Source organism: Skermanella stibiiresistens SB22 (assembly GCF_000576635.1).
GTDB classification, from domain to species: Bacteria; Pseudomonadota; Alphaproteobacteria; order Azospirillales; family Azospirillaceae; genus Skermanella; species Skermanella stibiiresistens.
Genome location: NZ_AVFL01000045.1, coordinates 1 through 40761 on the forward strand (window position 1 = coordinate 1; position 40761 = coordinate 40761).

At 65.3% G+C, this 40761-nt stretch carries 35 protein-coding genes and 1 tRNA gene; 18 read left to right on the forward strand and 18 right to left on the reverse strand.

Features of this window, described 5'->3' with window-relative positions; translation table 11 throughout:
• The first annotated feature begins 200 nt into the window (after positions 1-200).
• Both tkt and gap read left to right on the forward strand, forming a co-directional pair.
• A complete protein-coding gene (gene tkt, locus N825_RS32185) occupies positions 201-2216 on the forward strand; it encodes a transketolase (protein WP_051513819.1) in 2016 nt (671 codons plus the stop codon).
• Between the two features lie 46 nt (positions 2217-2262).
• Entirely contained in the window at positions 2263-3270 is a 1008-nt protein-coding gene (gene gap / locus N825_RS32190; RefSeq protein WP_037460821.1) for a type I glyceraldehyde-3-phosphate dehydrogenase, read from the forward strand.
• Between the two features lie 77 nt (positions 3271-3347).
• Here gap and N825_RS32195 read toward each other — a convergent pair whose 3' ends face one another.
• Positions 3348-3656, reverse strand: a complete 309-nt coding sequence (locus tag N825_RS32195) for an ElaB/YgaM/YqjD family protein (RefSeq protein WP_037460823.1) — start codon at positions 3654-3656, stop codon at positions 3348-3350.
• Positions 3657-3830: 174 nt separating this feature from the next.
• Between N825_RS32195 and N825_RS32200 the strand changes: the two genes are divergently transcribed.
• The 3 genes from N825_RS32200 to N825_RS32210 all read left to right on the forward strand — a co-directional run bounded on the left by N825_RS32200 (position 3831) and on the right by N825_RS32210 (position 6931).
• On the forward strand, positions 3831-4787 hold the full coding sequence (locus N825_RS32200; protein WP_037460826.1) for a LysR family transcriptional regulator: 957 nt from the start codon (positions 3831-3833) through the stop codon (positions 4785-4787).
• Positions 4788-4848: 61 nt separating this feature from the next.
• A complete protein-coding gene (locus N825_RS32205) occupies positions 4849-6009 on the forward strand; it encodes a hypothetical protein (RefSeq protein WP_037460827.1) in 1161 nt (386 codons plus the stop codon).
• A 250-nt stretch (positions 6010-6259) separates the two neighbouring features.
• Complete coding sequence (locus tag N825_RS32210) at positions 6260-6931, forward strand: type IIL restriction-modification enzyme MmeI (protein ID WP_037460828.1); 672 nt, start codon at positions 6260-6262, stop codon at positions 6929-6931.
• A 15-nt stretch (positions 6932-6946) separates the two neighbouring features.
• Here N825_RS32210 and N825_RS32215 read toward each other — a convergent pair whose 3' ends face one another.
• The 6 genes from N825_RS32215 to pedF all read right to left on the reverse strand — a co-directional run bounded on the left by N825_RS32215 (position 6947) and on the right by pedF (position 12945).
• A complete protein-coding gene (locus N825_RS32215) occupies positions 6947-7612 on the reverse strand; it encodes a response regulator (RefSeq protein ID WP_037460866.1) in 666 nt (221 codons plus the stop codon).
• Positions 7613-7807: 195 nt separating this feature from the next.
• Complete coding sequence (locus N825_RS32220; RefSeq protein ID WP_157619687.1) at positions 7808-9580, reverse strand: PQQ-dependent methanol/ethanol family dehydrogenase; 1773 nt, start codon at positions 9578-9580, stop codon at positions 7808-7810.
• 225 nt (positions 9581-9805) lie between these two features.
• Positions 9806-10759 (reverse strand): quinoprotein relay system zinc metallohydrolase 1, encoded by a 954-nt coding sequence (locus N825_RS32225; protein ID WP_037460830.1) that lies wholly within the window; start codon positions 10757-10759, stop codon positions 9806-9808.
• Positions 10756-11556 (reverse strand): quinoprotein dehydrogenase-associated SoxYZ-like carrier, encoded by an 801-nt coding sequence (locus N825_RS32230; protein WP_037460831.1) that lies wholly within the window; start codon positions 11554-11556, stop codon positions 10756-10758. Before N825_RS32230 ends, N825_RS32225 begins: the two co-directional genes overlap by 4 nt.
• Before the next feature lie 85 nt (positions 11557-11641).
• Positions 11642-12493 carry a substrate-binding periplasmic protein gene (locus N825_RS32235; protein ID WP_037460834.1) on the reverse strand — a complete coding sequence of 284 codons (852 nt, stop codon included), beginning with the start codon at positions 12491-12493 and terminating at the stop codon, positions 11642-11644.
• Between the two features lie 8 nt (positions 12494-12501).
• Complete coding sequence (pedF, locus tag N825_RS32240; protein WP_084165262.1) at positions 12502-12945, reverse strand: cytochrome c-550 PedF; 444 nt, start codon at positions 12943-12945, stop codon at positions 12502-12504.
• Positions 12946-13195: 250 nt separating this feature from the next.
• Here pedF and N825_RS32245 point away from each other — a divergent pair, with 250 nt between their 5' ends.
• The 4 genes from N825_RS32245 (at position 13196) to N825_RS32260 (ending at position 17024) form a co-directional block, all read left to right on the forward strand.
• The gene (locus tag N825_RS32245; protein WP_157619688.1) at positions 13196-14161 is read left to right on the forward strand and encodes a YVTN family beta-propeller repeat protein; all 966 of its coding nucleotides are present in this window, start codon (positions 13196-13198) and stop codon (positions 14159-14161) included.
• A gap of 59 nt (positions 14162-14220) precedes the next feature.
• A complete protein-coding gene (locus tag N825_RS32250) occupies positions 14221-14958 on the forward strand; it encodes an ABC transporter ATP-binding protein (protein WP_037460838.1) in 738 nt (245 codons plus the stop codon).
• The gene (locus tag N825_RS32255) at positions 14955-15758 is read left to right on the forward strand and encodes an ABC transporter permease (protein WP_037460840.1); all 804 of its coding nucleotides are present in this window, start codon (positions 14955-14957) and stop codon (positions 15756-15758) included. Before N825_RS32250 ends, N825_RS32255 begins: the two co-directional genes overlap by 4 nt.
• A 135-nt stretch (positions 15759-15893) precedes the next feature.
• A complete protein-coding gene (locus N825_RS32260) occupies positions 15894-17024 on the forward strand; it encodes a ParA family protein (RefSeq protein WP_037460841.1) in 1131 nt (376 codons plus the stop codon).
• Here the strand turns inward: N825_RS32260 and N825_RS32265 are convergent, their stop codons facing one another.
• Positions 17025-17219 carry a hypothetical protein gene (locus tag N825_RS32265; RefSeq protein ID WP_037460842.1) on the reverse strand — a complete coding sequence of 65 codons (195 nt, stop codon included), beginning with the start codon at positions 17217-17219 and terminating at the stop codon, positions 17025-17027. It lies immediately after the preceding gene.
• A 317-nt stretch (positions 17220-17536) separates the two neighbouring features.
• Here N825_RS32265 and egtB point away from each other — a divergent pair, with 317 nt between their 5' ends.
• Both egtB and N825_RS32275 read left to right on the forward strand, forming a co-directional pair.
• Positions 17537-18853 (forward strand): ergothioneine biosynthesis protein EgtB, encoded by a 1317-nt coding sequence (gene egtB, locus N825_RS32270; protein WP_037460845.1) that lies wholly within the window; start codon positions 17537-17539, stop codon positions 18851-18853.
• 62 nt (positions 18854-18915) lie between these two features.
• Positions 18916-19329, forward strand: coding sequence for a nuclear transport factor 2 family protein (locus N825_RS32275; RefSeq protein WP_037460847.1), 414 nt, complete (start codon positions 18916-18918; stop codon positions 19327-19329).
• A gap of 69 nt (positions 19330-19398) precedes the next feature.
• Here the strand turns inward: N825_RS32275 and N825_RS32280 are convergent, their stop codons facing one another.
• Entirely contained in the window at positions 19399-20223 is an 825-nt protein-coding gene (locus N825_RS32280; RefSeq protein ID WP_051513838.1) for an aldo/keto reductase, read from the reverse strand.
• A gap of 298 nt (positions 20224-20521) precedes the next feature.
• Between N825_RS32280 and N825_RS32285 the strand changes: the two genes are divergently transcribed.
• Both N825_RS32285 and N825_RS32290 read left to right on the forward strand, forming a co-directional pair.
• Entirely contained in the window at positions 20522-20827 is a 306-nt protein-coding gene (locus N825_RS32285) for a hypothetical protein (protein ID WP_157619689.1), read from the forward strand.
• A gap of 41 nt (positions 20828-20868) precedes the next feature.
• The gene (locus N825_RS32290; RefSeq protein WP_157619690.1) at positions 20869-21426 is read left to right on the forward strand and encodes a hypothetical protein; all 558 of its coding nucleotides are present in this window, start codon (positions 20869-20871) and stop codon (positions 21424-21426) included.
• Between the two features lie 10 nt (positions 21427-21436).
• On the opposite strand, the gene N825_RS32295 is transcribed toward N825_RS32290, so the two are convergent.
• A complete protein-coding gene (locus tag N825_RS32295) occupies positions 21437-22435 on the reverse strand; it encodes a S1C family serine protease (RefSeq protein ID WP_051513822.1) in 999 nt (332 codons plus the stop codon).
• Positions 22436-22578: 143 nt separating this feature from the next.
• Between N825_RS32295 and N825_RS32300 the strand changes: the two genes are divergently transcribed.
• On the forward strand, positions 22579-23448 hold the full coding sequence (locus N825_RS32300) for an SH3 domain-containing protein (protein WP_157619691.1): 870 nt from the start codon (positions 22579-22581) through the stop codon (positions 23446-23448).
• Between the two features lie 6 nt (positions 23449-23454).
• Here the strand turns inward: N825_RS32300 and N825_RS32305 are convergent, their stop codons facing one another.
• Together N825_RS32305 and N825_RS32310 are read right to left on the reverse strand one after the other, a co-directional pair.
• On the reverse strand, positions 23455-23880 hold the full coding sequence (locus N825_RS32305; protein ID WP_157619692.1) for a VanZ family protein: 426 nt from the start codon (positions 23878-23880) through the stop codon (positions 23455-23457).
• Positions 23877-24716 (reverse strand): SGNH/GDSL hydrolase family protein, encoded by an 840-nt coding sequence (locus N825_RS32310; protein WP_198039004.1) that lies wholly within the window; start codon positions 24714-24716, stop codon positions 23877-23879. Before N825_RS32310 ends, N825_RS32305 begins: the two co-directional genes overlap by 4 nt.
• 233 nt (positions 24717-24949) lie before the next feature.
• Between N825_RS32310 and N825_RS37305 the strand changes: the two genes are divergently transcribed.
• Entirely contained in the window at positions 24950-29713 is a 4764-nt protein-coding gene (locus tag N825_RS37305) for a translocation/assembly module TamB domain-containing protein (RefSeq protein WP_157619693.1), read from the forward strand.
• Positions 29714-29736: 23 nt separating this feature from the next.
• Here N825_RS37305 and N825_RS32320 read toward each other — a convergent pair whose 3' ends face one another.
• The 4 genes from N825_RS32320 to N825_RS32335 form a co-directional block, all read right to left on the reverse strand.
• Positions 29737-30492, reverse strand: a complete 756-nt coding sequence (locus tag N825_RS32320) for an SDR family oxidoreductase (protein ID WP_037460855.1) — start codon at positions 30490-30492, stop codon at positions 29737-29739.
• Positions 30489-31829, reverse strand: coding sequence for an FAD-binding oxidoreductase (locus N825_RS32325; protein ID WP_037460856.1), 1341 nt, complete (start codon positions 31827-31829; stop codon positions 30489-30491). The genes N825_RS32320 and N825_RS32325 overlap by 4 nt, the downstream gene beginning before the upstream one ends.
• Positions 31830-31889: 60 nt before the next feature.
• Positions 31890-32930 carry a lysylphosphatidylglycerol synthase transmembrane domain-containing protein gene (locus N825_RS32330; protein ID WP_198039005.1) on the reverse strand — a complete coding sequence of 347 codons (1041 nt, stop codon included), beginning with the start codon at positions 32928-32930 and terminating at the stop codon, positions 31890-31892.
• A 79-nt stretch (positions 32931-33009) separates the two neighbouring features.
• Entirely contained in the window at positions 33010-34527 is a 1518-nt protein-coding gene (locus tag N825_RS32335) for a UbiA family prenyltransferase (RefSeq protein ID WP_051513834.1), read from the reverse strand.
• 357 nt (positions 34528-34884) lie between these two features.
• Between N825_RS32335 and mnmA the strand changes: the two genes are divergently transcribed.
• On the forward strand, positions 34885-36066 hold the full coding sequence (gene mnmA / locus N825_RS32340; RefSeq protein WP_037460885.1) for a tRNA 2-thiouridine(34) synthase MnmA: 1182 nt from the start codon (positions 34885-34887) through the stop codon (positions 36064-36066).
• A 288-nt stretch (positions 36067-36354) separates the two neighbouring features.
• Positions 36355-36431: transfer RNA gene (locus N825_RS32345), tRNA-Met, on the forward strand.
• Between the two features lie 523 nt (positions 36432-36954).
• Here N825_RS32345 and N825_RS38300 read toward each other — a convergent pair.
• Together N825_RS38300 and N825_RS39385 are read right to left on the reverse strand one after the other, a co-directional pair.
• Positions 36955-37488, reverse strand: coding sequence for a TIGR02391 family protein (locus N825_RS38300; RefSeq protein WP_198039006.1), 534 nt, complete (start codon positions 37486-37488; stop codon positions 36955-36957).
• A 367-nt stretch (positions 37489-37855) separates the two neighbouring features.
• On the reverse strand, positions 37856-38554 hold the full coding sequence (locus tag N825_RS39385; protein ID WP_157619694.1) for a hypothetical protein: 699 nt from the start codon (positions 38552-38554) through the stop codon (positions 37856-37858).
• A gap of 647 nt (positions 38555-39201) precedes the next feature.
• Between N825_RS39385 and N825_RS32360 the strand changes: the two genes are divergently transcribed.
• Positions 39202-40761: curlin repeat-containing protein (locus N825_RS32360; RefSeq protein WP_037460863.1), on the forward strand; the 1560-nt coding region annotated here is incomplete at its 3' end.

The window sequence follows — 40761 nt, forward strand, 5'->3', positions numbered from 1 at the left end:
CAGGGCGACACATAGTGGCACTCGCGTGTTGACGTGGGGAAGCGGCGGCGGCATGGTGCCCGCGTTTCAGTAATTTGACGCGCCGTCGCGTCACGATCGCGCGGCACCTTTTCGCAGCCCGTCCAGAATCCGGTCTCCGCCGCCGAACCGCGGCGCCGATTCGGGATGGCAACCAACTTTAGAGCCAGGAACCCGTCACCATGCCGACGCCGTCCACCTCCACGACCCCCGCAAGCCCTGCCGGCGTCCCGCACGAGCAGTTGGCCAACGCGATTCGTGTACTCGCCATGGACGCGGTCGAGGCCGCCAAGTCCGGGCATCCGGGCATGCCGATGGGCATGGCCGACGTGGCGACGGTTCTGTTCGGCAAGTTCCTCAAGTTCGACCCCAAGGCGCCGCAGTGGCCCGACCGCGACCGTTTCGTGCTGTCGGCGGGCCATGGCTCGATGCTGCTCTACAGCCTGCTCCATCTCACCGGCTACGAGGAGATGACGATCGACGAGCTGAAGCGGTTCCGCCAGCTTCACAGCAAGACCCCCGGCCATCCGGAGGTCCTGCAGTCCGGCGGCATCGAGACGACGACCGGTCCGCTGGGTCAGGGCCTTTCCACCGCCGTCGGAATGGCCTTGGCAGAACGCATCCTGAACGCGCGCTTCGGCGACGATCTGGTCGACCACTACACCTATGTGATCGCCAGCGATGGCGACCTGATGGAGGGCATCAGCCACGAGGCGTCGTCCTTCGCCGGCCATCTTGGGCTGTCCAAGCTGATCGTGCTGTGGGACGACAACCAGATCTCGATCGACGGGCCGACCAGCCTCAGCTTCACCGACGACACGCTCAACCGCTTCCGCGCCTATGGCTGGGACGTGCGCGAGATCGACGGCCACAATCCGCAGCAGATCACCACGGCGATCGAATACGCCCGCACCACCGACGCGCCGTCGCTGATCGCCTGCAAGACCATCATCGGCTATGGCGCCCCGACCAAGGGCGGCACGCACCACTCCCACGGCTCGCCGCTGGGCGCCGACGAGATCAAGGCGGCGCGCGAGAAGCTGGCCTGGACCCACGAGCACTTCATCATCCCGGAGGACATCACCAGCGTGTGGCGCGGCTTCGGCCAGCGCGGCGTGGCGGAGCGGGAGAACTGGGAACAGCGGCTGGACGGCGCCGACGACAGCCTGCGCAAGAGCTTCCAGCACGCCGTCTCGGGCGAGTTGCCTGCCGATTTCGATAGCGTCATCAACGATTTCAAGGCCAAGGTCTCGGCGGAGAAGCCGAAGCTGGCGACCCGCGTCGCGTCCGGCAACGTGCTCGACGTGCTGGTGCCGGCGGTGCCCGAACTGATCGGCGGCTCGGCCGACTTGACGCCCAGCAACAACACGCGGGTCAAGAACACCGGGGCCGTCCAGCGCGGCGACTTCCATGGCCGCTACGTCCACTTCGGCGTGCGCGAGCATGGCATGGCCGCCGCCATGAACGGCATGGCGCTGCATGGCGGCATCATCCCCTACGGCGGCACGTTCCTGACCTTCAGCGACTACTGCCGCCCGTCGATCCGTCTGGCGGCCCTGATGAAGGCGCGCGTCGTCTTCATCATGACCCATGACAGCATCGGCCTCGGCGAGGACGGCCCGACCCACCAGCCGGTCGAGCATGTCCCAGCGCTGCGCACGATCCCCAACCTGCTGGTCTTCCGGCCGGCCGACGCGGTCGAGACGGCGGAGTGCTGGGCCATCGCGCTGAAGAGCGTCCACCGCCCATCGCTGATGGCACTGACCCGCCAGAACCTCGCGACACTGCGGACCGAGCACACCACCGAGAACCTGTCGGCCAAGGGTGGCTACATCCTGGCCCAGGCCGACGGCGAGCGGAAGGTCACCATCTTCGCCACCGGCTCCGAGGTCGAGATCGCCATGCAGGCGCGCGGGACCCTGCAAGCGGACGGTATCGGCACCGCCGTGGTCTCCATGCCGAGCATGGAGCTGTTCGAGGAGCAGGACGAGGCGTACCAGGACGAGGTGATCGGCGAGCACACCGTGCGGATCGCCGTCGAGGCTCAGATCCGCCAGGGCTGGGACCGCTACATCGGCCGCAAGGGCACCTTCGTCGGAATGAAAAGCTTTGGCGAATCAGCGCCATACCAGGATCTCTACAAGCATTTCGGCATTACCGCCGATGCCGTGGTGACGGCCGCCAAGGCCAGGTTGTAAACGGGCGCGATCAAGCCCGCGAACGTTTTGGGATTAGGAGGAATCGATGGCTGTTAAGGTTGCGATCAACGGGTTCGGGCGTATCGGCAGGCTGGTGCTTCGCGCGATTTACGAATCCGGCCGCACCGACGTGGAAGTCGTCGCGATCAACGACCTCGCGGACGTTCACACCAACGCGCACATGTTGAAATACGACAGCGTCCATGGCCGCTTCCCCGGCACCGTGGAAGCCCGTGACGGAGTCCTGGTGGTCAACGGCCACGAGATCAAGGTCGTGCAGGTCCGCGACCCGGCGCAGCTGCCCTGGGCCGACCTGGGTGTCGAGATCGCCCTGGAATGCTCGGGCATCTTCACCAAGCGCGACGACGCCGCCAAGCACCTGACGGCGGGTGCCAAGAAGGTCCTGATCTCCGCCCCGGCGACGGACGAGGACCTGACGGTCGTCTATGGCGTCAACCACGACAAGCTGACGGCCGAGCACAAGATCGTCTCGAACGCCTCGTGCACGACCAACTGCCTGGCTCCGGTCGCCTTCGTGCTGAACAACCTGGTCGGCATCGAAAAAGGCTTCATGACGACCATCCACAGCTACACCGGCGACCAGCGGATCGTCGACACGATGCACAAGGACCTGCATCGCGCCCGCGCCGCCGCGTTGAACATGATCCCGACCTCGACCGGCGCCGCCAAGGCCGTCGGCAAGGTTCTGCCGGAACTGAAGGGTAAGCTGGACGGTACCGCCATCCGCGTGCCGACCCCCAACGTCTCGGTCGTCGACTTCAAGTTCATCGCCAACCGGGCGACCAGCGTGGAGGAGATCAAGAAGGCGATCTCCGACGCCGCCAATGGTCCGTTGAAGGGCATCCTGGCCGCCTATGACGAGCCGCTGGTGTCGACCGACTTCAACCATGACCCGCACTCGTCCATCTTCGCGCTGGAGGAGGCCAAGGTCATCGACGGCAACTTCGTCCGCATCCTGACCTGGTACGACAACGAGTGGGGCTTCTCCAACCGGATGGCCGACACGGCGGTCGCCATGTCCAAGGCCGGCTGATAGGCCGACATACGGAAAGGGCGGGAGGGGCATCGGCCGATGCCCCTCCCGCCCCTTTTTTAACGCGCGCCGCGGTGTTAAAGCAGCTTGCCGATCAGGATGCCCGCCGCGAAGGCGACGACCACGCTGGACAGCGGGTTCTTCTCGATCTGGCCGCTGACATTCTCGACACCGCGCTGGGTCTGCCGGCGAACGTCGCGGTAGCCCCGCTCGGCGGCGTCCTCGACCTGCTGGCGGCCGGAATCGAAGCGTTCCGAAACCGCCTTGCCCGTCGTCTGCGCCGTGTCGCCGAACTGTTCCACGAACTGATCGAACCGTTCGGTAAGGGCCGAGATGGCGTCCTCGGCGGATTCCTGTGTGCGCGACCGGGTTTGCGAATAAGCCATGATGGCAACTCCCTCGTTTTTGTACGCGATTACCCCTACTCAACCCCAGGGGAGAGGGTGGGTTGCCTGATTAACTTTATTTAAGCCGATAAACCCGCCAGGGTGAATCGGGAAAGACCGACCCTCATACCACCTTGTATAAGAGAGTTTCCGCACACCGCCGAAGGCTCTCCCATGGACCGGATCACCACCATCGCCGCCTTCGTCCGCACGGTGGAACTGGGCAGCCAAGCGGCGGCGTCGGAGGATCTGGGGCTGTCCAGGGCGATGATCGGCCGCCATATCCAGCAGCTCGAGGACCGCCTGGGGGTCCGCCTGCTCAACCGCACGACCCGCAAGCAGAGCCTGACCGAGGCCGGGCTATCGTTCTTCGAGAAATGCGCCAGCATCCTGGAGCAGTTGAGCGAGGCGGAAAGGGTAGCCTCCGAGCTCCAGGCCGAGCCTCGCGGCACGCTCCGCGTCAACGGCCCCATGAGCTTCGGCAACACCCAGCTGGCGTCGGCGCTGGCCGCCTATTGCGAGAAGCACCCGCGCGTCCGGATCGAACTGGTGCTGAACGACCGCCAAGTCGATCTGGTGGAGGAAGGCTACGATGTCGCCGTCAGGATCGCGCGCCTGACCGACAGCAGCCTGATCGCCCGCCGCATCGCGCCAGTCCGCTTGGCGCTATGCGCCGCTCCCGCGTATCTCCGCCGTCACGGGATACCCAAGGTTCCCGCCGATCTGGCGAGGCACAACTGCCTGCTCTACAGCTACGCGGCACCGCCACTCGATTGGACGCTGATCGACCGCGCCGGCGTGGAGACGACGGTTCGGGTGGGCGGGACCCTGTCGGCGAACAATGGCGACGCCCTGGTCGCCGCGGCGGTGGGCGGCCTGGGGATCGTACGGCAGCCGACCTTCATCATCGGTGACGCGCTGCGGGACGGCAGGCTGGTGGAGATCCTGACGGAATACAGCCTCGCGCCGACCAGCGCCTACGCGGTCTATCCACACGCCCGCAACCTGTCGCCCAAGGTCCGCAGCTTCGTGGATTTCCTGGTCGAGCATTTCCGGGGCACGCCGCCGTGGGACATCGGGCTCGACTCGGTGGTGGAGCGGCAGCCCGATACCGGGTCAGCATCCCGTTAACCCTTCGCCTTTAAAATCTCCGGTTCGAGGGTTGAGGATATACGGCAACCGGAGATTAGACATGTCGAAGCGGACCATGGCGCTCATCCTCGCGGTGACGCTGGTTTCAGGGCTTGCGGGCCAAGCCGGCGCCCAGGACCTGTCGCTCACCATCCCACCGGGAGCGGAACCGGAGATCGTCTTCGACCATGACCGCGACGCCTGCGAGAAATTCGATGTGCCCGACGTGCCGACCCGCGCCTTCCGGATGGCGGACGAGACGATCCGCTTGATCGCCAGCCATTGGACCAACCGCGCCTTCTCGGGGCCCGACCTGGACCATCTCAGCCACCCCTGCGACATCGTGTACGAGGGCGGCAACAACGACGATCCCGCCGCCTTCGATGACCGAGGCTGGCTGGTCAGCACCTACACGCTGGACGGCGTGACGGTTCACGGCCTGGTCCACAACGAGTTCCAGGGCCATCGGCGCCCCGCCCTCTGCCCGACCGGCCGCTACATGGACTGCTGGTACAACACGGTGACCTACGTCGTCTCCAAGGACGGCGGCCGCAGCTTCAAGCCCCCCGCCACGGGAAGCCGGCTGGTCGCCGCCCTGCCCTATCGCTACGACCCGACCCGCGGCAAGCGGAGCGGGCTGTTCAACCCATCCAACATCATCCGGCGCGGCGACCACTTTTACACCATGATGACGGCGGCCCCGCAGGAGGCCCAAGCCGGTGGCGTCTGCCTGATGCGGACCGACCGGCTGGACGAACCGACATCGTGGCGGGCTTGGGATGGCCATGACTTCACCGTCCGCTTCGCCGACCCCTACCGCGATGGCGGTGGGGGCACCTGCGTCCCGCTGCCTGGACTGACCCGGCTGATGGCGAGCCTAAGCCTGCATCGCCCCTCCGGGCTGTATATCGGCCTGTTCACCCACCAGCAGCGCCCACCCGGCGGCTCGACGGTGGTCGATGGCGTCTTCTACGCGACCAGCCCCGATCTGGTGACCTGGTCGAAGCCGAGGCTGTTGTTCCCGACGCCGACGACGCTCGACAAGGGCTGTGACACGATGCCGGTGGTCTACCCCGCGCTGATCGATCCCGACTCGCCATCGCGGAACTTCGAGGACACCGACGACGATGCCCACATCTACATGACCCGCATCTCCATGGATGGCTGCAAGACCGGTTGGACCCGAAATCTCGTGCGACTCCGAGTCCACATTGAACGATGATCCGTCTGGGAAAAGACGACGGAGGACGATGTCGCCGTTAAGACAGTGTGAAGCTAGCCAATACTCCAGTAATTTATTCAATCTACATTCACGTTGACTCATTCTTTATGTAACCTAGTGTTTCAAATACACGGTATCATATTAATTTAATCGCAAACTAATTAAACAATACTGTCGCACCAGCATTCATAAAATTGCCTTCGTGTGAGTACGAATATAATTTGGAGGAACCTCCACCTAGGGTTCTTTCATGAAGTTCGCACCCGCGACGATCGTCGATCCGGCCCAAGCGTTCATCATCCGCTGGAAGTCCTCCGGCGCGGGAGAGCGCGCCAACTGCCAACTCTTCCTGTCCGAGTTGTGCGACCTGATCCAGGTTCCCCGGCCCAACCCTACCCGGGACGACGACCGGCACAATCTCTATGTCTTCGAGCGGACGGTGGCCTATCCCCGCGCCCACGGCGCCGTCAGTACCGGCAGGATCGATCTGTACAAGCGCGGCTGTTTCGTCCTGGAAGCCAAGCAGGGCAGCGACCAGAAGGCCCAGTGCCTCAAGAGCCGGCGCGGCATGGCGGTCCGGGGCAGCAACTACTGGGAGCGCAGCATGAGCGACGCCCGCCGCCAAGCCGTGACCTATGCCCGGGCGTTGCCCGATTGGGAAGGCTGGCCTCCCTTCGTGATCGTGGTCGATGTCGGGCACTCGATCGAGCTGTTCGCCGACTTCAGCCGCACCGGCGCAGGCCACGAGCACTTCCCCGACCCCGCCAGCTACCGCATCCTACTGGGCGATCTGGCCAACTCCGCGATCCGCCAGCGCCTCGCCAAGGTCTGGACGGCACCGTTCGACCTCGATCCGGCGCGCGCCCCGCCCGTGCCGCGCCTGGCGCGGGGCCGGGCTGGCAAGGTGGCGGCGCTGGCCTGAGTACGAGTACGGTGCTTACCGGGCGCTTTGAAACGTGTCGAAATGCAGCTTCGAGGCGAACACCACCGCCTGCGTCCGGCTGTACACCTTGAGCTTCTGGAGGATCGCGGAAACATGGGCCTTGACGGTCGTTTCCGCGATGTTCAGCTCGAACGCGATCTCCTTGTTCAGCTTGCCGGTCCCCAGCATCTCCAGCACGCGGAGTTGCTGGGCCGTCAACGTCGTGATCCGTCGCGCGATCTCGGCATCGTCGTCACGGCCGTTGCAGGCGGTCGTCTTCTCGTCCCGCGATATGTTGGGCGGGATGTAGACGTCACCCTTGATCACGGCGCGCAGCGCCTCCGCGATCTGGTCGCGCGGTGTCGATTTGGGGATGAAGCCAACGGCACCGTAGTCGATCGCCTGATGGACCAGCTTGGAATCCTCGTGCGCCGACACGATCACGACGGGGAGCGATGGAAACTGCGCCCGCAGCGTCAGCAACCCGCTGAAGCCATTGACCCCCGGCATCGACAGGTCGAGCAGCGCCAGATCGAAGTCGCCCTGGGAGCGGATCGCGTCGATCGCCTCCTCGAGATTCGACGCTTCGACGGGAAGACTGCCCTCCACCGAGAGGGAGAGCGCGGTTTTCAGGGCGTCTCGAAACAGCGGATGATCATCCGCGATCAGAACCTTGCACATGGCTGCTTTTTCGCGCTCGTTGTGGCGGCGTTTCCCGGTTGCCAAGTGTGCGTCGGGTTACGGCGCGATGCAAGATGGAACTCGTCTCAAAAGCAGCCATCCCAAACGAAACGGGGCCAGCGCGAGCCAGCCCCGTCCACTGTCACGGGAAAACCGATAACCATGGGATCCCCGAACCCGAGCACCGTGAGCCGGTCAGGCCTTCGGCAGCTTGAACACCCAGAGCATGCCGCCCTGGTTGATGTCCTTGACCTTCTTGGCGACCTCGCCACCCCACAGCGGGACCGCACCACCCCAGCCGGACACGATCGAGACGTACTGTTCGCCATCCATCTCCCAGGTGATCGGGCTGCCGACGATGCCGGACCCGGTGTTGAACTTCCACACCTCGGCGCCCGTCTTGGCGTCGAACGCCTTCAGGTAGCCTTCCGGGGTGCCGGTGAACACCAGGTTGCCGGCGGTGGTCAGCACGCCACCCCACAGTGGGGCCGGGTTCTTGTATTCCCACACGATCTTGCCGGTCTTCGGGTCGATCGCGCGCAGCGCTCCGATGTAGTCGTCGAACAGCGGCTTGATGGTGAAGCCAGCACCCAGATAGGCGGCACCCTTCTTGTAGGTGATCGCCTCGTTCCAGATGTCCATGCCCCACTCGTTGGCCGGGACGTAGAACAGGTCGGTGTCGGGGCTGTAGGCCATCGGCATCCAGTTCTTGCCGCCGAGGAAGCTGGGGGCGGCGAAGATCGGCTTGCCCTGGCCCGCCGCGGCACCGCCACCGTCCATCGGGTTCGGCGGGCGGTTGGCGTCGTTGTAGATCGGCCGGCCGGTCTTCAGGTCGAAGCCGGTGGCCCAGCTGGTCTGCGTCACGAACGGCGTGGCGCTCTGCAGCTTGCCATTGGTGCGGTCGATGACGAAGAAGTAGCCGTTGCGGTCAGCCTTGGCGCCGGCCTTGATGACCTTGCCGTCCTTCTTGAGGTCGAACGAGATGAACTCGTTGACGCCGTCGAAGTCCCAGCCGTCATGCGGCGTGGTCTGGAAGTGCCACTTGATCTCGCCGTTGTCCGGATTGATCGCCAGGGTCGACGACGTGTACAGGTTATCGCCGGGCCGCAGGTGCGAGTTCCAGGGCGCCGGGTTGCCGGTACCGAAGAAGATCGAGTTGGTCTCGGCGTCATAGGTGCCGCCCAGCCAGGTGGCCCCGCCGCCGGTCTGCCAGAGATCGCCCGTCCACGAGGCGTTCTTGGTCCCGGTCATGGTGCTTTCCTTGCCGTTGAGGGTACCCATGTTCCCCTCGACGGTCGGACGCGTCCAGACCAGCTCGCCCGTCTCGGCGTCGCGCGCCTCGACCGCGCCGACGACACCGAACTCGCCGCCGGAATTGCCGGTGATGATCTTGCCGTTGACGATGATCGGCGCCGCCGTCATCGAGTAGCCGGCTTGGTAATCGGCCACCTTCTTGTTCCAAACGACCTTGCCGGTGTCCTTGTTCAGGGCGACCAGGCGGGCGTCGAGCGTGCCGAAATAGACCTTGTCACCCAGGATGGCGGCGCCACGGTTGACCACGTCGCAGCACGGCATGATGCCTTCCGGCAGGCGGGCGTCGTATTGCCACTTCTTCTCGCCGGTCCGGGCGTCCAGCGCGAACAGGCGGGAATAGGAGCCGGTCACGTAGATCACGCCGTCATGGACCAGCGGCTGCGACTCCTGGCCGCGCTGCTTCTCGCCACCGAACGAGAAGGCCCAGACGGGAACCATCTTCTTGATCGTCTCGGTGTTGATCGTCTTGAGCGTGCTGTGGCGCTGGCCCTGGAGGCCCATGCCATAGGTCAGCACGTCGCCGGGCGTCTCGGCATCCTTTTGGATGTCCTGGTCGGTCGGGCCTGCCGCCCGCGCGGCGTCAGCCGAGAAGCTGACCGCCAAACCACCGGCGACGGCGCCGGCGACGGCGATGGACGTGAACATTCGCTTCATTAAGTCAGCCTCCCTTGAGAACACAGCCCTTGGCGCCGCAATCCGGTGTGGTTCTTCCAAATCTTCCCGGATGTGGCTGCCTATTTGTCCTTGTCTGGGAGATTACCCGCACGGCACAATCGAGCAATTGCCAAAAAGTACAATGAGCCAGGGCAGTATTATTTCAGACCAACGGAAATAATCCCGCGCTCCAGGGGAGGCGGGATCCGATGATTAAGCGGGTATTCAGTTCACACGTGGCAAGACAGACTGTTCTATCTTTGGATAGAGATGGGCAACCGACCGCGTGAACTCCTCCCGCAGGACACTGAGAACGGAAAAACGCTCCGGGATCTCGATGGCCATGACCTCGTTCATGTCGAGGCCAGCTTCCGCCGAGGCGCGGAGCGTGGCGTCGAGCCAGGTCAGGTAATCGCGGGTCTGGCCGATGGCGGCCTCGTCGGTCCGGATGGTGCCGTGGTTGGGCACCAGCACGGCGATGTCGAGGGCTTCCAATTCGTCCAGGGAGAGCAGCCAGCGGGCGATGTCGGCGTGCGGCGTCGTCGGTGCCCGATCCGAGAACACCAGACCACCCGCGAACAGCACCCCGGTGGTCTCGTCGAAAATCGCCAGATCGGCGGCGGTGTGCCCCGCCAGCGGCATCAGCCGCAACCGGTGCCCGCCCTGGACGACGGTGGCGCCCAGCACCGGCTCGGTCGGAGGTCCAGCGTCGGTGCCGCGCATCCAATCGCCCAACAGGCGGTACATGTTCTCGGTGACGGCGCGGCCGTCGCTCCTGATGCCGTCGATGGTGCCGGGCAGCGCCGCGATCGGCGCGTCGGCGAAGGCTTGCGAGCCCAGGAAGTAGTCGGGGTGCAGGTTGCTGACGAAGACCCTGGCGATCGGCCGCCTTGTGACCTTGCCGATCGCCGCCCGCATCTCCTCGCCATAGCGGCGGCTCGGTCCGCTCTGGACGACGATCACCCCGTCCCCGGTCGCGATGAAGCCGGAATTGAGGATGTTGCCACCGTTGGCACTGGTGAAGTGTTCGCGGGCCCCCTCGAACACATAGGTGTCGGCGGCGATCCGGCGCGGTTCCAACCCGTAGGACTTGTCACGCGCGCCAGCGGCGATCGGCCAGCCGATCGTCGGCAAGATCAGGCAGAGCAGCCCCAAAGCCTTGAAGCGCTTGACCGTCATCGTGTCGAGGTCTCCAGGGAGCTTTGGCGCCACGCCAGCGGCACCGAGGCCCGGATCTCCGTTCCGTTGTTGTCGCGCCCGGTGACCAGCAGCGCGCGCCCATCGGCTGGCGGGGTGACCTCGACGGTGAAGACGGGGTTTTCCGAAACCGGCTCGTGGCTGTCGATCCTCGCCAGCTCGCGCCCGTCGCCATCACGGACGACCAGCGTCTCGATGAAGAAGGCGGGAATGCCGGGAGCCAAGCCGGTATCCATCGGGTGGCGGACGCGCAACCGCAACCTCGTCGACTTGGATTGACCTTCCGCGCTGGCTTGGACGGCGGGCCAGGCGCGTGCCTGGACCTCGCCCAGGTGGCGTTCCCAGGTGGGGTCGCCATGGGCCAGGGCCGGCGAGGTGCAGCCACCGCCGGCGGCGTCGACGAAGACGCCACCGACATGCCAGACTCCATCCGGCGTCAGCGCCGCGGCGCGGATCGCCGTCGCCTGCTGGAGCTTGAGGCGCAGCGCGATGGTCGGACGGGCGGCGATCGGGCGATAATCCAAGATGCGCGGAATAGGATTCATGTCGGCGAACACCGCGATCCGCTCCACCGCGCCGAGCGCCGTCGCGTCGACGGCGACAGGAACGTTGAGCGCGTCCTCGGCGCTGGCCGGTGCCGTGACCTTGACGCGATCGTCGAACCGAAACGGCGCGTCACCGAGCACCAGGGCCCGCATGTCGTCCCACATCACCGAGCGGAACGGATCGGTCTCCGTCGCCCCCGCAGGATCGGCGGCGCCGATCATCACGGCCAGCATAGCCCCACAAAACCTCCGAACGCCAAACCTCGGCACGTCCAACCTCCCCATGATGGCGCCGCCTCGATACAGGGCGGCGCCCTTTTCATTCCACGGGCCGATTGTGGGTCAGGCCGTGGCGCGCGTAGATTTCCTTGACGGTACCACTTTCCAGCAATTCGGTCATGACATCCCCAACGCGATACGCGAGGTCGTGACCATCCTGTTTGACCGCCATCCCGATCGACCATTCCGACGGGTTGAGGTTCGGCGCCGGCATCGGTTTGATGGGAAACTTGTCGCCACCCGCCGAGCGGAGCGCTCCCTCCAACTCGCTGAGCGGCGCGAAGACCGCCGCCACCGCTCCGGCCCGCAGGCCGGCGACCGCCTGCCCGACCGTGGGATAGTGGACGACATTGGCCGCCAGCCGGCCGCCGAAGGCGCCGGACAGGTAGAAGTCGGGAACGGTATCCAGCTCGACGCCGACCTTCTCGGTCTGGAACACGGGAAAGCCCGCTGTGTCGGAGACGCGCGCGGGATCGCGGGCGATGGCATAGGTCTCCCTCTGGTACGCCCCGAAGATCACGACCAGATCGTTCCGCTGCGCGAAGGCTCGGTTGACCGGCACATGCATCATGACATCGGCAACGCCGCCGCCCAAGACCGAGCCTTTCCAGACCGCGTTCCGCAGGTCGTCGTCCATGTTCTCGTCGGCCGTCAGCTCCATGAACTCGACCCGCAACCCCATCTTGTCGGCGACCGCGGCGGCCAAGTCGACGTCCGTGCCCTTCAGGGTGCCGCCATCGCGGTGGGAATAGGGCGCGAAGTCACGGTACACGGCGACCCGAAGGACGCCTCGGGACATGACGGTGTCGAGCGACGCCGCGGCGGCCGGTGCCAGGACCGGCATCAGCAGGGCGGCCGCCACGAACAGGCGGCCGAGGACGGTGCCGATCATCCGCGAACTCACTGCTCGGCGACCGTTTCGAGCCAGGCGCGGATCGTCCACAAGGCTTCCTGTCCGAGGGCGTCGTCGAACTTCGGCATATAGGTGATGCCGTTGCGGATGGCGCCGTTGCGGACGCGCTCCTTGAACCATTCGTCGCCGGCGTCGCCCGGCTCCAGGAAGCGAAGGTCCGGCGCGATGCCGCCGGAGACGGCCCCCAGACCATGGCAGCGGGCGCAATTCTGATTGAACGCCGATTTGCCGATCTCGATCGCCCGCTCGTTGCCGCGGTAGGGGTTGCTCTCCCGCCATTCCACGCCCAGCGGATCCAGTCCCGTCGTGTCGACCGCCTGCGGGGTGACGTCGCCATGGGCGAAAGCGCCGGTCGGGATGGCGCCGGTCGAGATGGCGACGATCCCACCGAGCAGGAGGGCGGCGGCCAGCCGGACAAACCGAGCGTTCATTATAAGGTCCTTTCGCAAACAGCGGTGATCGCTTCGTTGCGGTGGATCATATCCACGAGCCGGCGCGAACCTAATTGGACTATGGTAGCAGCCGCACCGCTTCAAAATTACGCAAGTATTGATGCCATAAGGTTTTTCCGCCGAAGTACTGGCGCCGGGCGGCATGGTTCCAAAGTCTAATGCGCCGCGGCGGAGGGATGCCGATACCTTGGCCGCGACCTTGAGGTCTGGGGAGATGGGGAAAATGGAAATGTCGAAGGCCACATTACCGGCACTACTTCTAATGGTGACGCTCGCCGCGCCGGCGTTTGGGCAGACCGTCTTCGTCTCGAACGAAAAGGACAACACGCTGAGCGTGATCGACGCCCAGTCCTTGAAGGTGACCAAGACCATCAAGGTCGGCAAACGGCCCCGCGGCATCACGCTCAACGCCGACGCCACCCTGCTTTATGTTTGCGCCAGCGACGACGACACGGTCCAGGTGCTGGACGTCGCCTCCGGCAAGATCCTGTACAACCTGCCTTCGGGCGAGGATCCCGAGCAGTTCGCCCTCCATCCCGACGGCGCCCACCTGTTCGTCTCCAACGAGGACGACAATGTCGTCACCGTCGTCGATATTCCCAAGCGGAAGGTCGCCTATCAGATCGATGTCGGCGTGGAGCCGGAAGGCATGGCGGTCAGCCCCGACGGGGCTTGGGCGGTCAACACGTCCGAGACGACCAACATGGTCCACTGGATCGACACCGCCAAACGCACCCTGGTCGACAACACGCTGGTGGACTCGCGCCCGCGCCACGCCGAGTTCAGCAAGGACGGCAAGCGGCTCTGGGTGTCGGCGGAGATTGGCGGCACCGTCACGGTGATCGACGCCACGACCCACAAGGTCGAACACGTCATCCAGTTCGCGATCAAGGGCGTCGCCAAGGACAAGATCCAGCCGGTCGGCGTCAAGCTGAGCGCCGATGGCCGGTACGCATTCGTGGCGCTCGGTCCCGCCAACCACGTGGCGGTGGTCGACGCCAAGACTTTCGAGGTGGAGAAATACCTGCTGGTCGGGCGGCGCGTTTGGCACATGGAATTCACGGCGGACCAGAAACGGCTTTTCACGTCGAACGGTGTGAGCAACGATGTGTCGGTTATCGATGTCGACACCATGACCGTGATAAAGTCGATCCCGGTCGGCCGCTATCCTTGGGGAGTGGCGATCAAGGGATAAGTCAGTCACGGCACCGTGACGGGGTCGGAAACCGGCCCCCGAGGAAACGCAAGGGATAGATGACCGCACCCGCATTGGAGATCGAAGGGCTCAGCTACGGCTATGGCCGCGGCTTCGCCCTGGATGACGTGTCGTTCCGGGTCAATCAAGGCGAGTTCACGGCGCTGCTCGGCCCCAACGGCGCCGGCAAGACCACCCTGTTCTCGCTGATCACCCGCCTGTTCGAGGCGCCACGCGGCGCCATCAAGGTCTGCGGCATCACGATGCGGGACCACCCGACCAAGGCTCTGGCCCGCATGGGCGTGGTCTTCCAGCAGCCGACGCTGGACCTGGACCTGACCGTCCGGCAGAACCTCCACTACTTCGCGGCCCTCCACGGTATCGCCCGGCGCGACGCCTCGATCCGGATCGGCGAGGCGCTGGAGCGGCTGGACATGGCGGAACGCGATGGCGAGAAGGTGCGGCAGTTGAATGGCGGCCATCGCCGCAGGGTCGAGCTGGCGCGGGCATTGCTGCACAAGCCCGACCTGCTGGTGCTGGACGAGCCCACCGTCGGCTTGGACGTTCCCGCCCGCCGCGGCATCGTGGAGCATGTCCACGAGTTGTGCCGGACCCAGGGGATGGCGGTGCTCTGGGCCACCCACCTGATCGACGAGGTCCACGCCGACGACCGCGTGGTCGTGATCCACAAGGGCCGCATCCTGGCCGATGGCAGCGTCACCGACGTCAATCGGACCAACGCCTCGGCCAACCTGACGCAGACCTTCCACCGGCTGATCAATCAGGTGGCGGCATGAGCCCGCATTATTGGCGCGCCTTGCAAGGCATCGTGACACGCGAGGTGCTGCGGTTCCTGCACCAGCGCGAACGTTTCCTGGCGGCGCTGGTCCGTCCCCTGGTCTGGCTGCTGGTGTTCGCCGCCGGCTTCCGGGCGGCGCTCGGCCTGTCGATCATTCCGCCCTACGAGACCTACATCACCTACGAGACCTACATCATTCCGGGTCTGGTTGGCATGATCCAGTTGTTCAACGGGATGCAAAGCTCGTTGTCCATGGTTTACGACCGCGAGATGGGCAGCATGCGGACGTTGCTGGTCAGCCCCCTGCCCCGCTGGTTCCTGCTGACCGCCAAGCTGCTGGCGGGAACCGCCGTGTCGATCCTGCAGGTCTACGCGTTCCTGGCGATCGCAGCCGCCTTCGACATCGTCCTGCCACCCCTCGGCTACCTGCTGGCGCTCCCCGCCCTGGTCGTCAGCGGCTTGATGCTGGGTGCCGTCGGCATGCTGCTGTCCTCCACCATCCGGCAGTTGGAGAACTTCGCCGGCGTGATGAACTTCGTGATCTTTCCGACCTTCTTCCTGTCGTCGGCGCTCTACCCCCTGTGGAAGATGCGCGAGTCCAGCGTCACCCTCTACCAGATCTGCGCCGTCAATCCCTTCACCCAAGCGGTCGAACTGATCCGCTTCGCGCTCTACGCCCAGGTCAATTGGGAGGCGCTGGGCTGGACGACGCTGGCCCTGGTGATCTTCCTGGGCGCGGCGATCCAGGGATACAACCCGGCGCGCGGCTTCATGCCAAGGCGGGCCCAGGCGGAGTGACGCCATCGAAGGGGAGGCCGTGACTTTATGGGTAAATCGTTCGGCCGGTTGTTGCCCGCGACGGCGACAAGGGTTAAACCAAGGGGGCAATCGTTCCCAGCCGCCCCACGCCGCGCCCTTCCGGAACCCCGTTGAATGACATCGAGCCCCAACGCCTCGACCCCGACACCGCCCACGAGCCTACCGGCCCACACGATCGCCATCTACAACCACAAGGGCGGGGTGGGAAAGACGACGGTGTCGTTGAACATCTCGGTCTGCCTCGCGGCGGCGGGTTACCGGGTCCTGCTCGTCGACATCGATCCGCAGCAGAGCAGCACGACGGTCCTGTCGCGCACGGGTGCGTCCCCCAACCTCGTGGACGTCATCCGCAAGCAGGCGGTGATCGAGGACGCGCTGCACGAGACCGTCGTGCGCAACCTGTGGATCATCCCGTCGACGCGCGCCCTGACGTTGCTGGAAACGGGCTTGGACGACAGGGTGCGGCCCAACCACGGGCTCAAGCGCTATCTGACGTTCTCGGAGGACCGTTTCGACTTCGTCGTGATCGACTGCCCGCCCGCGATGGGCCTGCTGTCGTTGAGCGCCCTGATCGCCGCCGACAGCGTTTTGATCCCGACCACCTCGGGCGCCTTCTCGATCCAGGGTGTGCAACGGACGGTCGAGACGGTCAACGCCCTGCGTGGCGGCCTCAGCCCCGGCTTGGTGGTCAACGGCATCCTGATATCGCTGTTCGAGGGTACCCGCCGCGACCAGCAAACCATCAAGGATCTGGGCAGCCAGTTCTCTGGACTGCTCTACCGCAACCGCATCCGGTTCGATCCGGAGATCCTGAAGGCGGAGGTGAAGCGGGCACCGTCGACGCTGTTCAACCGCGGCACCCACTCGACCCAGGATTACATCTTCCTGGCGGCCGAACTGCTGGGCCGCGTCCATCGTCACCGCCGCCTGCCCGACGCCGATTTCTCGTTCGACACGGTGACGAGGACGATCACCGACACGCTGGCCCTACCGGAGTTCACATCGCTCGCGGTGACCCCCGACGGTGACGATCCGCTCGGCAAGGCCGACCGCGATAAGTTGTCGCCGGGAGGCTACGATGCCCTGGCTGACGCCGAAGGCGGGCGCCGGTCACATGGTCAGGTCCGAAAATGGGGTCTGGCCGCCGCGATCTTCCTGGCCGGCATGGTGTGCGGCGGATCGCTGGCGACATGGCTGGGGCCGGATGCCTTGGCCCTGCCGCTAACCGCCTGGATCAGTCCGTGATCAGGCGGCGGTGCGAGCCTTGGTCGAGATATTGGCCGGAGCCGGAGCGGGCGCCGACGTCGTGTCGTCGACATTGCCGCCCAGGCGCTTGACCCGATCCGCGGCGCGCTTCCAGGCGCGGTCGAGGAAGGTCATGTCGCCCAGCTTGTCGCTGGGATGGTTGTACTTGTCACCACACAGAGAGAGGATGACCATTTTCCGTTTTTCCTAAAGCTCAATTCCGATACCGTGAATCTAAGCCTTCACAGGTTTCGCACCACTGGCTTTGCCGCATTGCAGCATCGCATCCTGTGAATGCCCCCCTTCACGGAAATCTAACTTTCGCGTGCGCCGCACCCGGATTCCGACAATCTCCACGGTCGGTGGCGCGCACCCCCAAAGTGGGTATCCGTTGGCATGACCCCTTTGGAGGCGCTGACCCAATTCCCGGATAGGGTGTTCCATCTCCTGGAACGATGCGCGCCGTTGGAGAGCGGGACCGCAAACAAGGCTGACGCGCCGGAGGAAAAAAGATGCTTGAGGCCATGCAGGACGTCATCGAACTCGCCACGGCGCCGAACGCGCGGGAGAGGCTGGTACGGCGTTTCATGAGGGTACGGGGCCGGACGGTCGGATTGGTGGCCCCCCTCACCCCCGAGGACCAGATCATCCAATCGATGCCCGATGTCAGCCCGACCAAGTGGCATCTTGCGCACACGACCTGGTTCTTCGAGGTGTTCGTGCTGAACCGGTACGCCCAGGGCTACACCGCGTTCGACGAGCGGTTCGGCTTCTTGTTCAACTCCTACTACAATAATCTTGGCAGTCGACATCCCCGTCCCCAACGGGGACTGCTGTCCCGGCCAAGCTGGGACGAGGTCCAGCGCTACCGCGACCATGTCAACGCCGCCTGCCTTCGGCTGATCCGCCAAGCGCCGGACGAGATGCTGGACGAGCTGACCAAGGTTCTGACACTGGGCTTCAATCACGAGCAGCAGCATCAGGAATTGATCCTGACCGATATCAAGCACGTCTTCTCGTGCAATCCCTTGCTGCCAGCCTACCAGACGGCGCCCAACCAGCCGGCTCCCAATCAGCCGGTCGCGTCCACGGCGCCCCAGAAATGGTTCGAAAACGCCGGCGGCCTCGTCGAAATCGGCTGCGACGCCACCGACACAGCGTTCTGTTTCGACAGCGAGACGCCGCGCCACCACACCTATGTCCAGCCCTACCGCTTCGCCGGCCGGCTGGTGACCTGCGGCGAGTACCGCGAGTTCATCGACGCGGGCGGCTATTCGGACCCGAGGCATTGGCTCTCGGACGGGTGGAACGAGGTCGAGACCCAGCAGTGGAAGGCGCCGTTGTACTGGCAGAAGCAGCATGGCGAGTGGCAGGTCTTCACCATGTCGGGCCTGCGTCCGCTGGTCGATAGCGATCCCGTCTGCCACGTCAGCTTCTACGAGGCGGCCGCCTACGCGTCCTGGGCCGGAAAACGGCTGCCGACGGAGGCGGAGTGGGAGCTGTTCGGCCGGACCCAACGGGTCGAAGGCAACCTTCTGGAATATGGCGGCCTGCATCCCACGGCGTCGCCCTGCGCCGGGATGGGCCCGTGGCAGATGTTCGGCGATGTCTGGGAATGGACGGCCAGCCCGTACTCACCCTATCCCGGCTTCAAGGCGCCGCCGGGTGCCGTGGGCGAGTACAATGGCAAGTTCATGTGCAATCAGATGGTCCTGCGCGGGGGATCCTGCGCGACGCCCTCCGATCACATCCGCGCGACCTACCGGAACTTTTTCCCGCCCGGCGCGCGCTGGCAGTTCTCCGGGTTCCGATTAGCCGAAGATCTTTGACACAAGCTAGCGTGGAATGCGATAGAGTGGAGGTTGTCCACCTCAGATTGGAAGCTACCGCGATGGCGCCCCCCACACTGGCCGATGCTCTGGCGGCCAACCACGCGTTTTACAACTCCTTCGCCAACCAGGATTTCCCGGCCATGGAAATGCTATGGGCGAAGGAGTCCTCCGTCTCGTCCATCCATCCAGGCTGGCCCCCGATGTTCGACCGGGAGGCGGTGCTGTCCAGCTGGTACGACATCATGACGAGCGAGACGCCGCCAACTGCGTCCTACCGCAATGACAAGGCCTTCATCCATGGGACCACCGCGGTGGTGGTCTGCGAGGAGTTGGTCGATGGCAACGTGCTGGCGGCCACCAACATCTTCGTCGACGAGCGGGGAGCTTGGCGGCTCGTCCATCATCAGGCTGGTCCCATCGTCCCCCGGAAGGTGGCGCCCGTCGATTCGCCTCCCCGCGCCGTGGTGCACTGAGGGGGTGGATTGGGGGGTTCATCGACGGGTCTTCATCGATGTCGTCTCATCGGCGATCCGATCGGGACCTCAGGCGGGGTCCCACTCGGGCGCCCATCCCGGATTGACCAGCCGGCGGTCGCCCAGCAAGCCATCGATCTCGGCGCGATCCTCGTCGGTGAGCTTGAAATCGAAGATCTCGAAGTTGCTCCTCAGGTGCTTCTCGCCGCTGGCCTTGGGGATCGCGGCGACGTTCGGCTGGTCGATCAGCCAGCGCAACGTCACCTGGACCGCCGACTTGCCGTGCCGCTCGCCGATCCGGGTCAGCACAGGGTGGGCCGCTACCTCGCCCCGTGCGATCGGGCTATAGGCGGTCACCATCAAATCGTGGGCCCGGGCGAATTCCAGGATGGGCTTCTGTGACAGGAATGGGTGGTACTCGATCTGATCGCATAGCAGGTCGGCGCCGTGCCGCTCGATCGCCTCCCGCAGCAGCGCCACCGGAAAATTGCTGACTCCGATTTGGCGCGCCTTGCCCCGCGCCTTGACCTCGGCCAACGCCTCCAGGCTCCGCCCGAGCGGGAACTCCGGGTTCGGCCAGTGGATCAGGAGCAGGTCGACGTGATCGGTCCGCAGCTTGGTCAGGCTCTCGTCGACCGATCGCTTCAGGTCGTCGGCCTCCAATCGTTCGTGCCAAACCTTGGTCGTCAGGAAAATCTCATCGCGCGGAACATCGGAGTCCGCCAGCGCCAAGCCGACCTGATCCTCGTTCTTGTAGGCTTGGGCCGTATCGACATGCCGGTAGCCCATGGCGAGCCCCGCCCGGACGACATCGGCGCATTGGGCGTCCGACAGCTGCCATGTGCCGAGGCCAAGCGCCGGCACCCGTACCCCTTTGAGGTTCACGTAATCCATGGTCATTCCTTGGTGATTGTCCCGATTACCCAGTTCCCAGGGATCGTTCCGGAAAGTGGCAGGGCGGACGGTTGGCAACGCGCCGCGGCGCGCCATGGTTCCACCTCGGGGGAGGCCGCCAGGAGCACCGCTCCCCCTAATCTGGCCTGGGATCATAGGGCGAAACGCCGAACGAGGTAACCTTGACGGCGCGGGCGGTCCGACGCATGATCGCGGCATGTGACCACCGCGCCGCCGCTCCAGCGGCGCCAATGTCGTTCATGGTGGGCCGTTCGTAGTGGGTGGGTTGGTCTCGATCATGCGCGTAGTCCGGCGGCCCTGGGTCAAGGCATCGATCGCGGTGGTGCTCGGCATGCTCGCGGCAGGGTGCGAGACGCCGCTTTCCGGAGCGGCTCCGCCAGAATCGATCGCGGTCACCTTCCGCACCGATCCCGTCACGGGCAATACGGATGGACCGTTCGATACGGTGACTGGCAGGCCGGTGCAAACCCGGATCGGCGACGATGGCATCCTCCGCGTGGTGATCGACCGCGCGACCCACGCGCCGCTCCTGGTGCCGGAACCGGAGGCCAAAACCACCCCGAACCCCTCTCCTTCTCCATGAGACGGCCGTCGCCCTGGCATCTCGCTCCGGCGGTGATGGTCTTGCTCGCGATCGAGTGCGCCCTCCCGCGGCAGGCTGGCGCGCAGCAAGCGGCATCGCCCGGAGCGGGGACGGTCGCGTCCGGCATCACGCCGGCACGCTACGCCATGCCGACCGCTGGATCGGGACGCCTGACCGCCTCGGTGCCGCCTCTGCCCCCCACGGCGCCGCCTCCCCTCGAGCTGTCCGGCGAGCCTCCGGCTCCGCCCGCGAGCGCGGCGCGACCCGTCATCGCGAAGATCACGCCCTACCAACTCCCAGTCTTCTGGCCGCCGCCGCCCCGCCGCAAACCGGAGTGGTTCAAGGAGCCCATCGCCGCCCCTGCCACGATGATGGCGGCGACCGCTCCGGTTCCCGCTCCCATCCCCGTGACACCCAGTCCACTTCCCAGCCCCACCGGAGCGGAGGGGTACACCGCCGTGGTGCCGATCACGGTCTTTGGAGCGGCGGAAAACGCGTCCCCGAAGTCGGAGCCGACACTGGCGGAACTCGCCGGGACCGTGCCGATCGTCTTCACGGTGCGTCTGCCAACCATCGTCCTGCCGGAGCCGGATTCTTGATCGCCCCGCCTCACAGCTTGGCCGAGGCGAGGAGAACCTCCACCGTGCGGGAACTGCCGCCGCGCTGGAGGGTCAGGCGCATGTTGCCGGCCTCCGGCTTGCCCAGCCGGGCCGCCAGATCGGCCAGATCGCTGACTGGCCTGTCGTCGGCATGGGTGATGACATCGCCCGGCCGCGCGCCCAAGGCGGCGGCGTGGGAACCCGGAGCGACGCTGACGACGCGGACGCCGGGGCGGGCGTCCTCCGCCCGGATGCCCAGGGCTTTCGGTTCGGCCAAGCCACCGGTGCCGGCGCCCGTCGATTTGTCCGGCCCGCCGATCAGGCTGGCGACCGCGCGCTCCAAGAGGTCGACCGGCATCGCGAAGCCAACCCGCGACGGACCGGCCGGGGCCGCGACGACGGCGGTCGCCATCCCGATCAGGCAGCCGCCCGCGTCGAGCAGCGGACCACCCGAGCCACCGAGATCAAGGCTGGCGTCGGTCTGGATCGCCTTCTCGATGCGCCGGCCCGCCCCTAGATCAACCGGCCTGTCCAATCCGCTGATGATGCCGCGGCTCAAGCTGACGCCGACGCCATATGGGTTGCCGATGGCGAACACCCACTGTCCGACCTTGAGCTTGGGGGACGGGGCGCGGGTGATCGGCTTCGCCGCCGGGGTGGCGTCGACCCGCAGCACCGCGATGTCCAGGTGGGCCGCGACGGCGATCATGATCGGCTTGGCGACACGGCCGTCGCTGAACCGCACAGTCACTTGGCGGCCGGATTGGATGACGTGTTCATTGGTGACGACATGGCCGGCGTCGTCCCACAGGAAGCCGGTGCCGACCGCCTTGTCGCCATCACCCACCGCCTCGATCGTGACGACCGCTGGGGCCACCGCCTCGTACACGGCGGCTGCGTCCGGCTCCGCGCCGCCGGGCGCGCAGGTCACGGCCAGCACCGGAGCGCTCCAGCCGATCAGGCCGGCAAGCGAGGTGACGATCAATCCGGTGTTCAACGGTGTGTGCATGGTGGGCTCCGGCGGGGCGGTCGGGGTTGATCAGGTTCGTTCAATCCCATGGCAAGGTCCGTGCCAGTGGCGGAACACCTCCCTTTTCAAGAACTTACCCCAGGGCGCCGTGGCAGGACTTGCCGGGCGTGCGGGAGGGCGAGATGCAGAATCTGCCTAAGTGGCCTATCCGCTTTTGCCTAATGGCCCTGCTGTCGCTGGTGGCCGGCGTCACTCCGCCGCGTCCCGCCGGAGCCCAGGGAGGCCCGAACCTCGGGAGGCCGCAGGTTGGCGAAGCGATCCTCAATCGGGATGTCGAGGTCCGCGTCTCGGCGGATGACGGCTCCCGTGTCGTGATGAACCTTCCGAAGGGCAAGACCGTGGAGGCGTTCGGAACACCACGCCGGACGTCCTGGACCCAGATCGGGCTGGCCGGGCGCGATATCGGCTATGTGCCAAACGACAGCCTCGACAGCATCTTCATCGCCCGGACGGTGTCGAACCAAGCCGCGGTGGTTGGGCGGCGCCGCTGGACCCTGCCGGACGGGACGCTGCGCGGCACCCATGTGCTGGCGAGCGATTCGGCTGGCATGGAGGTCAAGGACGGCAAGAAGCGCGAGGCCAAGCTGGAGCGCGGCGCGGTGCTCAGCCTGCTCGACATGCGGGATGGCAAGGCGCGGATGTCGACCGAGACGATCGCCAGCGTCACCCTGCCGCCCGACCGGCTGCTGCCGATCATTGGCGTCCACGACTACGACTTCTCGGGCAGCGGTCAGGCGCGCAATTTCTTCGCGGCGCGCGTCGGTGATTTCCTGACGCCGGTCGAGGCGGAGAACGGCTGGTCGGCGTTCATCGCGGCGGCGGGACCGCAATATGCGCCCTACACCCACTTCATCTATCCGATGATGGGACGGGAGGGCGTCACCTTCGCGCTGGCGTTCGGACCGCTCGACCGCATGGGCGTCAACAACATCTGCGTGGCGCTGGCCCAGCGCATGCTGGACTGCTGGGTGGTCCAGGTCGAGACGTTCTGACGGCGTTTAGAACGACTCACGGTGTCGGCCGCCGGGAGGACGCGCCACGCGCCTCCGGATCGCCAAGCCGGCGAGGCAGCCCAGCGTCACGCCGCAAAGGTTGACCGCCGCGTCCTCGATGCTGCCGGTGCGACCCGGTACGTGGAGTTGGGCGAACTCGACCGCGCCACCCATGATGACCAAACCGACGCCGACGAGTGGGATCGACCTGTTGCCCGGCATCGCCAGCGAACCCATGACCGCGAGCCCCCCATAAGCCACGAAATGCACGAGATATGAGCGCGCCGCCGAGCCCGGCACCGACAGTCTGGGGTTGAGGCTGCCGTAGATCACCAGCAGCGCGCCAGCGATGAACAATGCCATCGCGATCGCGCGGAACCTTTGAGACCCCAGCAATCCGGATAGGTTGCCCTCCGCGCCCAACAAGCTCACGGATCGCTCCGAAGCCGGCTGACCTCGATCAAGTCGATCGCGGCGCGGCCCAGGCGCGCGTGGCCGAAGGCGGTCGGATGCACCTGATCCCAGAAGATGTGGCGGTCGGGGTTGGCGCAGGCCCGGCCGCCGTTGACGCAAGGGTCGGACAGGTTGACGTCGGCGACACCCAGCACGCCGGGATCGTCGAACACCCGTTCGACCAGGGCGTGGAGGTCGAGGCGGATGACGTGTCCGCCTTGCCGCGAGTCGACACCGGCCAGGGTCTGTTCCAGCGCCTGATTGAAACCCAGAGTTGTTCGTGTCGCGATCAAGCCTAGCGATGGGCCGTATTGCCGCACGGCCGGTACCTTGGCCAAGTCAGGCAGGTTGGGAACCAGGATCGCGCCGGCGCCGGCCGAGGCGAGATCGTCGGCGATGCTCCCCAGCACCCGGACGGCGTTCATCGCCAGCACGATGGGATCCTGGCCGGAGAAGCCGCCCAGCAGGTCGTTGGCGCCGCCGAAGACGACGAACAGCGTCCGGCCCATTGTTTCCCGGTCCGGCTCTTCCGCCAGGAAACCGTCAGCCTGCGCTCGCAGATTGTGCGGGCTTCCCGGATCGTGCGCCCTGGCCCCGCCATAGGCGTGGTTGGTGCCGCCCGAACTGGACGGCTCGACCGCGAGATCGAGATGCCGGGCGACATGCTCGACCCAGACCGGGCCGTTGCTGAAGCGCCCTCCTGACGCGTTGCCAGTGTCGGACAGGCTGTCGCCGAACACGACCATGCGGTCGAACGGCCGTCGCTCCGCCGCCGGGGAGGCGGATGAGAGGGCGGTTTGGATGGCGATTACCATGATGATGATCCAGCCTGGACGTGTCATGCTGCTCTTAGCCCCTTGGGCGCTGCCGGAACCCCTCTAAACGCGCGAGATCGTCAATGTTTCCGCCTTCGGAACGAGGGCAAGCGCGTCGTCGCGGGTTCCTTTGGGATTCCAATCACGACCGGAAGTCGCCATCTTGAAGGCACATCTCCGGCCCTAAGGTGTTTGGCCCCGGTATGTGCAGGGTTTTGACAAGGCGGTAATTCATGCGGGATCTGGTTCGTCGATGGAGCGTCGTGGTGCTGTTCGTGGGTCTTTTCGCGAGCGCGCCCGCCGCCGTCATCGCCCAGGAGGAATCGGGCCAGCAGGATCCCGGCTGGATCGGCCGCCAGATCCAGAACCTGCTGAGTGGCCCCGGTCGAACGGTGACGATCGGCCGGATCAGTTCGAGTTGGAGCCTGGATGTCACCCTGTACGATCTCGCCATCGCCGACGACGACGGCGTTTGGCTGAAGGTCGATCAGGCCAAGCTGGACTGGGCCGCCGGCGCGCTGTTCCGCCGCGAGTTCCGGATCTCCGGCTTCGACATCAATCGGATGGACCTGGAGCGCCTGCCGGCGGCCCAGCCGGAACCACCACCCAGCGACGAGCCGTTTGCCCTTCCCCAGCTGCCACAACTTCCGGTTGGGCTCGATCTCCAGCGGCTGGTGGTGAAGGAGCTGAACCTCGGCGCCCCCGTGCTCGGCGGCGAGGCCGCGACCTTGCGGATCGACGGCAAGGCGGAGTTGGGCCGCGCCGACCAGGGCGTCAGCGCCGACCTGAACATCGCCCGGCAGGACAAGCCCGGCGGCGGCAAATTGGTGCTGGCTTACGCACCGGACACAAACCAGCTCGACCTGGATCTCACGGTCGAGGAACCGGAAGGCGGCGTGATCGCGCGGGCCGCCAGCTTGCCTGGACTGCCTCCGGTCAATGTGGCGTTGCGAGGTTCCGGCCCGCTGTCCGGCTGGAATGGCAGGTTGGACGGCACTGCCGGAGATCTGGCGCGGATCGGCGCCGACGCCATGATCCGAGGCGTCGAGGTGGCCGAGGGCGCCCAGGGCTATGGCCTGACCATCAAGGGCGACACCGGCTTCGCCAAGCTGCTCGATCCCCAGACGGCTGGGTTGATCGGCGAGACGGTCGGGATCGAGGCCGAGGCGGTGATCGATCCCAATCGCCAAGTCAGCCTGAACCCGGCGCGCGTGACCCTGGCCGCCGGCGATGTCCAACTGGCCGGCAGCTACCAGTTCGACCCGCAAGCCCTGGACTTCACCTACGCGTTGACGGCTGGTGCCAACTCGGCGCTCCGATCGCTGGCTCCCGACGTGGCTTGGCGGGATATCCGCTTGGCGGGCACGGCGAAGGGTCCAGTGGCGGCGCCGACCATCACCGCCGCTCTGACCGCCGACACCATCGACGCGGCGCAGGCGGAACTGGACAAGGCCGTCCTGTCGCTGCGCGCGGTCCCCTCCGGCCCCTTGGATCAAGCCGGCTCGACCATCGACGTCACCCTGGACGGCACCCTGACCAATCCCCGCTCGGAGACCGATCCGCGCATCGCCCAGGTGGCGGGACAAGAGGTCAAGATCGCCGGCAACGCCGTGGTGACTCCCGGCACCGGCGAGATTCGCGTCGCGGACCTGCGCGCCGGCACCGCCGCCGGAACCGCCAGCGCCACCGCGCTGATCCAGCGTTGGGGCCAAGCGATCGGCGCCCAGGTGGCGCTCGACCTGCCGGACCTCGCCCGCCTGCCGGACGTGCCGGTCACGGGTGCGGCGACCTTGCGGACCGACCTCTCCATGGAAGAGGACGGCCGCGTCCTGCGCGGCACCGCCACCGCCGACGTCACCGGTTTGAGCAGCGCCGACCCGGCGCTGGAGCCGATGCTGCGCGACTTGGCGGGCGAAACCGTGACCTTCCGGCTCACCGCGGACAGCGCCGACGCGGCCCAGACGATCAACGTCACCGAACTGGCGCTAAACGCGCTGGTCGCCAACCTGACCGGGCACGCGACGGTTCGGGAGTTCGGCCAGGATATCACCGGCGTGGCGGACCTGACGGTGCCCGACCTGTCGCGGCTGTCCTCGGTCGCCGGGGCGCCGCTGGAGGGAGCCGCCCAGTTGAAAGCCGACCTGAGCGGCGGTAATCAGGCGACGCTGGTCCGCGCCGACTTGACCGGCTCCGCCACCGATCTGCGCACCGGAACGCCACCGGCCGACGCGCTGGTCGGACGCAAGATGGACTTGGCTGGCTTGGTGACCGTCGGCACCGACGGCTCGATCGACATGTCCCGTTTGAAGATCGATGGCCAGAACGTGGCGCTGACCGCCTCGGCGGCACTCCGCGACAACAAGCTGGACGCCAAGTGGCGCGCCGACCTGCCGAGGCTGGCGGTGCTCAAGCAGCCGCTGGGGACCGACATCGCCGGATCGACGACGCTGGAGGGTACCGCGACCGGACCGCTCGACGCTCTGGAGGTCCGCGCCGATCTCGGTGGCCGCGACCTGCTGCTGTCCGGACGAAAGGTGCCCAAGGCCGGGCTGGCGGTGCGGGCGACCCGTTTGCCCAGCGCTCCGCGCGGGACACTGGCGGCCAACGCCGTGGTCGACGGCCAACCGCTGGACGCCCGCACCGCCTTCGCGATGGAAGGACAGCGGCTGGACCTGACCGACATCTCGCTGGGAGCCGACCGCAACCGGCTGACCGGCGCGCTGCGGGTGGCGCTGGACCGGCTGACCGCGTCCGGCAAGCTGGGCGGCGACATGCGCGACCTCGACGTGTTCTCCGGCTTGGCGGGACAAAAGCTGGCGGGCAGTGGCAGGCTGGACGTCAAGCTGGACGACCCGAAGGGGCAGCAGGCCGCCATCGCGACGGTGCGGGGACGCGATATCTCGGTCGCGGGTCCCGAGGGTCCGCTGCTGGTCGCCAACCGGATCAACCTGAACGCCGACGTCAAGGACGCCCTTGGCGCCATGCGGTTCGACGCCAAGCTGGACGGTTCCGGCATCGCCGCCGGGGGCGCCGATCTGGCGAGCCTGACCGTGACGGCGTCCGGCACGGCGGCCAAGGCGCAGTTCCAGGCCCAGACCAACGGCACGGCCGGTGCTCCGGCCCAGCCGGCCCGCGTCGCGCTGGCGGGTGGCTTCACCCAGGAGGGCGGCTTGCAGCGGCTGCGGCTGGAGCGCCTGGACGGCAGCTATGGCGGCCAGCCGTTCCGGCTGGTCAACCCGGCGACCGCGACCTTCGGGCCGAACCGCTACGAGGTGCGGAACTTCCTGCTGGCCAGCAACCAGGGCCGGATCGCCTTGGACGCCGGCTTGGTGAGGAACGCGATCGAGGGCACCGCCACCCTGACGCAGGTGCCGCTGGCGCTGGCCAAGCTGGCGGCGCCAGCGCTCGGCATCGACGGCACGCTGAACGGCAACGCCAGCTTCGCCGGCACCACCGCCAACCCGCGCGCCGACCTGGACCTGCGGGTGTCCAATCTGACGGTGGACGGCACCCAGGCGGCCGGGCTCGGCGGCATCGACATCTCGACCACCGGACGCTGGCGCCAGGGGCGGCTGGCGCTGGATGGCAACGCCACCAACCGGCGGGCCGACGGCATCAACATGACGCTCCAGGCGGAGCTGCCGCTGGTCCTGCGTCAGGACACGCTGGCGGTGGAGTTGCCGCAGAACGCGCCGGTCTCGGGCGCGTTGCGCGGCAACGTCGAACTGGCCACCTTCAACGACCTGCTCGCCACCACCGGCGACCGGGCGGCGGGGCGGCTGGACATCAACCTCAACATGGGCGGCTCGCTGGGCAATCCCCAGTTGGGCGGCTTGGCGACCATCGCCAATGGCCGGTACGAGAACCAGGCGGCGGGCACCGTGATCAGCGAGATCGCCATGCGGCTGCGCGGCGACGGCACCCGGTTGACGATCGACCAGTTCAACGGCAAAACGCCGGAAGGCGGCATCGTCGAGGCTTCCGGCTCGGTCAACGTCGACCCGACCGACGCCGACGCCTTCAACGTCAGGGTCGGCGCCAGCAAGGCGCAGCTGGTCCAGATCGATCTGGCGACCGTCCGGCTGGATGCCTTGCTGAGCCTGACCGGCCCGTTGGACAATCCGCTGCTGAGTGGCCCCGTCACGATCGAGCGGGCCGACATCCGCATTCCGGAACAGCTGCCACCCAGCATCGTCGACATCAAGGTCGAGGAGATCAACCGCCCCGGCGTGGCGCCGGGAACCGAGGCGGCGCCGGAGGAGGCCGCTTCGGCGTTCCAGCTTCGGCTCGACATGACGGTGAAGGCGCAGAACCAGATCTTCGTGCGCGGCCGCGGCCTGGACCTGGAACTGGCATCCGACATCAAGGTCGGCGGCACGGCGGCCGAGCCGATCCTGACCGATGGGCTGAGCTTGGTCAGCGGCACGCTGGACCTGCTGACCAAGCGGTTCGACTTTCAGCAGGCCAATGTCAGCTTCGTCGGTGACGGCAGCATGGACCCGACCCTCGATGTCGCGGCACAGGCCAAGACCGCCGACATCACCGCCGTGGTCGCCGTGACCGGGCGGGCGTCCAACCCGAAGATCGAGCTGACCTCGACGCCGGAGCTGCCGCAGGACGAGGTCGTGGCCCGCGTGCTGTTCAACAAGCCGTTCAGCGACCTGAGCGCGATCGAGGCGGTCCAGCTGGCGCAGTCGATTGGCCAGTTGGCGGGTGTCGGAGGCGGCCCCGGCATCCTGGACAACCTGCGGACGACGCTGGGCGTCGATCGGCTGGAGCTGCTGAGCGGCGAGGCCGGCGAGGGTCTGTCGGGCGCCGGCGTCGCCGCCGGACGCTATGTCTCGAAGGATGTCTATGTCGGCGCCGAGCAGCGCGTCGGCGAGGCGGGAAGCCGTGTGGTTGTGGAGATCGACATCACCGACAACCTAAAGGCTAGAACCGATGTCGGCACCACGTCTGGCGCCGGCGTCGGCCTGCTGTACGAGTGGGAGTACTGATCTCGGGCTTCAGGCGCCTCGGCTCAGATGCTGAGGCGCTTGAAGATCGGTTCGGGGATGTTCTTGATGATGGTCATGATGACCCACCAGAAGCTGGGGAAGTAGCGGATCTCCGCCCCCTTCTTGGCATAGCGCAGGCAGGCGCGGGCGCAGTCGCGGGGAGAGGCCACCAGGAACAGGCCCGGCATTCCCCAGGTCATGGTGGTGTCGATGAATCCTGGCTTGACCGTGGTCACCGTGACGCCCGAGCGGAACAGCCGGTTGCGCAAGCCCTGGAGATAGGCGTGGAGCCCCGCCTTGGCCGAGCCGTAGACATAGTTCTTGATCCGCCCCCTGTCGCCCGCGACCGAGCCCAGCACCACGACATGGCCGCTCTTCCGCGCCTCCAGGATGGGCGCCAGCCGGTGCAGCACCGAGACGGCCCCGGCATAGGTCGCCATGATGGCGCGCTGGGCCTGATCGGGATCGGCGTCGATGGCCGATTGGTCTGGCATCAAGCCGAAGGCCAGGAAGACATTGAGGGGCTTGTCACCGAACCCGGCGGCGCGCGTGGTCACCGCGTCGACGAAGGCGTCGTGGCTATCCACCACCTCGGCGTCGAAATCGATGACCTCGACCTGGACATCATGGCGGATGCGGATGTCGGCGGCGCCCCGCTCCAGGTCTGCGGTGTCGCGTCCGGCGAGCAGCACGTCGTCACCTTGCGCCGCCGCCTCCAGCGCGAAGGCCCGCGCGATCGAGGAGGAGGCGCCCAGCACCAGCCAAGTCGAGTTGGTCATGGCGAGACTCCCCGGATGTCGAGCCGGCGCGACAGGTCGGACTGAATGCGGCGGTCGGGATCGATACCGTCGAGCACGTGGCGGAAATCTCCCAGTTTCGGGTACATGCGGGCGAAGCTGGCGGCGTCCAGCACGGCGTCCTTGGCGAGGTAGATCCGGCCGCCGTGGTCCAGAGCGATCGCGGTCAGCCGCGCCATCAGATCCTCGACGCCATCGCGCCTGGGGAAGTCGAGCGCCAGGGTGTAGCCGCGCGTCGGGAACGACAGCAGCCCCCTGCCCTCGCCACCCAGTGTCTTGAGGACCGCCAGGAAGGAGCCGGCGCGCGCCTCGGAGATCGCCTCCAGCAGCTTCCGCATGCCGGCGACGGCCTCGGCGTCGGGGATCACCGCCTGGAACTGGTGGAAGCCGCGCTTGCCGTAGATGCGGTTCCAGTGGTGGATCGCGTCGAGCGGATAGAGGAACTGGCGGATCGGCATGGTCCGCGTCCTGCCCTCCGCCGAGACCCGCCGGTAATAGGCCTGGTTGAACAGGTTGATGCTGAGCGGGTTGAGCGTGAAGCCGGGCAGATCGATCGGCACCGCCCGCGCTTTGGACGGCTTGGCCGGCGCGTCGGTCGCGGCGGTTTCCGCCGTCTCCAGGATGCCGCGCCCCATATCGCCGCCGCGCGCCATGCCGTCGATCCAGCCGACGCTGTAGCCCGCCGTCTCGCGCGCCTCGGACAGGCTGGCCATGAAGGCGTCCAAGTCGGGCATCCGCCGCTCCCGGACATCGACCGAGCCGGAGAACACCCGCCGCAGCCTAAAGCAGGCGTGCAGGATGACGCCGGTCAAGCCGACGCCGCCGATGGTGGCGGCGAACAGCTCCGGCCGCTCGGTCGGCGAGACGCGAGCCATCTCACCCGTGGGCAGGATCAGGTCGAGCCACAGCACATGGTCGCCGAAGCTGCCGACGCGGTCGTGGTTCTTGCCGTGGACGTCGTTGGCGATGGCGCCGCCGATCGTGGCGAAGGCGGTGCCGGGGGAGGTCGGCGGCAGGAACCCGCGTGGCAGGAACGCGGTCAGCAGGTCGTCGAAGGTGACGCCGGCCTCGCAGACCAGCGTGCCATCGGATGGGTCGAACGAGACCATGCGGTTGAGCCGCTCGGTCAGCAGGATGTTGCCGCCGTCGTTCAACGGCGCGTCGCCATAGCTGCGCCCCAGCCCATGGGCCAGGATGCCTCGGTCATACCGGCCCTTGAGCAAGCCGATCGCGGTCTGGCCGCGTTCCGGCCGGCAGGCGTCGACTTCGGCCCGGCGGGTGCGGCCCCAGCCGGTCAGGGTCATCTTCTTCCAAGTCATGCTAGTTCAAATCCACCTGCTGGAACTCACCTGATCACTTCCACGGGCAGCCGGCGGCGGTCAGCCGGCCGCTGTCAGCCGGTTTTCCGACGGCTGGCGGGCCAGCTTGAACGCCGCGGGCAGCGCCACGAACCCGAGACCGACGGCGAACCACAGGGTGGTCAGCCGGATGATGACGGTCGCCGCCAGCGCCGTGTCGGCCGGAACGTCGAGCAGGGTCAGCAGGGCGAACATGGTCGCCTCCGTGCTGCCGAGCCCTCCCGGCAGCATGGAGATGGCGCCCACCAGCATGGCGAAGGCGAACACGAAGATTGACTGCTGGAGGGTGATCTGGGCGCCCAGATCGATCAGCAGCCAGTGCAGGGCGTAGCACTCGCACAGCCAGCCGATCACGCCCATCGCCGTCGTCAGGGCGAAGACGCGGGGATCGAGCAGCCGCGAGGTCTTGCGCACCACGCCGCGGGTGGCGCCGAACAGGCGCGGCCAGCGCCCGATCAGGCCATAGGCCAGCAGCACGACGCGGAGCGGCACGGTCGGCCGCAGCAGCATCAGCAGGGCCACCACCAGCGCGCCAGCCGCCACCAACGTCCCGGTGCCATAGGCGGCGCCGAACGACGACAGCCCCGTCAGGCACAGCAGGGTGATCGCGACCGCGTCGCCCATGCGGTCGCCGATCAGCAGCGGCGCGGTGCGCTCGTACCGATAGCCGTGGCAGCGCTCCAGCAGCCAGAGCCGAAGCGCCTCGCCCAGCTTGCCCGGTGTCGTGGTCATGGCGAAGCCGGCGACGTAGTAGAGCGCCGTGCGGCCGGCCGGCACCTCGATGTCGAGATGCCGGCCGTAGAGGTGCCAGCGCCACGCCCGCATCACGTAGTTGCCAGCCGAGAGCGCCAGCAGCCCGACCAGCACGACGGGGCTGAGCTCCGCCATGCGGTGCCAGACCTCGTCGAGGCCGAACCAGATCCCCGCCGCCGACATGGCCGCCACGAAGACCACGGCGGTGATGACGGCGGCGTATTCCGCCCGCCGCATCAGGGAGCGTGGCGAGGCGGCGGGACCGGTTGGCGATCCTGTTGTCTTGGGCGAGGTCTGATGAGCGGTCACGGTACCTCTGAACGGTCTTGGGACTGATGGCCGGCAGGCATGATGCCGCCGGGGAATGGCGTGTGATCGGACAGGATGATCACACCGGCAGATGGGCGATGGCGACGATGGCGAAGACGGTGCCACAAACCACCCAGGATATCGGGTCACGGGCGGCGAAGACGATCGGGTCGTCATGCATTTCCCCGCGCGTCGTGGCCAGCCAGATGCGGCACTGCCAGAACAGCATCAAGGGCACGATCGCCCAATAGAGCACGTCCAAGGTGTTGAGCCCGAGGGCCAGATCCGACTGGACGTAGAGGGCGAGCACAAGGCACGAAGTGAAGGTCGACGCGACGCCCATCAGCCGCATGATGCTGAGGTCCTCGGCGCGATAGCCGCGGCCGGCCGGCTTGCCCTCGTTCCCCGGCGGGAGCGCCATCAGTTCCGCCACCCGCTTGACGATGGCGAGGCTGAGGAAGACGAAGCTGGAGAAGCCCAGCAGCCAGAGCGAGACCGGATAGCCCGACGCCTCGCCGCCGCCGAACAGGCGGATGGTGTAGAGGGTCGCCAGCATGAAGACATCGACCAGCGCGAGGCTCTTCAGCTTGAACGAGTAGAGGATCGAGCAGACGGCGTAGGCGACGACGACGGTGAAGGCTCCCGCCAGTGCCGCCAGCCCACCGCCAACCAGGAGCAGCACCGGCGCCACGATGGGACCGTGGTGGAGCGGCAGGGCGCCGCTGGCGAAGGGCCGGTTCCGCTTGCGGTGATGCTGGCGGTCGGCCGCCAGATCGGTCAGGTCGTTGATGATGTAGATGGCCGAGGCGGTGCAGCAGAACGCCAGGAACATCAGCAGCGCGTCGCCCCAGGCCGACAGGTCGAACAAGGCGCTGGCGGTGACGATCGGCACGAAGACCAGGATGTTCTTGATCCACTGGTGCGGCCGCAGCGCCTTCAGCAGGGTGCGGGTCCAGGGCGCGCGGTCGTCCACCCGCGTCTCGATCTGGGTGACCGCCGCCGCCGACTTGCAGACGCTTTTCGGCGCGTTGACCAGGACCGCCGCCTCGGCGTGGCGCCAGATCTCCAGATCGGAGAAGTCGTTGCCGGCATAGGCGTAGGGCTGGCCGCCCAGGTGCCGGTGGATCGCATCCGCCTTGGCCTTGCCGCGCAGGTTGTCGAGCCCGTCGGAGGCGATCACCTCGTCGAAGATCTTGAGGTGACGGGCGACCGCGTCGGCGAAGACGTGATCGGCTGCGGTCGCCAGGATCAGCCGTCGGCCCAGCCGCTTCTGCTCGTGGAGCCACGTCAGCAGGCCGGTGTTGTAGGGCAGCAAGGCGGGATCGAGCCGGGCGTGGAGCGCCAATTGCTGCTTGAGGTGCGCCTTACCCTTCAACAGCCAGCCGAACAGGGCGAACATCGCGCGCCAGTCCTTGATCAAGGCGAACACGCATTCGATCAGGCTGTCGGTGTTGAGCAGGGTGCCGTCCATGTCGACGCACAGGGGCACCTGCCGGTCACGCGCGGCCTGGGAGGTCGTCGCGCCGGCGTGTTGTCCGTCCAGCGCGCGGCCGGCCGACGGTGGGTTGGAACGATGCAGGGCGTCGGTACTTGCCATGGTCCGCTTAATCCGTGATGTCGCTAGAGGCCGTAGTTAAGTCCATGGTGCAATTTTAATGGCATTCGCCCTAAATAATCGCTCCAGTTTGGGCAGTCCCGGATTGTAGTCATCGTGATTGAATACCGGGAGAGCCCAAAAGGTGCCCTAGCCATCCCGACGCGGGACGCTTTTTACCTGTCGGGACTAACCAAGCGCCCGGATGTTTATTCCACGTTTCCTTGGGGTTAGTCACGGCGCGGTTGTGGGACGGTCTCAACCGGCGCCGCGACGCTGGCAGGCATGCCGCCGGCGTGGTTGGCGCGGGGTCTCGTTTTCCCTATATTGCGGCCCATGAACCCGACCCTGAACCCGCACCTGAATTCGTTGGGCATCGCCAAGAAGCCCGCCGACACCCGCGTGGTCGTCGCCATGTCCGGTGGCGTCGACAGCTCTGTCACGGCCGCCCTCCTCCGCGAGGAGGGTTACGACGTGGTCGGCATCACGCTGCAGCTGTACGACCACGGCATGGCCGTTGGCCGCAAGGGAGCCTGCTGCGCCGGCCAAGACATCTACGACGCGCGCCAAGTCGCCGACCGCATCGGCATCCCGCACTATGTGCTGGATTACGAGAACCGCTTCTCGCAGGGCGTGATGGACGATTTCGCCGACAGCTATCTGCGCGGCGAGACCCCGATCCCGTGCATACGCTGCAACCAGCGCGTCAAGTTCCGCGACCTGCTGGAGACCGCCCGCGACCTGGGCGCCGAGGCCCTGGCGACCGGGCATTACGTGCGCCGGGTGATGGGCGACCGGGGCGCCGAACTGCACCGCGCGATCGACCCGGCGCGCGACCAGAGCTATTTCCTGTTCGCCACGACCCAAGATCAGTTGGATTACCTGCGCTTTCCGCTGGGCGGCATGCAAAAGTCGGAAACCCGCGCCTTGGCCGAGCGGTTCGGGCTGGTGGTGGCCGACAAGCCGGACAGCCAGGACATCTGCTTCGTCCCGACCGGCTCCTATGCCGAGGTGGTCGAGAAGCTGCGCCCCGGCGCCATCGAGCCGGGCGACATCGTGCATGTGGACGGCCGCGTCATGGGCAGGCACGAGGGGATCATCCATTACACGATTGGCCAGCGGAAGGGCCTGGGCATCGGCGGCCAGAAGGGCGACCAGGGCGACCCGCTCTATGTCGTCCGCCTTGACCCGGCGCGCCAGCGCGTGGTGGTCGGCCCCCGCGCGGCGCTGGCCCGCGACCGCGTCGTGGTCCGCGAGGTCAACTGGCTGGGCGCGGCGCTGGATGGGGCGGCGGATGGGATGACAGACGGAACGTTGGACGGCATCAAGGTCGAGGTCAAGCTGCGCTCGGCCCAGCCGGCGGTGGCGGCGACGGTCGTGCCGGCGGGAACGGGCGATGCCGGGGGTGGCGGTGTCGAGGTCATCCTGGACGAACCCCAGTTCGGCGTCGCGCCGGGGCAGGCTTGCGTGTTCTACCAGGGCGACCGGGTGCTGGGCGGCGGCTGGATCGCCCGCGCCGAAAGCGGCTTGGCGGCGGCCTGAGACGGCCTGACGAGGTCCGAAGGGGGGATGATGACACCCCCCACCCCGTGCGAAAATGTCATCATCCGTCATCATGGACCCCCTCGGCGCGCCTTTTTGGTGATTCGATTTTCGAAGATCCCCGCATCGCGGCCCACGAGCTTAACACGCGGCCATTAAGAAATTATTCCTTTATCATCCACTCCGGTTTCCCGTAAAATCGCTGGCCTCAAAATCGCCGAGAAGCGCTTGACAGGCCCCGTCCCGCCGAACTATATCACCGGCCTCCCGGCGACAAACCGGGCCTGCGGCGGAGTAGCTCAGTTGGTCAGAGCAGAGGAATCATAATCCTTGTGTCGGGGGTTCAAATCCCTCCTCCGCTACCATCGAAAACCCCTGTCAAGTCAGACACTTGGCAGGGGTTTTTTGTTTTGTTCCGGCACACAAACCCGTTGACGTGGCGTATTCGTAAGCCCTTGTTTTAACAAGGTTTGCAGCAGGTTACTTTTATTACTCGCCGCAAGAACGCCGCAAAACGCGCTGTTGATGTTGCTTTTATGTTCCGGGTAAACGGACAGAATTGCAGTTGATCAGGGGTTGAGGCGCCGACCTCCAGGCGCACTCCGTCGGGCAACATGACCATGGCCCTTCTCGCGCTGACTTCCGCCACCCTGGAGCGGGCAAGGGATACTGAATTCAAAAGCGGCTTGCCCGATGCTTCCCACTTATCGCCTACATCGCCCAAAAGCTACTTACACCATGTATACAGGAAGCCATCGGCGAACTCGTGGCGACGTGCGACATAGGAGAGGGTCGCTCCTGGCGCACACGCTCCGCCCCCTTGGGACGCCTCTTCTCTTCCACACTCCACCGACGACGCCGTTCCCGTCCGGTGAAGGCGCAACTCAATCATGACGACATTGTTTGGCAACGGCTTTCAACGATTCGCATTAAATGATTGGCAAGCAGAATAACCTCCAAAGCCTCGGCGGGATTATCAAGCGTCACATCTCGGTGGGAGTGAGGGTTTTTGTAGGAGCCTATAGCTCCGGCGAAAAGCTCCATACGAGCACTACGCTCGCCTGGCTCCACTGTCATATCAGTCAATGGGCCGTTATCCGGCTTAAAGGCCGACCGCATCAACTTGACACCAAGCTCAGGAATGTTCGTTGCTGCCCTTACCGCAACCTCGACCGCCTTCATTGCCTGGAAGACAGCTACATCGAATTCACCTCGCATGAATGCCATCCAGACTTTTTTCGCAATTCTTGGATGCAACGCCTCCTTTGGAAGAGTGCGAGCGACAGCGTATTTAGCGAAGTCAGTTTCATCCTCAAACTTTTTCGCGCGACGGCTGAGCTGCCGCCACCCCCTGGAGTTGCTTATATCTTCTGCGGGGACCAGCAGTCCTTGCGCCTCAAGCCAGGCCCACGCTTCGATCAAGGCAAGATCCACCTCCTCCTGGTGCGAGCGCGGATAGGAGCCTTTTTACGATAGGCTGCCCCAGAGTTGACCTATGATGCTTCCGAGATGAAACTTCTTACTGGTCTGAGACGTGCGCAACAGGAAAAGGATCTTCGCCCCAAGCTCCTCAGGTTCGAGAGCGAGCAGATGATCCACATCAGGAATAGCTTCTACGAGTCTCAGCACGTTCCAACCCCTCATGCCGCATTCGTGCAACATAACGTCCTTTATGTTACACAAACGGCGGCTTCGGGCGAGCGGTTTGGCGCAGACTCGTAAAGTGGAGGAGGCGCAAGAGCACGGCTGTGGCTAAGGAAATAAAAAATTATCCCATAATTTATACAATTTAATTAGGAGATTTTTTTATGATATAGCGGATTTCAGCTGAAGGATATGCTCCGCGAATGTCTGGCGTGCCTTCCATGAGTTTATAAAGGATAAAACGTCCTTCATATGGGATTTTAGAAATATCTACATAGTCCACCTTAACACTTAAAAACTTATTCGTGAGAGCGTTTATATAGTCAGAGGTTTTTTCAGATTGGCTTTCTTGGATACGTTCTAAAGTTTTAGGATATATTTCTCGTTGATAAACATTCACATTTTTCATTAACATTGAAAATGTTACTTCATATCTACTTGATCTTGGAAGTGAAAAAGACTGTTCCGCCATCTCAGGCCCTACACGAAGCCAATTAACACCAGCTCGACTTGGGTACAAAAATTTATTTTCATTTATTGTCGCTGTAACCTGAACTTCTGCATCCGACTCATGAGTTCCATAAAGCTCTATCCCCCTTATTATCAGCCAGACTTCATCGCTATTATTTGAATTTTGCATCTCAGAAGAAGAACCTTTTTGTTCTGCTGATGATGATCCTGGCATGTTTTTTGCTGTTGGCTGGTTCGGGATAGGAGATAAGCGGCCAAACACCAAAAGGATTATGCACGCTGCTGTCAATGCCATCCAGAACGCAACTACACCTTTTATCCAAGTAGGGTAAGGCTCCATAAATGGCACGATATCAGTAATGACTTTCAACATCGTTAAACCTTTCTATGCTTGACCATCTTTAATTATAGGATCTTCCTCTAAGACAAACAATTGCAAAGGGTGTAGCTCCATTTGACTCCCGAACCGTTTAGACTAGAGCGGCTGTCAAAACCTTCTTCAACACAGCGATATCAATGGTTTAGCTCTTGCTGAATGAGGTTATGATAGGTGCTCTAAGTTAGTGTCCTAAGGAAAATCAGTACCGCCTTATCCCACAACCTGCTGGCGAATGCCAATAAACTCTAGTAGCTCTTAACGGCGAAGCCGTCCCTCTGTGGAGGCGGCGCTGGTCTGGACGCGGGGGCACACGTTGGCGCAGCCAACGTATAAGTGCACATATTCATGAGCAATCCACCGCCTTCGATTTTTGACCCTGCGTACTGGCGTGTGGATCATCCGAAATTTCTGAAGATCGCCATCTTACAGCAGTTCATTGGACAACATCCGCTTTTAAGACACCTACCGGCTCTTCACAGTGCAATAGCTATTTTCCGCACGGCTTATTGTTAGGCGCTGGATCGCACTACTCATCAGCATTATAGCTTTTCATCTTCTGGTAAGTGATCGATTCCAGGGCCTACGCTGACCATTCGTACTTGCCGGAACACGTTGGCTGTGGTGAGGAGATTGGACCGCCCATGCAGACCATCAGCCAAGACGGCAGCGGCAACAACGCCGTCCAGATCACGGGCGACGGGAACAGCGTCACCATCAGCTGCGGTGGTATCGTCCTTTTTCTCCAAGCGAAACACTCCCTCAAGCGCGAGCCACGCTCCGATCTTGACCTGCTCCGACCGGAAACCCGGCTCCTGAAAATCCTCGGTCGCGAAAGCGAGATGGCTTCGCTGACCGCTTGGGTGGATGATCCCCGACCTGTCTTGGCGCGCGGCATCATCGGCCGAGCCGGCAGCGGTAAGACCCGGCTCGCCATCGAGCTTTGCGATGTGGCGGCCGAACACGGTTGGCGGGCGGGCTTTCTCGACAGCGGCGATCTTCAGGCATTCGTCGAGGCGCAGCGCACGGCCATGTGGCCCCAGCATACGCCGATTCTGGTCGTGGTCGATTACGCCGCCCGCCGCGCTCGCGCGCTCAACGCTTGGCTCCAGAGCCTTGCCCGGCGCGCGGACCCAGCTCGACCGCGCCTTCGGCTGCTCCTGCTCGAACGGCATGCGACCCCAGGTGAGGGATGGTGGGAGGAGTTGTCGCGCCTCCATGGCAGCGACGATAGCCTCTATGATCTCCTGGAGCCCTCCGAGCCCATGTCTTTGCCACCGATCAGCGCGATCGAGCAACGACGGGCGCTGCTCGGCGGCGTCATGAACGCCTGGTGCCGACTCAATGGTAAGCCTGTCATGGTTCCGCCAGCGGCAGGCGCGGATCCGCAGTTCGATCATCGGCTTACCGATCCCCTGCTCGCCGCCGAGCCGCTCCACCTCTTGATGGCGGGCCTCGTCGCCGCCAAACACGGGCTCGCAACCCTTTTAAGCCTCGGCCGCCTCGATCTCGCGATCGAGCTAGCATGTTGGGAACGCGACCGGTTGACGAGACTCGCAAGCGACCGGGGCATCAACGAGAAGCTGCTCCTTCATTTGGTCGCCTGCATCACACTTTGTCGGGGCGTCGAGCGTTCGGAGCTTCGGGCGCTGATCGACGAAGAACGCGCAGTCCTGCCTTATGAACGCGGCATTGAGCGCGATCCGCTCGCCGAAGCTCTCGTAAACGCACTACCAGCCCAAGGAGAGCATGGAAGCTTGCGCTACAACGGCCTCCAGCCGGACATCATCGGCGAGACCTTCGGCCTGCTCGTGCTCACGACCAATCCAGATCTAGATCAAATGGCGCTGATCGACCGCTGCCGAGAGCGCGCCCCGGCACGGACGGCGCAGCAACTCGTCCTTACCATTCAAGACTTCGCCCGCCCAGCGGCGGAGCTGGTCACCAGTACCCCGTCTCTGCGCCGTCCAGAGGCGCGGCTGCCGCAGGCTTGGCTGGGCGAAGGCAATCCGGCTCTCCATTGGCTCGATCATCTCGTCGCCGGCACTGGCGACCTCGAACGGCTGATGACGATCAGCGACCAAATGCCAAGGTATACGCTGCTGCTGGGTGAGCGGGCGATGCTGATCCTGCATCGGATCACTGAGGTGGTGCGCGAGCTGGCGGCGGCGCGGCCGGACGCCTTCCGGCCCGACCTCGCCATG

Excerpts from the sequence above, each read along its gene's own strand:
- tkt (WP_051513819.1), top strand. The coding sequence starts at position 201 with ATGCCGACGCCGTCCACCTCCACGACCCCCGCAAGCCCTGCCGGCGTC.
- gap (WP_037460821.1), top strand. The coding sequence starts at position 2,263 with ATGGCTGTTAAGGTTGCGATCAACGGGTTCGGGCGTATCGGCAGGCTG.
- N825_RS32195 (WP_037460823.1), bottom strand. The coding sequence starts at position 3,656 with ATGGCTTATTCGCAAACCCGGTCGCGCACACAGGAATCCGCCGAGGAC.
- N825_RS32200 (WP_037460826.1), top strand. The coding sequence starts at position 3,831 with ATGGACCGGATCACCACCATCGCCGCCTTCGTCCGCACGGTGGAACTG.
- N825_RS32205 (WP_037460827.1), top strand. The coding sequence starts at position 4,849 with ATGTCGAAGCGGACCATGGCGCTCATCCTCGCGGTGACGCTGGTTTCA.
- N825_RS32210 (WP_037460828.1), top strand. The coding sequence starts at position 6,260 with ATGAAGTTCGCACCCGCGACGATCGTCGATCCGGCCCAAGCGTTCATC.
- N825_RS32215 (WP_037460866.1), bottom strand. The coding sequence starts at position 7,612 with ATGTGCAAGGTTCTGATCGCGGATGATCATCCGCTGTTTCGAGACGCC.
- N825_RS32220 (WP_157619687.1), bottom strand. The coding sequence starts at position 9,580 with ATGAAGCGAATGTTCACGTCCATCGCCGTCGCCGGCGCCGTCGCCGGT.
- N825_RS32225 (WP_037460830.1), bottom strand. The coding sequence starts at position 10,759 with ATGACGGTCAAGCGCTTCAAGGCTTTGGGGCTGCTCTGCCTGATCTTG.
- N825_RS32230 (WP_037460831.1), bottom strand. The coding sequence starts at position 11,556 with ATGCTGGCCGTGATGATCGGCGCCGCCGATCCTGCGGGGGCGACGGAG.
- N825_RS32235 (WP_037460834.1), bottom strand. The coding sequence starts at position 12,493 with ATGATCGGCACCGTCCTCGGCCGCCTGTTCGTGGCGGCCGCCCTGCTG.
- pedF (WP_084165262.1), bottom strand. The coding sequence starts at position 12,945 with ATGAACGCTCGGTTTGTCCGGCTGGCCGCCGCCCTCCTGCTCGGTGGG.
- N825_RS32245 (WP_157619688.1), top strand. The coding sequence starts at position 13,196 with ATGTCGAAGGCCACATTACCGGCACTACTTCTAATGGTGACGCTCGCC.
- N825_RS32250 (WP_037460838.1), top strand. The coding sequence starts at position 14,221 with ATGACCGCACCCGCATTGGAGATCGAAGGGCTCAGCTACGGCTATGGC.
- N825_RS32255 (WP_037460840.1), top strand. The coding sequence starts at position 14,955 with ATGAGCCCGCATTATTGGCGCGCCTTGCAAGGCATCGTGACACGCGAG.
- N825_RS32260 (WP_037460841.1), top strand. The coding sequence starts at position 15,894 with ATGACATCGAGCCCCAACGCCTCGACCCCGACACCGCCCACGAGCCTA.
- N825_RS32265 (WP_037460842.1), bottom strand. The coding sequence starts at position 17,219 with ATGGTCATCCTCTCTCTGTGTGGTGACAAGTACAACCATCCCAGCGAC.
- egtB (WP_037460845.1), top strand. The coding sequence starts at position 17,537 with ATGCTTGAGGCCATGCAGGACGTCATCGAACTCGCCACGGCGCCGAAC.
- N825_RS32275 (WP_037460847.1), top strand. The coding sequence starts at position 18,916 with ATGGCGCCCCCCACACTGGCCGATGCTCTGGCGGCCAACCACGCGTTT.
- N825_RS32280 (WP_051513838.1), bottom strand. The coding sequence starts at position 20,223 with ATGGATTACGTGAACCTCAAAGGGGTACGGGTGCCGGCGCTTGGCCTC.
- N825_RS32285 (WP_157619689.1), top strand. The coding sequence starts at position 20,522 with ATGCGCGTAGTCCGGCGGCCCTGGGTCAAGGCATCGATCGCGGTGGTG.
- N825_RS32295 (WP_051513822.1), bottom strand. The coding sequence starts at position 22,435 with ATGCACACACCGTTGAACACCGGATTGATCGTCACCTCGCTTGCCGGC.
- N825_RS32300 (WP_157619691.1), top strand. The coding sequence starts at position 22,579 with ATGCAGAATCTGCCTAAGTGGCCTATCCGCTTTTGCCTAATGGCCCTG.
- N825_RS32310 (WP_198039004.1), bottom strand. The coding sequence starts at position 24,716 with ATGGTAATCGCCATCCAAACCGCCCTCTCATCCGCCTCCCCGGCGGCG.
- N825_RS37305 (WP_157619693.1), top strand. The coding sequence starts at position 24,950 with ATGCGGGATCTGGTTCGTCGATGGAGCGTCGTGGTGCTGTTCGTGGGT.
- N825_RS32320 (WP_037460855.1), bottom strand. The coding sequence starts at position 30,492 with ATGACCAACTCGACTTGGCTGGTGCTGGGCGCCTCCTCCTCGATCGCG.
- N825_RS32325 (WP_037460856.1), bottom strand. The coding sequence starts at position 31,829 with ATGACTTGGAAGAAGATGACCCTGACCGGCTGGGGCCGCACCCGCCGG.
- N825_RS32335 (WP_051513834.1), bottom strand. The coding sequence starts at position 34,527 with ATGGCAAGTACCGACGCCCTGCATCGTTCCAACCCACCGTCGGCCGGC.
- N825_RS39385 (WP_157619694.1), bottom strand. The coding sequence starts at position 38,554 with ATGTTGAAAGTCATTACTGATATCGTGCCATTTATGGAGCCTTACCCT.